General features: G+C 65.2%; 42 protein-coding genes and 13 pseudogenes (2 of these 55 only partly in view). 34 read left to right on the forward strand and 21 right to left on the reverse strand.

The annotated features are described in order from the left end of the window. Nucleotides 1-661 carry the 5' portion of a hypothetical protein gene (locus tag OG965_RS38440; protein WP_371656720.1) on the reverse strand. The gene continues 443 nt to the left of window position 1, outside the view, so the window shows 661 of its 1,104 coding nt (coding positions 1-661); it begins with the start codon at nucleotides 659-661; its stop codon lies off the left edge, out of view. A 687-nt stretch (nucleotides 662-1,348) separates the two neighbouring features. Here OG965_RS38440 and OG965_RS38445 point away from each other — a divergent pair. The 3 genes from OG965_RS38445 to OG965_RS38455 all read left to right on the forward strand — a co-directional run bounded on the left by OG965_RS38445 (nucleotide 1,349) and on the right by OG965_RS38455 (nucleotide 3,862). After that, nucleotides 1,349-2,539: a sensor histidine kinase gene (locus OG965_RS38445; RefSeq protein ID WP_371656721.1), complete on the forward strand. Its 1,191-nt coding sequence runs from the start codon at nucleotides 1,349-1,351 to the stop codon at nucleotides 2,537-2,539. Next, nucleotides 2,536-3,189, forward strand: a complete 654-nt coding sequence (locus tag OG965_RS38450) for a response regulator (protein ID WP_371656722.1) — start codon at nucleotides 2,536-2,538, stop codon at nucleotides 3,187-3,189. Before OG965_RS38445 ends, OG965_RS38450 begins: the two co-directional genes overlap by 4 nt. A 319-nt stretch (nucleotides 3,190-3,508) precedes the next feature. Then, entirely contained in the window at nucleotides 3,509-3,862 is a 354-nt protein-coding gene (locus OG965_RS38455; RefSeq protein ID WP_371656723.1) for a hypothetical protein, read from the forward strand. Between the two features lie 150 nt (nucleotides 3,863-4,012). Here OG965_RS38455 and OG965_RS38460 read toward each other — a convergent pair whose 3' ends face one another. Beyond that, on the reverse strand, nucleotides 4,013-4,762 hold the full coding sequence (locus OG965_RS38460; RefSeq protein WP_371656724.1) for a transposase family protein: 750 nt from the start codon (nucleotides 4,760-4,762) through the stop codon (nucleotides 4,013-4,015). A 201-nt stretch (nucleotides 4,763-4,963) separates the two neighbouring features. Between OG965_RS38460 and OG965_RS38465 the strand changes: the two genes are divergently transcribed. The 6 genes from OG965_RS38465 (at nucleotide 4,964) to OG965_RS38490 (ending at nucleotide 12,003) form a co-directional block, all read left to right on the forward strand. Continuing rightward, complete coding sequence (locus tag OG965_RS38465; RefSeq protein WP_371656725.1) at nucleotides 4,964-5,767, forward strand: transposase family protein; 804 nt, start codon at nucleotides 4,964-4,966, stop codon at nucleotides 5,765-5,767. A 372-nt stretch (nucleotides 5,768-6,139) separates the two neighbouring features. Continuing rightward, nucleotides 6,140-6,826 (forward strand): response regulator, encoded by a 687-nt coding sequence (locus OG965_RS38470; protein WP_371656726.1) that lies wholly within the window; start codon nucleotides 6,140-6,142, stop codon nucleotides 6,824-6,826. Nucleotides 6,827-7,116: 290 nt separating this feature from the next. Continuing rightward, nucleotides 7,117-7,782 (forward strand): RNA polymerase sigma factor, encoded by a 666-nt coding sequence (locus OG965_RS38475; protein WP_371656727.1) that lies wholly within the window; start codon nucleotides 7,117-7,119, stop codon nucleotides 7,780-7,782. 153 nt (nucleotides 7,783-7,935) lie between these two features. After that, nucleotides 7,936-8,925 carry an LLM class flavin-dependent oxidoreductase gene (locus tag OG965_RS38480; RefSeq protein ID WP_371656728.1) on the forward strand — a complete coding sequence of 330 codons (990 nt, stop codon included), beginning with the start codon at nucleotides 7,936-7,938 and terminating at the stop codon, nucleotides 8,923-8,925. A gap of 612 nt (nucleotides 8,926-9,537) precedes the next feature. Beyond that, nucleotides 9,538-10,584 (forward strand): hypothetical protein, encoded by a 1,047-nt coding sequence (locus OG965_RS38485; protein WP_371656729.1) that lies wholly within the window; start codon nucleotides 9,538-9,540, stop codon nucleotides 10,582-10,584. 1,185 nt (nucleotides 10,585-11,769) lie between these two features. After that, a complete protein-coding gene (locus OG965_RS38490; RefSeq protein ID WP_371656730.1) occupies nucleotides 11,770-12,003 on the forward strand; it encodes a chaplin in 234 nt (77 codons plus the stop codon). Between the two features lie 178 nt (nucleotides 12,004-12,181). Here OG965_RS38490 and OG965_RS38495 read toward each other — a convergent pair whose 3' ends face one another. The 4 genes from OG965_RS38495 to OG965_RS38510 form a co-directional block, all read right to left on the reverse strand. After that, nucleotides 12,182-12,988 carry a transposase family protein gene (locus tag OG965_RS38495; protein WP_371656731.1) on the reverse strand — a complete coding sequence of 269 codons (807 nt, stop codon included), beginning with the start codon at nucleotides 12,986-12,988 and terminating at the stop codon, nucleotides 12,182-12,184. A gap of 136 nt (nucleotides 12,989-13,124) precedes the next feature. Then, nucleotides 13,125-13,928, reverse strand: a complete 804-nt coding sequence (locus OG965_RS38500) for a transposase family protein (RefSeq protein WP_371656732.1) — start codon at nucleotides 13,926-13,928, stop codon at nucleotides 13,125-13,127. Nucleotides 13,929-15,285: 1,357 nt separating this feature from the next. Next, complete coding sequence (locus tag OG965_RS38505) at nucleotides 15,286-15,852, reverse strand: transposase (RefSeq protein ID WP_371656733.1); 567 nt, start codon at nucleotides 15,850-15,852, stop codon at nucleotides 15,286-15,288. A 26-nt stretch (nucleotides 15,853-15,878) separates the two neighbouring features. After that, on the reverse strand, nucleotides 15,879-16,055 hold the full coding sequence (locus OG965_RS38510) for a hypothetical protein (protein WP_371656734.1): 177 nt from the start codon (nucleotides 16,053-16,055) through the stop codon (nucleotides 15,879-15,881). An 82-nt stretch (nucleotides 16,056-16,137) separates the two neighbouring features. Here OG965_RS38510 and OG965_RS38515 point away from each other — a divergent pair. The 4 genes and pseudogenes from OG965_RS38515 to OG965_RS38530 all read left to right on the forward strand — a co-directional run. After that, a pseudogene (locus tag OG965_RS38515) lies at nucleotides 16,138-16,236 on the forward strand (IS5/IS1182 family transposase); the annotation flags it as partial. A gap of 1,115 nt (nucleotides 16,237-17,351) precedes the next feature. Further along, nucleotides 17,352-18,044, forward strand: coding sequence for an SPFH domain-containing protein (locus tag OG965_RS38520; protein ID WP_371657170.1), 693 nt, complete (start codon nucleotides 17,352-17,354; stop codon nucleotides 18,042-18,044). Between the two features lie 42 nt (nucleotides 18,045-18,086). After that, nucleotides 18,087-18,977 carry a C40 family peptidase gene (locus tag OG965_RS38525; protein ID WP_371656735.1) on the forward strand — a complete coding sequence of 297 codons (891 nt, stop codon included), beginning with the start codon at nucleotides 18,087-18,089 and terminating at the stop codon, nucleotides 18,975-18,977. 1,149 nt (nucleotides 18,978-20,126) lie between these two features. Beyond that, nucleotides 20,127-21,557 carry a condensation domain-containing protein gene (locus OG965_RS38530; RefSeq protein ID WP_371656736.1) on the forward strand — a complete coding sequence of 477 codons (1,431 nt, stop codon included), beginning with the start codon at nucleotides 20,127-20,129 and terminating at the stop codon, nucleotides 21,555-21,557. A 5-nt stretch (nucleotides 21,558-21,562) separates the two neighbouring features. Here OG965_RS38530 and OG965_RS38535 read toward each other — a convergent pair. Then, a protein-coding gene (locus tag OG965_RS38535) for an IS3 family transposase (RefSeq protein ID WP_371656737.1) occupies nucleotides 21,563-22,815 on the reverse strand; the annotation gives its coding sequence in 2 pieces (ribosomal slippage) (nucleotides 21,563-22,533 and nucleotides 22,533-22,815; 1,254 coding nt in all). A 90-nt stretch (nucleotides 22,816-22,905) separates the two neighbouring features. Further along, complete coding sequence (locus OG965_RS38540) at nucleotides 22,906-24,285, reverse strand: NF041680 family putative transposase (protein WP_371647800.1); 1,380 nt, start codon at nucleotides 24,283-24,285, stop codon at nucleotides 22,906-22,908. A gap of 158 nt (nucleotides 24,286-24,443) precedes the next feature. Here OG965_RS38540 and OG965_RS38545 point away from each other — a divergent pair. After that, a protein-coding gene (locus OG965_RS38545; RefSeq protein WP_371656738.1) for an IS5 family transposase occupies nucleotides 24,444-25,279 on the forward strand; the annotation gives its coding sequence in 2 pieces (ribosomal slippage) (nucleotides 24,444-24,813 and nucleotides 24,813-25,279; 837 coding nt in all). A 67-nt stretch (nucleotides 25,280-25,346) separates the two neighbouring features. On the opposite strand, the pseudogene OG965_RS38550 reads toward OG965_RS38545, so the two are convergent. The 4 genes and pseudogenes from OG965_RS38550 to OG965_RS38565 form a co-directional block, all read right to left on the reverse strand. Then, a pseudogene (locus tag OG965_RS38550) lies at nucleotides 25,347-25,613 on the reverse strand (transposase family protein); the annotation flags it as partial. Nucleotides 25,614-25,673: 60 nt separating this feature from the next. Further along, nucleotides 25,674-27,385: pseudogene (locus OG965_RS38555) on the reverse strand (ISAzo13 family transposase). Nucleotides 27,386-27,605: 220 nt separating this feature from the next. Next, nucleotides 27,606-28,790, reverse strand: coding sequence for an IS701 family transposase (locus OG965_RS38560; RefSeq protein ID WP_371657171.1), 1,185 nt, complete (start codon nucleotides 28,788-28,790; stop codon nucleotides 27,606-27,608). A gap of 65 nt (nucleotides 28,791-28,855) precedes the next feature. Further along, a protein-coding gene (locus OG965_RS38565) for an IS5 family transposase (RefSeq protein ID WP_371657172.1) occupies nucleotides 28,856-29,652 on the reverse strand; the annotation gives its coding sequence in 2 pieces (ribosomal slippage) (nucleotides 28,856-29,317 and nucleotides 29,320-29,652; 795 coding nt in all). Nucleotides 29,653-29,799: 147 nt separating this feature from the next. Here OG965_RS38565 and OG965_RS38570 point away from each other — a divergent pair. The 3 genes from OG965_RS38570 to OG965_RS38580 all read left to right on the forward strand — a co-directional run bounded on the left by OG965_RS38570 (nucleotide 29,800) and on the right by OG965_RS38580 (nucleotide 33,772). Continuing rightward, entirely contained in the window at nucleotides 29,800-29,907 is a 108-nt protein-coding gene (locus tag OG965_RS38570; RefSeq protein ID WP_371656739.1) for a transposase, read from the forward strand. Between the two features lie 1,712 nt (nucleotides 29,908-31,619). Further along, nucleotides 31,620-33,230 carry a phage/plasmid primase, P4 family gene (locus tag OG965_RS38575; protein ID WP_371656740.1) on the forward strand — a complete coding sequence of 537 codons (1,611 nt, stop codon included), beginning with the start codon at nucleotides 31,620-31,622 and terminating at the stop codon, nucleotides 33,228-33,230. Nucleotides 33,231-33,343: 113 nt separating this feature from the next. Next, nucleotides 33,344-33,772 (forward strand): DUF6009 family protein, encoded by a 429-nt coding sequence (locus OG965_RS38580; RefSeq protein ID WP_371656741.1) that lies wholly within the window; start codon nucleotides 33,344-33,346, stop codon nucleotides 33,770-33,772. Between the two features lie 11 nt (nucleotides 33,773-33,783). Here the strand turns inward: OG965_RS38580 and OG965_RS38585 are convergent, their stop codons facing one another. Further along, the gene (locus OG965_RS38585) at nucleotides 33,784-34,041 is read right to left on the reverse strand and encodes a hypothetical protein (protein WP_371657173.1); all 258 of its coding nucleotides are present in this window, start codon (nucleotides 34,039-34,041) and stop codon (nucleotides 33,784-33,786) included. Nucleotides 34,042-34,496: 455 nt separating this feature from the next. Here OG965_RS38585 and aroQ point away from each other — a divergent pair, with 455 nt between their 5' ends. Together aroQ and OG965_RS38595 are read left to right on the forward strand one after the other, a co-directional pair. Beyond that, nucleotides 34,497-35,078, forward strand: a complete 582-nt coding sequence (gene aroQ / locus OG965_RS38590) for a gamma subclass chorismate mutase AroQ (protein ID WP_371656742.1) — start codon at nucleotides 34,497-34,499, stop codon at nucleotides 35,076-35,078. 431 nt (nucleotides 35,079-35,509) lie between these two features. After that, nucleotides 35,510-36,207, forward strand: a pseudogene (locus tag OG965_RS38595) (IS6 family transposase). Between the two features lie 108 nt (nucleotides 36,208-36,315). Here OG965_RS38595 and OG965_RS38600 read toward each other — a convergent pair. Further along, nucleotides 36,316-36,570 (reverse strand): annotated as a pseudogene (locus OG965_RS38600) (helix-turn-helix domain-containing protein); the annotation flags it as partial. Between the two features lie 530 nt (nucleotides 36,571-37,100). Here OG965_RS38600 and OG965_RS38605 point away from each other — a divergent pair. The 6 genes and pseudogenes from OG965_RS38605 (at nucleotide 37,101) to OG965_RS38630 (ending at nucleotide 42,916) form a co-directional block, all read left to right on the forward strand. Continuing rightward, nucleotides 37,101-37,517 carry a GntR family transcriptional regulator gene (locus OG965_RS38605; RefSeq protein ID WP_371656743.1) on the forward strand — a complete coding sequence of 139 codons (417 nt, stop codon included), beginning with the start codon at nucleotides 37,101-37,103 and terminating at the stop codon, nucleotides 37,515-37,517. 769 nt (nucleotides 37,518-38,286) lie between these two features. Further along, nucleotides 38,287-39,096 carry a hypothetical protein gene (locus OG965_RS38610; RefSeq protein ID WP_371656744.1) on the forward strand — a complete coding sequence of 270 codons (810 nt, stop codon included), beginning with the start codon at nucleotides 38,287-38,289 and terminating at the stop codon, nucleotides 39,094-39,096. Between the two features lie 43 nt (nucleotides 39,097-39,139). Beyond that, complete coding sequence (locus tag OG965_RS38615; RefSeq protein WP_371656745.1) at nucleotides 39,140-39,391, forward strand: hypothetical protein; 252 nt, start codon at nucleotides 39,140-39,142, stop codon at nucleotides 39,389-39,391. Between the two features lie 778 nt (nucleotides 39,392-40,169). Then, nucleotides 40,170-41,373: pseudogene (locus tag OG965_RS38620) on the forward strand (IS30 family transposase). After that, nucleotides 41,357-41,686, forward strand: a complete 330-nt coding sequence (locus OG965_RS38625) for an integrase core domain-containing protein (protein WP_371656746.1) — start codon at nucleotides 41,357-41,359, stop codon at nucleotides 41,684-41,686. Before OG965_RS38620 ends, OG965_RS38625 begins: the two are co-directional and overlap by 17 nt. Nucleotides 41,687-41,875: 189 nt before the next feature. Further along, on the forward strand, nucleotides 41,876-42,916 hold the full coding sequence (locus OG965_RS38630; protein WP_371656747.1) for a hypothetical protein: 1,041 nt from the start codon (nucleotides 41,876-41,878) through the stop codon (nucleotides 42,914-42,916). Nucleotides 42,917-43,054: 138 nt separating this feature from the next. Here OG965_RS38630 and OG965_RS38635 read toward each other — a convergent pair whose 3' ends face one another. Further along, the gene (locus tag OG965_RS38635) at nucleotides 43,055-43,303 is read right to left on the reverse strand and encodes an SEC-C metal-binding domain-containing protein (protein WP_371656748.1); all 249 of its coding nucleotides are present in this window, start codon (nucleotides 43,301-43,303) and stop codon (nucleotides 43,055-43,057) included. Here OG965_RS38635 and OG965_RS38640 point away from each other — a divergent pair. Beyond that, nucleotides 43,253-43,387, forward strand: a complete 135-nt coding sequence (locus OG965_RS38640; RefSeq protein WP_371657195.1) for a hypothetical protein — start codon at nucleotides 43,253-43,255, stop codon at nucleotides 43,385-43,387. The genes OG965_RS38635 and OG965_RS38640 overlap by 51 nt on opposite strands. A gap of 17 nt (nucleotides 43,388-43,404) precedes the next feature. On the opposite strand, the pseudogene OG965_RS38645 reads toward OG965_RS38640, so the two are convergent. Continuing rightward, a pseudogene (locus OG965_RS38645) lies at nucleotides 43,405-43,533 on the reverse strand (transposase); the annotation flags it as partial. 72 nt (nucleotides 43,534-43,605) lie between these two features. Between OG965_RS38645 and OG965_RS38650 the strand changes: the two are divergent. After that, nucleotides 43,606-45,012: an NAD(P)/FAD-dependent oxidoreductase gene (locus OG965_RS38650; RefSeq protein ID WP_371656749.1), complete on the forward strand. Its 1,407-nt coding sequence runs from the start codon at nucleotides 43,606-43,608 to the stop codon at nucleotides 45,010-45,012. A gap of 48 nt (nucleotides 45,013-45,060) precedes the next feature. Here the strand turns inward: OG965_RS38650 and OG965_RS38655 are convergent. Then, a pseudogene (locus tag OG965_RS38655) lies at nucleotides 45,061-45,391 on the reverse strand (transposase); the annotation flags it as partial. A 531-nt stretch (nucleotides 45,392-45,922) separates the two neighbouring features. Between OG965_RS38655 and OG965_RS38660 the strand changes: the two are divergent. Further along, the gene (locus OG965_RS38660) at nucleotides 45,923-47,131 is read left to right on the forward strand and encodes a cytochrome P450 (RefSeq protein WP_371656750.1); all 1,209 of its coding nucleotides are present in this window, start codon (nucleotides 45,923-45,925) and stop codon (nucleotides 47,129-47,131) included. 329 nt (nucleotides 47,132-47,460) lie between these two features. On the opposite strand, the gene OG965_RS38665 is transcribed toward OG965_RS38660, so the two are convergent. After that, on the reverse strand, nucleotides 47,461-49,047 hold the full coding sequence (locus tag OG965_RS38665) for an IS1182 family transposase (RefSeq protein WP_371656751.1): 1,587 nt from the start codon (nucleotides 49,045-49,047) through the stop codon (nucleotides 47,461-47,463). 232 nt (nucleotides 49,048-49,279) lie between these two features. Further along, nucleotides 49,280-50,092: pseudogene (locus OG965_RS38670) on the reverse strand (IS701 family transposase); the annotation flags it as partial. A 66-nt stretch (nucleotides 50,093-50,158) separates the two neighbouring features. On the opposite strand from OG965_RS38670, the pseudogene OG965_RS38675 reads away from it, so the two are divergent. The 4 genes and pseudogenes from OG965_RS38675 to OG965_RS38690 all read left to right on the forward strand — a co-directional run. After that, nucleotides 50,159-50,551: pseudogene (locus OG965_RS38675) on the forward strand (ISAzo13 family transposase); the annotation flags it as partial. Between the two features lie 111 nt (nucleotides 50,552-50,662). Beyond that, a complete protein-coding gene (istA, locus tag OG965_RS38680) occupies nucleotides 50,663-52,081 on the forward strand; it encodes an IS21 family transposase (RefSeq protein WP_371656752.1) in 1,419 nt (472 codons plus the stop codon). Next, on the forward strand, nucleotides 52,078-52,848 hold the full coding sequence (istB, locus tag OG965_RS38685; RefSeq protein ID WP_371656753.1) for an IS21-like element helper ATPase IstB: 771 nt from the start codon (nucleotides 52,078-52,080) through the stop codon (nucleotides 52,846-52,848). The genes istA and istB overlap by 4 nt, the downstream gene beginning before the upstream one ends. Before the next feature lie 56 nt (nucleotides 52,849-52,904). Beyond that, nucleotides 52,905-54,333, forward strand: a pseudogene (locus tag OG965_RS38690) (ISAzo13 family transposase); the annotation flags it as partial. Here OG965_RS38690 and OG965_RS38695 read toward each other — a convergent pair. After that, nucleotides 54,216-54,590, reverse strand: a pseudogene (locus OG965_RS38695) (transposase); the annotation flags it as partial. The pseudogenes OG965_RS38690 and OG965_RS38695 sit on opposite strands and share 118 nt — an antisense overlap. 120 nt (nucleotides 54,591-54,710) lie before the next feature. Between OG965_RS38695 and OG965_RS38700 the strand changes: the two are divergent. Then, nucleotides 54,711-55,970, forward strand: coding sequence for a phenylacetate--CoA ligase family protein (locus OG965_RS38700; RefSeq protein WP_371656754.1), 1,260 nt, complete (start codon nucleotides 54,711-54,713; stop codon nucleotides 55,968-55,970). 35 nt (nucleotides 55,971-56,005) lie between these two features. On the opposite strand, the gene OG965_RS38705 is transcribed toward OG965_RS38700, so the two are convergent. Then, nucleotides 56,006-57,216, reverse strand: a protein-coding gene (locus tag OG965_RS38705) for an IS3 family transposase (RefSeq protein WP_371656755.1) whose coding sequence is annotated in 2 segments (ribosomal slippage) — nucleotides 56,006-56,916 and nucleotides 56,916-57,216 — 1,212 coding nt in all. Because the reading frame shifts where the segments join, the coding sequence is not laid out codon by codon here. A 75-nt stretch (nucleotides 57,217-57,291) separates the two neighbouring features. Here OG965_RS38705 and OG965_RS38710 point away from each other — a divergent pair. Further along, nucleotides 57,292-57,671, forward strand: a pseudogene (locus tag OG965_RS38710) (IS3 family transposase); its annotated part runs 570 nt beyond the window's last position; the annotation flags it as partial.

Below are 57,671 nucleotides of genomic sequence, written 5' to 3' on the forward strand. Positions count from 1 at the left end.
ACGTCAGACTCCGCTGGCGCCAGCCCGGGTTATTAATACGCTCGTTGTTGTTGGAGGTCGTAGCGCCCTTTCCGGTGTAGTACTGGATATAGTCCTCCTGCTTGAGGACCTTTCCCGAGTCAGCGACAGCAACCTCGCCACGCACGTGGGTCGGACGGCCGATGTCGTGGCCAGGCCAGGTGCTGTAGCCGCTAAGGAACGAGAAGTCGTACCACTTTCCCGGCTCTACCTTCACGTTCTGCTCGATGAATCCGAGGGTGGCATTGCCGTTGACGTCGATGAGGTTGGCGTCCTTCGGGACGCCTTTTCCTTCCGGGAAGTATGCGTCCTGGCCGTTGATGAGATCCACCGCGTCCTGGGCCTCCGCTGGGCGCTCGACGCCGCCCCCGCCCGTGAACTTGCCCCACTTCCAGGATTCCAGCCCCAGGAACTGGTCGCCGTTCCAGCGCCCCGCCGCCTTGATTCCGTGGTTTGCGGTGGACCAGTTCGCACCTTGGCGGAACTGGTAGTCGGTGAAGTCCCCGTTCTTTATCATGTTTTCTGGCGATGCCGGGGGCGTATCGGCCTTTGCTGTGGCGACGACGGTCCCGGACACCATCGCGGCAGCCACCATCACAGTGGCCGCCTGGTTTCGGAGACGTGGCGAAATCGCGTAGTTCATCTATGAAGTCCTCATTCGGATAGGTGACCGCGGCAACCCATACGTCGAGGCACACGCAGCAATCCGCAAACGGTCACACCCATTGCGATGTGATCTGGGTCACTGTCGTCAAGTGCATGTGAAAAACCGGCGCTGCAGTTAACAGGGATGTACTTTCCTAAAATGTACTTAACTTGAGCAAAGAGTATTGTGCCGGGGTCTTTAGTCCTGTTCCGCGTGGGCCGTTCGACCCTGTGCGGCCAATAGGTGGCGCATAATGCTGATTGGGCGCCGGCTGCACTGCGTGGACCGTCGATGCCTGGCGGCAGGGCTGTGGGCGCGATTCTTCGCCAAGGTGCCGTCCGCGTATCGACGGATCGAAGGTCCAGCCCCGCCTGGACGACTCGGAGTTGAGGCATGACCAGCAGAATCAAACCGATCACGCCGGAGAGATACCGGCTCTGACCCCCGACGAAAGTAGGGGGGTAGGTTACGCAGGAGTGTGTAAGCCTTACTGCTAGGCCGACGGCCGGGGAGCGCGTGCCGTTACCCCTTTCTCACCTACGTGCTCCGCACGAAGGTGAGAAAATCAGCCTGACGAGTGGATGGTCAGATGCGATGGCGCTGCAACCCTAGCCGCGTACTGGAATGAGGGTCGGGTACGGCCCGTGCGGCGGTACTGGAGACGCAACAAGGTAAGGATTGGTCATGCGCACCGGTGATACGTCTTGGCGTCCGACGCGGGTCGATATTGGCGTGAGTCTGGCGGCGGCTGTATACGAAGTGCGCGACCTGCTTCTGCGAGGCGCGCAGGACTGGACTTTTCCGTCGAATCCGTGGTTCAACTATGCGGTATGGCTCGCCATGAGCGTGCTTCTGCTGTTTCGTCGACGCTGGCCATTGCCTATCGCTGTCGTGGCGATTGCAGCTGATGTGGTGAGTTTCTACCCGGCTGCCGAGGCAGTCGCCCTGTACACCGTGGGTACGAAAATTCGGTCGTACCTGTGGCAAGTCGGAATTCTTGCTGCATGTGGGGCTGTCCACTTTTGGGTCTATATATCGGGCGACCACGGCCCTTCGATTCTGTCGCAATTGGCGGCGCATTTCTTTATTTTCACTGCGACTCCGCTACTGCTGGGGCTTTACGTGGCTACGCGCCAGCGCCTGCGTAAAAGTCTTGAAGAGCAAAGAAACTATATCAATCGAGAGCGCATCCTGATGGCCGAGAAGGTCCGAGCCGAGGAACGCCAGCGCATCACCCGGGAAATGCACGACGTGGTGGCACACCGAGTCAGCCATATAGTGATGCACGCTGGCGCGATCGAGGTGGCTGCGCTCCACAGCCGTAAGGAAGAACACGACAGGCAATGGATGGCACGGGAAGCAGCCCAAATTCGTGTGGCTGGCAGAGAGGCTTTGCGAGAGCTGCGCGAACTGCTGCTCGTCCTCAAACCTTCCGACGGCCAAGCTGCCCCTTTGGGCCCCCAACCCAACCTTAGTGATCTCCCTGCGCTCATCGAACGGTCCCGAGCGGTCGGTCTGCCCGTCGTGCTGGAGAACGGTGTGCATACCACCCTGACATCGTCAGCGCAGCACGGCCTCTACCGCATCGTGCAGGAGGCATTGACCAATGTACTCAAGCACGCACCCGGAGCAGCCACCCACATCCTCCTTGCCGAACACGGCGACACGCTGGAGCTGAGAGTGAGGAATGCGGCGGCACCGCCCACGACCGGCACCGCCTCCCTGCCGGGCTCCGGCAAGGGGCTGGCCGGGCTGCGTGAGCGCGTGTCCTTCCTCAACGGCACCCTGGAGGACGGGCCGTGCGCTGACGGTGGGTTCCAGGTGCGAGCTGTCATTCCCATTGCAGCGAACCGCCTCCTGAAGGGCACCACATGATTCGCGTCCTGCTCGCCGACGACGATGCCTTGGTTCGCCAAGCCTTGCACGCCATGCTCGAATCCCACGACGACCTGCACGTCGTCGGCGAGGCACGGGACGGTCAGGAGGCCATCACCATGGCCCGTCGCCTCCACCCGGACGTCGTGCTCATGGATATCCGCATGCCCCACCTCGACGGCCTGGCCGCCACCTGTGAGATCACGAAACACGCGGGCTGCCCCAGCGTGCTCATGCTCACCACGTTCGATGTCACCGAGTACATCGACCAGGCACTGACGAGTGGTGCCGACGGCTTCCTGCTCAAAGACGCCCCGCCCCTGGAAGTCGCCCAAGCCATCCGTGATGTCGCTCAGGGCAAGGCTGTCCTGTCGAACGACATCACCCTGCAGATCGTGCACCTCGTCCGGGATCGTAGCCGCGCCTTCCTGGGCATCGACCGCGACTTGCTCCCCTCACTCACCAACCGAGAACGCGACATCCTGCCTCTCATCGCACAGGGCAGATCCAACGCCGAGATCGGCCACAGACTCCACGTCAGCGAAGCCACTGTCAAAGCCCACGTCAGCCGGCTACTCATCAAACTGGACGTCGGAAACAGGGTCCAACTCGCGATCCTCGCCCACCGCGCCGGCCTGGCCGGCGAATAAGCCCTTGCGGGCATGAACTTGCAGGCAGGCGCGTGCGCGGATCACGAAGACCCCCGGAAGGTCGCCCCACCGGATTTGCCGCGTGTCCCACCGACAGAAACCGCTGCCGTGGCCAAGGCCCCGGCGTCCACCCTGGAGCTTCGGTGTGCCGCCAGTCTGCAACCGCCTGTCGGACGAAGTCGCCGACTTGCCGACCTGACCGTGGAAGGCAAGATCGCATACGGTACGCGCATCGACGACGCCCCCGTGGCGTACCTTGGCCGCCGGCACCTGCGCCGGACAGACTGTCCCCCCCGTATGGGCGCCATGCCAGACCAGCGTGGCCACCTGCTTCGCCGAGATGCTGGCTTCCTTCGGCCCCAAGGACGTCACGGTGACGGTCGGTTTCCTGCACCCCCAGCGTGAACACGCGAAAGTCCCCGCCCGAGTAGAAGCACTTACCCTCCGTGCCGGCTGTCTGTCGAGCGCCACCGGCTCCCTCTGCCTGCCGTCCTGTGCTCGCTGCCTTGGAAAGCGGTACACGGCATGCCTCGACGACCGCGAAGCAGGACTCGGGCGGCGCGAGAGCCCGATGGGCGCGCGTCCGTCACCAGGGCTGGGGCCCGGCCGCCGGCGCGTGATGCAGGCAGTGAAGATGCTGCGGTACCGCACCGATCTCAAGACGGCAGTGTGAGCAGCCTGACTGACCCCGCGCGACGGACATCTCGGCTGGGGACGGCGGCGCCCCTGGTGTCCACGGCGGATCTCCGCTTCTGGCCCCCGCGCCATGCGTGATCGACGACCGCCACCACTATGCCCGAGACGCCTGATGCACTGAGCTCTTTCAGCGGTGCCGCTCGAGTGTGAGGACGGCCTTGGCGATTGACGTCATTCGATTCGGGCTGCATCGGGACCTGCGGAAGATGCGCCAGGACTTGAGTCGGGCCACGCCTCGCTCGACCGGTGCCCTGGCCTGGGCGAGTGCGCGGTTGACGGTGAGCTGGGTCGGCGAGAGTTCGCCGTTCGGCGGGCGCCGGAGCGCCGTGGTCACCCAGGAACCACCGCCTGTGTAGGCGCGGTCGGCCAGGAGGGGAACGCCCTGGCGCTCGCAGATCCGGATGATCCGGTGGGTGCGGGCCGCGGTGAGGTCGTGAGCGCGGCCGGGCAGTGCCGGCGAGATCCACAGCAACTGTCCGGCCGGGGCGGTCACGACCTGCACGTTCACCCCGTGGCGGCGGTGTTTGTGGGAGTAGTCGGCCCGGCCGTCACCGACTCGGTCGCATTCGGCCAGGGTGCCGTCGACTAGAACGTGGCCGGGATCGGTTTCGCGCAGGACGCGCAGCAGTCCCGGTGTACGGTCGGCGAGAAGGCTGATCACCGCGGCGGTGTAGGCGTGGGCGGTGCCCACCGAGATGCCGAAACCGGCGGCGAGCTGGGCGAGGGTGTCGTGCCGGCGCAGGTACACCAGGCCGACGAGAGCGCGTTGGTGGGGCGGGAGTTTGCAGCGGCGGTCACCCTCGCGGGTGACGATGAGCATGGTGACCCACTCGACGAGTGCGTGAGGCAGGTCGAGTGCGGCAGGATAGGGAACCAACGAGGCTCCTGTGCCAGCGAGTTGAGACTTCGAACACCTCTCTCAACGGCACAGGAGCCTCGTGCGTTGCGGACCCCGTCACCCTCACCCGATCAGTGGCCACGCTGAAAACGCTACTGAACCTCTTTCATCCCTTCTCCGGAGGGTGAAGGTGCAGGTCAGCAGGGGTGCCTGTGACATGGCGAAGCCCCCGTCGTTGGTGTGGTGATTCCACTCATCACATCGACGCCGGGGGCTTCGTTGGTTCCGTATCCTGCCATGCTCGATGTGCCGCACGAGCTTGTTGAGCATGTTTCCTGGCTGCTGCATGCCCGCAGACTGGAGATCAACTCGCCCTGGCGCAGGCTCGGTTGCTTCAAGCAGGCTCTTCTTGCGCTGGCTCATCTACGGAAGAACGAGACGTTCGCCCAGCTCGGGGCAGGTTTCGGTGTGTCCGAAGCCACCGCATGGAGGTACGTCGACGAGACACTCGAGGTCCTGGCCGCCTGGGCACCGGGCCTGCGAGAAGCTCTCGTCGGCCTGGGTGACGGCGACTTCGTCATCGTTGACGGCACCCTGATACCCACTGACCGGATCAGGGCGGACGAGCCCTACTACTCGCAGAAGCACAAGAAGCACGGGATGAACGTGCAGGTCATTGCCCGTCCCGACGGGACACCCCTGTGGTTCTCGAGGGCTCTGCCCGGCCGGACCCACGACCTGACCGCGGCCCGTGCTCACGGAATCGTCCAGGCATGTCTGACCCGGCAGATCCTCATCCTCGCCGACCGGGCCTACCAAGGAGCCGGTGCCACCGTCCGTACTCCCTACTACCACCACCGCATCCAGCCGCCGCAATACCAGCGGTTCAACCGCGTACACGCCCGCCTCCGGGCTCCGGGCGAACGCGCCTTCGCCCGCCTCAAGTCCTGGCGCGTTCTTCGCCGGACCAGATGCTCCACCAACCGCGTTGGACGTATCATCGCGGCCGTTCACACCCTCCTCACCTGCAGCTATTCAGGATGAAAGAGGTTCACTGAGCCCGCTCCACTCCCGATCACCAAGACCTTCAAACGAGCCTCATGATGCGCTTACCTTCGGCGAGAAGCGGAACTCTATGCGCAGGGGCGCTGTAGCAGTCTCCACCGGCCCGGCCCATCCGGGAAACGACCAACCCGGAGACCCTCCCACCGGGCCGGACTGCCAATCTGACAGGGCCCCTCAATCCTACTTTCGCAGGGTTCAGGTACAGCCTTTCGGCTGGCTGGGGCTCTCGGCAGCTCCGGAAGAATGGCGTAGGTCGCCGGACGGGGCCCAAGGAGAGACGGATTGATTGTCGGGTTGGCAGCCTGCTGATCAGAAGTCCGTGTCTTCAGGCCGAACCTGCAGAGGACTCGAATGATCCGCATTCTGATCGCAGATGACGATGCCATGGTGCGCCATGCCATACGCACCATGCTTGAAGCTCACAGCGATCTTCATGTCGTGGGTGAGGCACGGGATGGGCGGGACGCGGTTGCTCTCGTCCCCAGACTTCACCCACATGTGGTGCTCATGGATATTCGGATGCCCCACCTCGACGGCTTGGCGGCAACACGAAGGATTACAGCCACCCCGGACGGCCCCCGCGTCGTCGTCCTCACTACGTTTGGAACTTCCGATTGTATTGATGAGGCGCTAAGGAGTGGCGCCGATGGTTTTCTTGTCAAGGACACCCCTCCGTTTGAGCTCGCCCAGTCCGTACGTGACGTAGCTGATGGTCTGGGGGTATTGTCCCCCCTTCTCTCGCACCAGGTTGTAGAGATATTCCGTCGAAACACGTCCGGTGTCGGCTGCATCGATCAGCGCCCGAGATCCGAGGATCTGGCCGATCTATCTGATCGCGAACGTGCCTTGCTGTCGTTGCTGGTCCAAGGGCAATCAAATAGGGAAATTGCCAGTTTACTCCACGTCAGCGAAGGAACGGTCAAATCGCATGTGACCAGGATGCTCAAGAGATTTGGGTTCGATAATCGAGTTCAGCTCGCCATTTTTGCGAGCGCTGCGGGATTTTCTGCCGGATGCGGTGCTGCTACTGGGCGCTAAGCGTGGTCTGAGATCAGGGAAATGCGGTGCGTGTTGCGATGCGAAGCTGGGGAGGCGGCAGCCCCAGGCCGGCGCACCACAAAGGCGAGTTTCATTACCGTTCGGCCCACAGGCTGGCGAAGTAGCATATATCGCCGACACCTGGTGCCAGGGCTGGGTGTAATTAGAGCAGTGCATTTTGATTCACTGGATTGGATATCCGCGCCATGTCAAGGTCTTCGGATGCGAAAGGCGCTCATGGCCTTTCTGGGGTTAGTGACAGGGAAATCCTGGATATGATTCGAGCTTCAATGGACGGTGACCTCTTCTCTGAGATTTTTCTCCGGTACCAAGGAGTGGCTCAGCGAATAGCTCGTCGGTGGGGGGCGAGTCAAGCTGATGCCGAAGATCTCTCGTCGGAAGCGTTCGCCCGAATTCTTTCTGCCCTCATTTCAGGTGCAGGGCCGAAGGATGAATTCGCGCCGTACCTGGCTCGAACCATTCGCAATCTCGCTACGGAAAATGCCCGGAAATCCCGTAGGTGGGTACCTACTGACTGCTTCGAAGGCCTGGTTAAACCTGATGACAGTGCCGAAGGGGTGGCGATACGGACAGCCGAATGGGAGATGCTCACCGCGTCGTTCAGGGAGCTGCCTGAGCGCTTTCGAATTATCCTGTGGCGTACGGCAGTATGTGGAGAATCTGCTTCAGAGGTTGCTCAAGAACTTGAGATCACTGCCTCCAATGTGAATACCCTGGCCCACCGGGCCCGCACACGGCTTCGTCGGAAATACATCGAGGCCCGTCTGCCTCCCTCGCAGAATCTTCCAGAAAAGTGCCGCGCGGTTCAACGCAAACTGGTCGTCCATATGGCCGAGAAAACCAGGAAGAGTGATATCTCCGCAACCGAAGAGCATGTGGGCATGTGCCGGAATTGCGGCGATATCGCGGAACGGTTTGATGCCTTCTACTACTGATACGCGCGGTGTGCAGTATTTCGAACTGGCCGTGGTGCTGCCGGGCGGCTCCGGCGACGGAACAATGAACGTTGGACGGGTGTGGAGGTGATGAGACCGTTGGACAGTGCACCACTTCCTTTTCTCACCACGACGACGACCGCGGAAGTACCCATGATCTACTCTCCCTCGCTTTCTCTTATATATCCTTTTATGGCGTATGATCTTGAGCATCTGGTGGCGTTCGGCCAAGTTGTCCGAGACCTTTCCCTTGATCGCCTGTACATGGGGCAGTCCATGCTGATTGACACCCAGCAAGCATTTGCCTATCTCGTCGGCCGAGGGATTGAGGTGCCTGTCGGGACGAGCGTCAACCTCACGGCGCTGCGTCACCCCCTGGACGCGGCCGTCCAGGCCCGTTCACTGGCTCTCCTCACGGGCACTGGCACTGTCGCAGGGTTCAGCACCGGTGACCCGCAGTTCGCCACGGCACTGCACGGAATACCCTACGAAAGCCCACGCAAGGCCGTCGCGCAGTATCTGACCCTTGTCCGCCGATTGCTGGACGGAGAACCCGTGGGGTTCCAGGGCCGGACTCTGCAACTGGAGGAGCCCCTGCTGCAGATACCCCACCCACCGGTGTCACTAGCAGCTGGCGTGCTACGGCCGCGGACGGCCTATACCGCGGGACAAGCTGCCGACGTGGCCATCACTCTCTTCACCCCGACGGATCACCTCAAGCAACACATCGTTCCCGCACTCGACCGTGGCGCTGCTACCCGTAACCGGGCGAGACCAGGGGTCACATGTATCGTGCCCTTTGCGCTGCGTACGCCGGGCAGGGATGCCAGGAAGCTGGCGTTCTCAGCGCTCGAAATTCACCTCGGCGGGGGCTACCACGCCGGCCTGTTGCGCTCGGCCGGGCTGAATGTGGACACCACCGATGCCTGGGCCGGGGCCGGCGTGTCGGTAGACGGAGGTGCATTCCTCTACGGCACACCGGACGACGTCGCTACGGAACTGGAACGCTACGGCGAGGCTGGCGCCACGGAGATCGTGCTGAGCTGTGCAGGAGTGCTGCTACACGAGGGCATTGAGGCGGCACTCTCCGATGTACGGGCGATCGTGGACCTGATGCGGTCCCGATCTGTCCAGGTTCGATGACTGGGCACCCCAGAGCAAATACTGACGGTCATTGAAGCCTGCCCAAATGAGCTCCCGCTCAGGTCGTGCACCTGCGGTCCGCCACCGCACCCTCGGAGTCCACTGACAGAAGGACGGCGAAGAGCCTCAAGAGCATTGTGAGTTGCCTGCGCTGGACCTCGGTTCATGGTCGGAATTCCGGTCGAGGGGAAGGCGGGCTTCGAGGTCTCGGAAATCTTGCAGCACTCGTGGCTCCGGCCGGCTTCTTGGATGAAGTCGTCACGCTGTCTCTTCAGAATCCATGCGAGAGTGGCGCGGGTCACTCGGCTCTTGGTGTGACATTCAGCAGAGAAGTGCGTGTACAGGAATGTGGTATACGGACTAGCCTGGAGCCGTTCGGAAAATGTTCAGACCTCTGACGGGGAATTTTGGTGACCAGTAAATCGGAGGCTCCATGGCTCTGGCCAGAAATTGTGTCACCAAGTCGGTGTGGCTGCCTGTCCGTGCCGTGTACCCGAACTGAACGGACTGCAAGATGAAGTAGAACTGCTTCGTGGTGGCCAATCTTCATCATGGTGCGGAACCGTCGATGTGCACGTTGGATCAGTTTTCCCAGAGGGAAGGAATGTAGATATGCTCATTTCACCTGTCGCCCGCCCGGCGTTGGCGCTGGCGGCTGCGGCCGTGCTTTCCAGTGCCACGGCCGCCCTGGCAGCGGACGATGTTCCGCCAGGGGAGAAGCAGAAGGCGGAAACGATTCAGTCGCGAGGTGAGGCGCCTTTCGACTCCATCGTAGGCGACCCTGCTGTCGCAACGGATGTCTTCATCTTCCGCGGCGATTCCTACTACAGGTACAACGGAACAAAGGATAGGATCACCGCGCTGCCGAAAAAGATATCCGCGGACTGGAAGGGTCTGAACGGCTCCAAATGCACCAGTCGGGTCGACGCGGTTGCCCGCGTGCCGAATATCGCAGGCGACTCGCGGAGCTCGGCCTACTTCTTCTGCGGAAATGAATACGTTCCGTATGATTTTGCGCTCGGTGCGGCCACTGGAAAAACTGGGAAGATCGCCGAGAAATGGCCGCAGTTCAAGGGGACTGACTTCGAGGGCGGTATCGATGCCGCTCTCGAGAAGGCGGACGGTCTCTACCTTTTCAAGGGTAAGAAGTACGCCACCATCCGTGCCAATGAGGGCGGTCTCGGGTCTCCCGAGTTCGGTGATCTGAGTGCATGGGCAGGGCTTGAGGCTCTCTGCCCGAAGGGGGTTGACGGGGCAGCGAAAGCATCCCTGCGAGACTATAATTATGGCAAGGATGATGTATGGCTTTTCTGTGGAGGTACATATGTACTCTATGACAGTAGCGGAAAGGGCAGCGTGAGGGTTTCCGGGAAAGTCGAAGAGGCGTGGATGGGGGTCTGGAATATGCAATTCTTCGATTCACGTAAAGGGAACCGTGTCCTCGGGCTGACGGAGAGGTTCCGGGAGCTTGAGAAGCGCTGGGTCCAGCTCACTCCTGAGCAGAAGGCTCACGTGAAGGAGTCCTTCGACGCGGCCAAGGTATCTGTTGACGCGGCTAACACGAAGAAGGATTCACCAGAAAATGACGCGCTCGAAGCCGCCGCTCTGAGTAATCTGATGGCCGCCTATGAGGAAATTGCTAAAGCTCTCATGTCTTGATCAAAGCCGATGGTAAGGATCTTGCGTTCATTGTCGCCAGCATAGTGGGGTCAGCCTGCAGTACTGTGTAATCGGTTAGATTCCCATTTTTCCTCTAGGCATCCTCCTGTTAACGGTCAGTTTGTGGAGAACCTGGCCGACTCCGGAAGGTCCCTGAGACCTGGTCATGCCGGGCTCCAGGCACGAAGGAGTCCAAGCCAGAGGACGGCCCCGGCCTCGCAGTGCCGCCACATCGGCCAACCGTTGTCCACCAACCCTCGCACCGCCATCGACTGGGGCTCTCATGCGCCGCCGCTGGCCTGACTTCATGGAGGTCTCGCTCTCAGTCGAACGGGGCAGCGTCCGCCTCGGGCTGCCCCAGGTCCTGGTCGCGTGGGTCACCATGCTCATCACTCGCGAGGGTGACCGCTGCTGCAGGCTCCCGCCGCGCCAGTCTGCCCAGGCCGGCCCGGTGCACCTTGCGCAGGCTCGAACCCTGCCCAGATCGCTGTCGGCTTGGGCATGCTGGCGGGTACCGCCCAGCCCTACTCCGCAGTGGTGGAGCAGCCTGCTCGCCGACCGCACACCCGGCCTTCTCAACGTGCCGTGGGAGACGGATCCCGACGACGTCCTGCTCGTGGCGCTCTGGCGGATTGCGACCGGCTTGGCGACAGCCAGGCCGACTACAAACCACAAACACCCTCGGTCCGGGGTGAACGTGTAGGTGGTGTCCGACCCGGGCGGTCGGCTGCTTGTGGGGCGCGCCCGCATTGCCCCGACGCGCACGCGACCGGAGAGCGGCCCGCACTCACCAGGTCATGCGGATCTGCGAGCGCCAGGGCGTCCCAGTGCTCGCCGACCGCGCCTCCATGGGAGCTGGCCAGTGGGTCACGACACCCCTCACGGGATGGCGGTGCGGTCTTGCTGCGTGTGCAGGCCGAGATGGTGTCACGCCGGTCGTAGCCTGGATGGCCGCCGACGCGTTTGCTCAACTTCTTGGCGACTCATCGGTCTCGAGGGACAGTCACGGACCCGGCGATACCGCGACGCCGATGCCGGCGGCGGAGTGTGCACAGTTGCCATGGAGCTCTGCCCCGGCGGGGGCCGCCGCCTCATCCACGTTCGGGTCAGTGAGAGGTCACGTGGGCGGTCACACTGAGGTATGAATGCGAACAAGTGCGACTTTCTAGCTGATGGGAGCCTTCCATGCGTGTACGCCTCATGGCCGCCGCTTGCCTTGCCGCCGCGACCGTCCTGACCACCGCAAGCACCGCCACCGCAGACGAAGAACCGCTAGGGACCGCAAGCGACGCTCCTAGCGTACTTTCGGGGTCAACGTCTGAAGAACCCGTGGACCTGGACCTCAACGTGTGCGGCAACTCCATCAACGTCATCGGCGTTCTCAACCCGGCGCTCGGAAACAAGTGCGAAGACGATTGATGATCACTGCTCAGTGCTGGCTGCGAGGCGGGTGAAGGGTCCTCCCCTCCAGGGTGCACCGTAGGCAGCCAACGCCTCCTGGCGCTGATGGACGACCTTGGCCGGGCGGCCGCTCTGGGCGACCGCGCGGCGATCACTGCATACGCCAGCCCTCGCTTCACTGAGGTTTTCTCAGGGATCACTGCCAGGCGTTGTTGAGGACGAGGGCGGCCTGGGTGACGGCGCCGATCCGGTTCGGGCTGAGGGTGACGTGCTGGAGTGTGCGCCAGCGCTGTTTGAGTACGGCCATGGCGCGCTCACCGGTGAAGCGCAGGCCGCGGAGGAGTTTGTTGTAGGTCTCGTTGCCGAGGCCGATGTCTCCGGGCAGGTCGGGGTGCTTGCGGAAGGGAACATGGATGCCGCCGCCCGCGCCGATGTATCCGATGTCGGCCAGTGTGGGCAGGCCGTCGCGGGCTGCCTGGTAGAGGTCGGGCAGCGCGTGGATGCGTGCCGCAGCCAGGTCATGGGTGCTGCCCGGCTCGACGTCGGAAACCCACAGAGGTGTGCCGTCGGGCGCGGCCAGGAACTGCACGTTGCCGGCGAAGCGCTTGATCCGGATTGCGTACCAGAGGTCGGTACCGCGTTCGGTTTCCCCGGCTACCCGGTCACACCGGATGAGGGTGCCGTCCAGGACTACGAACGGCAGGCCCTTGCGCCGGCCCTGTTCCAGGACCCCGGCGAGGCCGGGTGCTTCGGCCGCGAGGACATCGATGCCTTCATGAAGATACCGGTAACCGGTGGCCTGGGAGATTCCCGCGTCCCGGGCCAGGCAGTGGACACACCTGTGGTCACGAAACCACCGCAGCACGAGCACGGCTTGAAGGAACGAGCCCAGTGCCCGTGTTCCGCGACGGGTGCCGATCACACGCCGGTGTCCGGCGAGCAGACGGGCAAGGTACTCGACCACGGGACGCGGGACGTCGGGCATGGCACGATGAGAGACCACGTGAAGCCTCCTGGGACCGGCAGGAACTGTCGCAAGTCCCGTCCTACCAGGGGCTTCACGTGCTGTTCAGAGTCCACGCAGGCCAAACACCTCGACCACCGCACTCGCTTGCTGAGAAAACCTCAGTGAGCCTCTTTCATCCTGAATAGCTGCAGGTGAGGAGGGTGTGGACGGCGGCGACGATGCGTCCGATGCGGTTGGTGGAACATCTGGCCCGGCGGAGGATGCGCCAGGACTTCAGGCGGGCGAAGGCGCGTTCGCCCGGGGCGCGGAGTAGGGCATGTACGCGGTTGAACCGCTGGTAGGTCGGCGGCTGGATGCGGTGGTGCTTGTAGGGGGTGCGGACGGTTGAGCCGGCGCCTTGGTAGGCCCGGTCGGCCAGAATGAGGATCTGCCTGGTCAGGCAGGCCTGCAGGATTCCGTGAGCACGAGCTGCCGTCAGGTCGTGGGTCCGTCCGGGCAGCGTGCGGGAGAACCACAGCGGGGTGCCGTCGGGGCGGGCGATGACCTGGACGTTCATGCCGTGCTTCTTGTGCTTCATCGAGTAGTAGGGCTCGTCCGCCTTGATGCGGTCGGTGGGGATCAGGGTGCCGTCAACAATGACGAAGTCACCGTCACCCAAGCCCACGAGGGCTTCGCGGAGGCCGGGTGCCCAGGCGGCCAGGACCTCGAGGGTTTCGTCGACGTACCTCCATGCCGTGGCTTCGGACACACCGAAACCTGCCCCGAGCTGGGCGAACGTCTCGTTCTTCTGCAGATACGCGAGCGCGAGGAGGGCCTGCTTGAAACAACCCAGCCTGCGCCAGGGAGAGTTGATCTCCGATCTGCGGGCGTGCAGCAGCCACGAGACATGCTCGACGAGCTCGTGCGGGACGTCGAGCATGGCAGGATGCGGAACCAACGAAGCCTCCGTTGTCGGCGTGATGCGTGAGAACACCACACCAACGACGGAGGCTTCGCCATGTCACCACAAACCTCTGACCAGCACACTCACCCTTCAAGGGCCAGGATGAAAGAGGTTCACTCACGACCAGTTGCATCTCCACGATATGGAGCATTCCGTGGCCTGCCAAGGAGCCCGCGTGAAGGGAGAGGTAGTGAGGAAAGGGTCGAAATACGCGATTGCCTGCTGCGGGCGACCGAGGTGAAGCGCGGCGATTCCGGGGTAGCCAGTGGCCCGCGCTTGACAGGTGTTCCTGGTAGTGAACAGAGCTTGACATGCTGGCCGTTGGCGCCAGCGGCGAATGCCACACTGGCCTCTTCCAGGGACCAGGCACATGTGGCGCGGTGACCGGTGAGGGCGCGGGGACCGGCCCGCCAGAGGCTGCAATGGGACCTCAATGTGGTGGCTGGGGTGCTGGAGTACCAACACGGCCGCGTCGATGAAGTAGGGCATGACCTCCGGCTTTCAGCCAGGGAGGTGAGGGTGTGCCATACCCGCCAGGTAGGCAGTCGAGGCCCGTGGGGTTGCTCCCAACCCAAGCTGCTCGCGCGGTAATGAGGTCATCATGTTGGGCGCTGGCAGTCTCCCCGAAGCTGACGCCGAGCTCGCCGCGGAGACTCACGACCCGAGGCGCGAACATGAGCGGTGGTACGTTCACCTCAGCGCCATAACTCGCCCTAGGCAGAAACGTCGTGAGCAGGGACGGATCACTGGGGCGGCGGGGTAGAGGACAGCCAGCTCGCCGTCCGCGTCATGCTCCCTAGCCCTCTACCCAGGCCCCAGTCCACTCCAGGTGTTCGCGACGGGGCGATGGGTCTGCCAGACACGCGCCCGTGGGGACGTGCCGCTGCCTCCCGTCTGTCACTGCGCAGTCGGGGCATGGACGAAGGAGCTGATCAGGGCGAATTGGATGCGACACTAAGTGAGGGTTTGACCGGGGGGATCGAGGCTTGCGAAGGCCATGTAGACGCACTCGGTCGCTGCCTGCTCGTTCGGGAACGCCCCTGAGAGCGGACGGCCATGTGGATCCGTGACTTCACCGACTCGATGGCGTTCATGGTGCATCAACCTGTTATTCGGGTGTCGAGTTGAAGAAGGAGCACGTACTCGGCTCGGGCGTTCCCCCCCCACAACCTCACGATCGCCGGATGCTTCTTGCCCCAGGTGTTGCAGACTCCAGAGACCGCCCCTTCGGGGCATCATGGGGTGGCACGGTGTAGACGCGCTTGAGCGCCCTCGAGATCTTGGCCCAGTCCTGCGGGTCGCATGACGGAACGATGTCCGCATCAGGTGGGGTACCACGTTGGGGTCATGGCCTGGGGCCATACCGACCCGATCGCGTCCGAAAGGCCCTTCAGGGCATCGCAAAGGAGGATGCGGACATTGTCAACGCCCCCGTTCTTGACCTCGATGGGGACCTGGGGCAGTGCTTGGTGCCCGCATCGCCGTTGCCGGCCCACAGCCCGAGCATGGTGCGGGTGCCGTCGGCCGTGACCGCCAACAGGACGTGGATTGGCCAATCCGTCGGACTTGCCCACTCCTCAGCTTCGCATGCACACAGTCGATGAACATGATGGCGAGGACCGGAGGGAGCGGGCTCTGCTACTCGTTCATGCCGTCGATCACCCTCACCGGTGACCGTGGAGATGGTCGTCTCGGAGACCTCGGTGCCGCAGACCTCCCGCAGGTGGGCGGAGGTCTCCCCGTGAGTGAGACCGTGGGCGCACAGCAACAGCCCCCTCTCGTCCGCAGCGGTCAGACGGCGCCGCCGCTCTCTGGCGACCTGCGGTTCGCAGCTGCCCTCACCTTGCCGAGGCACGTCGAGTACAACCGGCCCGAGCTCGGGCACCACGGTCTGCGAGCGGGTCTTGTTGTGGGCGTTGCTGCCGGCGGTCGCACGGGCCCTTCTCATCGCGGACATGGTCGGTGATCTCGCCTTCGAGGGACTCAATAATTCTGTGCGTCAGTTGCTGCCCCCACCCGCCCTGCCCGGCCAGTTTCGATCCCGTCGGCCTTCGCCTGGTCCACGAGCCAGCCGATCAACTGATCGTCCAGCGCACCAGCCTCCAACCCAGCGGATTGCACGGCCCCGACGGCCTCAGCCGAGACGATCACGTCTGTCATCAGCTGCTACTACCTGTTCGAAGGTCAACCATGAACGGGACGAGCCCGCACCTCGCTGTGGCGGCATGGCCGCAGCCACACCATCCCCGAGCGGGCTGACCAGCTCCACAACCGGCTCCGACGCGGCCGCCACGGCGGGCGGTCACTGGCCTTCGGCAGCCGGCTCGACAAGCGGCGCAACTGCCCGCCTCAGTCGGCCGCGATGTCGATAACATCCATGGGCCAGAGCGGGGTAGAACCCATGGCCGCAGCGGTGTTCGCCCGCCATCGACAGCTCGGCCACCGACTTGACCCGGGCCGGCCCGGCACAGAACCGCATTCGCCCAGCTTGAACGATACGTCCGAACGTGCGGTCAGACAGGGGTAGAACTCGTCCCGGAAACACGACAGTTCCACCCGAGCCTCTCGCCGGGCACCGATATGCAGCAGACTCACTCTCGCCGCCTGGTAGCCCCTACTGGTGACCGTCCCTGTCCTGACGGTCTGGCCGCCGCTGTGGGGCAGCCTCCCGGGACATCGGTGAGGTGGTGTGGCAATAGGCCCCGGGCCCCGCCGTTTTATCCCCGTTGTCGTGGTGACTGTCGCACTGGCTGTGCGGTCGCGCCGGTGTACAAGTCCGGAGCGCCACCGCCTGAGCTGGGGCCGCCGGTTCCCCGGACGAAACGCTCGGTCGCGGCCCAGGCTCTGGGGCAGAGCAATTCACCGGGCGACCCCCACGTATCGACAGCCATTAGCCGCACCAGCACCAAAGGTCTTGCGCTGACAGTACTTTAGTCAATAGACGTCCCCGTTCGAGGTGCGAGAGAATCGAATCCGCGCAATTTGCACTGACGTGACGTCAGGAAGATGCTGCGGACGACGTGTTGGACGCCATCGGCTTCCGGAGCCCGGGATATCCGTGCCTCATGGGCAGGGGAATAGAGAGACAAATAATATCCGATGAAGCCGCAGAAGAATGTGCCCGCCCGCCCCATCATCGGCCGCTCACTGCACGATCGGCCGGCTCTGGAAGCGTCACACCCCGTCCCTGCCGTGCCCGGGAGCACAGCGATCAGAGCTGTGCCGCGCCTGTTGGACCAGGCCGTGGCGGAACACAGCGGCCGCGCCACCGCAGCAGCATGGGGCGCGTGTGCCGGTGCGGTTGCCGTCGCGGGCATAGGGTGGCTGATGTGGCTCAGCGGACACGTGCCCTCCGACTTCGCCCGTGCTCTGGGGCTTCCCCAGCGATCTCACGTTGACGACATGACGGGGTATTGGGTCTCGATGGTCGCGTGCGCACTGTTCGGCCTCTACGGTATGGCAGGCCTGCAACGGGGCCGGACAGGACATGCCTTGGTCCTGAGCAGGCTCGGACGCTACCGGGGAACCGTGCGCAGAAGCGGGTTGCTGTGGATCAGCCCGCTGCTGAGGCGCCGCGCTGTGGATGTGCGGCTGCGGCATTGGCGCAGCGAGCCGCTCGCGGTGGCGGACGTGGAAGGATCGCTGCTGCGTGTGGTCGTGATAGTGGTGTGGCGGGTCAAGGACACCGCCCGGGCCGTCTTCGCCGTGGACGACCATGGGACCTATCTGCGTGAGCAGATCGAGGCGGTGACCGCGCGAGTCGTCTCCCGTTTCCCCGCCGACTCCTTCCACGAGACGGGTCGGGGAACGGCGAGCCTTCGCCAGGCCGACGCCGTCGGCGACATGCTCAGCCAACTACTGGCCAAGGAATGCAGGGCGATCGGCCTTGAGGTCTTCTCGGTCCAACCCATACGGATCGAGTACGCGCCCGACGTCGCCGAGGCGATGAGGCGCAGGCAGATCGCGGCCATCGACGCACGGCACCGCGACACGGTGCTCGCCTCCGTTCTGGACGCGGTCGACGAGACCGTCACCCGGCTGACGGAACGCGGCCTGGTGGGGCTGGACGACTACGAACGAAAAGCTCTCGTCAAGGACCTGACCGTGGCCTTCTATACAGGGCACAGCGGCCCGACACCGGGCACATAGAAGACCTTCACGATGACCGTCTCACAACAGGGAGCAACTCTTATGAAGAGCGCTGGTTTCCAGAGCCCGGGGTTCGCTGAAGTGGTTCCGGACGACTGCGGATGCGCCGAGTGCACGAGCACCCCCGTCCATCCTGGCGCGGCTCGTTCCGGGCTGAGCGTGCGGGGGGCTCTGGCAGCAGCGGTGGGGGCGGCGGTGTTGGTGGGCGTGGGCTCGGGTGCCGCGTCCGCGGAGCCAATACCCAAGCACGCGGGCTGGGACGGCTCCAAGTACTGGTACCAGGACGCGACCGGTTGGTGGCGCTGGACCTCCCACTACGACAAATACCGTGCTCACACGGGCCAGAGCCCCGACGCGCGCGCGGCAACCCCGTCGCCGCCGGCCGCGCGCCCCGGCAGTGAGCCTGTCTTCCGTGGTAAGCGAGGCTGGGATGCCATCGACGGCGTCTACTGGTATCAGCGCGACGGCCAGTGGTGGTGGACCAGTCACAAGGACAAGTACGAGCGTCAAACGCGGGGGACCGACTCGAGAGGGGCCGGTGCTTCACGCGCTGCCGGAACCCCGCTGCGCTACGGCACCGAGGCTGCCATCTCTTTTGCCATGTCCCAGCTTGGCGACCCGTACGTCTGGGGTGGCAACGGGCCGGACGGCTGGGACTGCTCAGGCCTGGTCCAGGCCGCATACCGGCGTGCCGGCGTCTCCTTGCCCAGGGTCGCGAACGACCAGTACCGGGCCACCACCTCGATCTCCCGCGGCGAGTTGCGCCGAGGCGACCTGGTGTTCTGGTCCAGCGACGGTTCAGCCCAGAGCATCCATCACGTCGCCATCTACCTCGGCAACGATCAGTACCTGGAAGCCCCCCGACCCGGCAAGAAGGTCCGGGTCTCCTCCTTCAGCTCGTACAACCCCAACCTGTACGGCCGTGTCCGCTGACTGATGGAGAGCGATTGGAGGAGATGCTGACCTATGTCTGCCGGTTGCGGATTTCAAAGGGTGGGATGTGGCGCTCACCATCAGCGCCGTGCTCTTCTGGTGCGGCTTGCCGCTTGCTGCTCGCCGTGGTGATTTCCTGCGTCGCTGCGGGTCTTGTGAGTTGCTTCCCCGCCGTGCCGGAACTGTGGATCGCCCGGCCTCCTCTTGTGTGGGTTGCCCCCCATGGGTTCGGCCTGTACGCCGCTCAGTGTCAGGTTTGATCGCGAGTACGTGCGAGCGAGGAGCTCTCCGGGAGTGCGACGAGAGGAAGTACCTCGATGAGGATGCTCGCTGGGAGGAAAGGCTCGCATCGCGTGAGTGATGCACGATGGCGTGGCTCACGGTGTGAGCCACGCCATGCTGTGGGCCGGCGCTCGTGCACTGATTGATGAGCGTCGGCATGCCGAGTGGGGCCGCCGCTGAAGTGATCACCATTCAGAAACCGGGCAGCGAGTTTATGGGTGAATTCGGTTGGGTGCGGATCCAGGATCCGCACCCACTCGGTACGACGGGCCGGACTCCTCACAACGGACAGCGTGCGGCAACCTCAGGACACCCTCAGCCCACCTGAGAGGACGTGCCCGCGCTCATGGGGCGTCCCGGTAACACTGAAAGTGACAGGTGATCCCACTGCTCTCGGCACGGCCTATAGGGGCGGTTCACCGCCTGGCACAAGAAGCACTGATCAACGTTGCCAAACATGCACCCGGGGCGGCGATGCGCATCCCGCCAGCGACGGACAGTCGGTGAACCTGCAGATCACCAACACGGCGCCGATACTACCGAGCGGGAGGCCCATGGGGCGAAGTGGCCAGGATTTGATCAGCAGGCGGGAGCGGACGGAGGTCCTCGTGGGGGTGTTCTTGCCGGGCTTCTGGTGAGCGCGGAGCTCCAGATAACGGCGGTCCTCCCGCTTGCCGCGACACCCGGCCTCGGGGTGGCGTGCTCCCGGCTTGGCCGAGCGCACGGCATCAACTCGAGGCCGCACCCCAAGGAGATGGGGTGTCCTGCCGTGAGTCGCAGCCCCTGGGCGAACTCCAGCGTCTCTTTCGGAGCAATCCTTCGTTTGCTGGTGTGGGCATCGAGCGATGCCGTGAAGGGAGAGCCGCCTTGCGAATCACCGACCTCCAGCGTTGCGAGATCAGGCCCGGACGCCTCGTGGAATGGACACTGCACCCGACAACCGTTGAGGCAGCATTGGCTTCACCGGACGACTCTCGCCCACCCTCGTACCTTCAGGAGTCCCACGTTCGAACGACGCGATCGGTACGCCAGGAGGGCTTGTTCGTACCGACCTGGCTCGGCACAGTGTTCGACATCCCAGGGCGGATCGATCTCGACGTCCTTCAAGACGTATTGCGGGCCTGGGCGCTTCGGCACGAGACGCTGCGTAGCGGCTTCCGGTGGATTGGCGAGGAAATGCGGCGCTTCACGCTGGACGCCGACGCCGTAGTGCTGCACCGCGAGGCCATCGGCGACTTCTGCGACACCGGGACGCTGAGCCGGTACCTACAGGACCGTTTCGATGTTGCGGCGGATGCGCTGACCTGGCCGAACTTTATCTTCACAGCGGTCGTCAGAGGAGACAGCACAAGCGTCTGCATGGCGTTCGACCACAGCAACGTCGACTCATACTCGATCCAGCACATCCCCGGCGAGATCCACGATCTCTACGCGGCCGGACTGGAAGGCCGCGCTGTGGAAGCGCCCCCGGCCGCCAGCTACGTGGACTTCTGTGCGACCGAGCGCACGGACGCAGACCAGATCGACGACACTCACGCGATCGTCGCTCGCTGGCGGGAGTTCATCGCCCAGTGCGACGGGAAGCTGCCGAGCTTCCCCATCGACCTCGGCCTTGCCCCCGACGGACCGATGCCCACCCAGAGACTCATGTCCGAGATGCTCGTGGACGACACGGACGCAGCAGCCTTCGAGGCACACTGTCGCCCTTTCGGGGGGAGTCTGATCGGTGTCCTCGCCGCCACCGGCATCATTGCCCACGAGATCGGTGGGCAGCAGGTGTTCCGCACCGTCGTGCCGTTGCACACCAGGGTGAAGTCCCAGTGGTCGGACTCGGTGGGCTGGTACGTCGGTGGCGCGCCGATCGAGATTCCCGTGGCGCAGGCCCCTGATTTCGACAGTGCACTCACGATGGTCCGCGCCGCACTGCGGGAGAACCGGCCACTGTCCCGGATGCCCATCGCCCGCGTGCTCGGGCTGCTGGGCTCCGACTTTCGTCCCACGTCTCCGGACCTGTACTCGATCGTGTCGCTCGTCGACACGCGTGGCATTCCGGGGTCGGAGCGGTGGCAGGGCATGAGGGCGCGCGGGCTGTTGCGGGTTTCGTATGGCGACCAGGTGTGCGTGTGGATGAACAGGCTCCACGAAGGCTTGCACCTCGCGAGCCGCTATCCGGACACCGACATCGCGTACAGCAACATGCGGTGGTACATCGAGCGGCTTCGGGAATTCATCGTTTCGGTGGCGCAAGGCACGGCCGTGATCGCTAAAAGTCGCTATGAACCGTTCCGGGTTTGGTAGAGATCTCAGATGTTGACTGTGACCTGGGGTTTCGTGGTTGCTCGGTAGTAGTTGGCTTCGTATTCGACGGGCGGTATGTGCCCTATCTCACCGTGGAGTCGACGGTGGTTGTACCAGTCGACCCACTCGGCGGTGGCGAGCTCGACATGCGAGAGCGTCTTCCATGGCCGCTGCGGTTTGATGACTTCGGTCTTGAACAGGCCGATCGTCGACTCCATGAGCGCGTTGTCATAGGCGTCGCCGACCGAGCCGATCGAGGCCGCGATTCGGGCCGCGTCCAGGTGTTCGGCAAGGCGAAATGACGTGTATTGGGACCCGGCATCGGAGTGATGCACCAACTCACCTGGAATGGGCGGGTATCCGTCCCGGTCACGCTGCCACAGCCCCATGTCCAGAGCGTCCAGGACGAGTTGGGTCTGTTTCGACAGCGACGCGGACCAGCCGACGATGCGGCGCGAGAAGGTGTCCACGACGAACGCGACGTAGACGATGCCCGCCCAGGCAGCTATATGTGTGAAGTCGGCGACCCAGGTGCGGTTCGGCGCGGGAGCGACGAACTCGCGGTCCAGGCGGTCCGGGGCCCTCGCGGCGGCCGGGTCGGGCATCGTGGTGATCACTTTCTTGCCGCGGACAGCGCCGGCGATGCCGATCTCACGCATCAGGCGCTCGACGGTGCAGCGGGCCACTTGCCGGCCCTGGCGGTTGAGCTGTCTCCAGACCTTCCTCGTGCCATAGACGCGGTAGTTGGCCTCGTAGACTTCCTTGATCTGTTTCTTGAGTTCCTCGTCCCGCACGGACTGCGGCGAGGGCGCCAACCGGCGTTTCCTGGCTGCGTAGTAGGTGGCAGGGGCGATCTTGCAGCCGTGCTGGGTGAGCACGCGGCAGATCGGCTCGACACCGCCGAAGCGGTCCCGGTACTCGTCGATGAACGCTACGAGCGTGTCAGTGGCCGGTCGAGCTCGGCCGCGAAGAAACTCGCCGCGGCCTTCAAGATCTCGTTCGCCCGCTTCAGCTCGGCAATCTCCTTCTTCATCGCCTTGACCTGCGCGGACTCCTCCGTCGTCGTCCCCGGTCGGGCACCGTTGTCGATCTGGTCCTGGCGGACCCATTTGCGCAGCGTCTCGGTTGTCCCGATCCCCAGCTTGGCGGCGACCGCCTTCATCGCGGACCACTCGGTGTCGTACTCAGGCCGTACTTCGGCGACCATGCGGACCGCTCGTTTGCGCAGTTCAAGGGGGTAAGGGGAAGGGCGTGCCATGACTCGATCCTCTCAAATGATCGAGTCCCTACCGAACCCGGAACGGTTCACTAAGCTTCGCTTTTATCCCTGAGAGTGGTGGATCGTAGGTCATGCGGTTGTTTTGACTGCTGGATGGCGGGGTGCGGGGCCTCGTCGGCTGCCTGGTGGTCGGCCGGTGGAACGTCCGCAGGGTTGTGGTGGGTTGGTCAGTGTTCCCACTGCTGCCTGAACATGACGAAATCGTCGACGGACCCGGCCAGGTGTGAGCCGATTTGATGGCAGTGGTTTCTCCCAGGGCAGGCGGTGGTCGGTGACCAGGGGGCGGGCGAGGCGGAGTTGGGTGTAGGCGACGAGCACGATCCAGGTCCATCGGTCGGCCTGTTCCGGGGTGCGCGGGCGGGGCAGGGTCCAGTTCAGTGTCTGGCGGGCGAAGCGGAAGGTGTGCTCGATGTCGAAGCGGCGGGTATAGGCCCGCCAGAGCAAATCCGGATCGGGAACCTGGCCGGAGGGTCCCGCCCACCACAGCCACAACGTCTTCGGTGCCCTGGCCCGGCCGGGCAGCCGGTCGACGCTGAGGCGGACCACGGTGCCCGGGACGACAGGGCGAGGGCCACGGCTGCCATGCCCGTCATGCTGCTGGGTCTTGGCGTGCAGGCGGTGCCAGAGCTGCACGGTGACCACGCCGTACTGCTCGTCCGCACATGAGTGGACGGAGTCCGGGGTCGGCCAGGTGGCGGGATCGGCACAGGTGAACTTCGCGCCGTGGCGCCGCGGCCGCCCCGCGACCGTCGTCCTGCGGGGTGGCGGGTCGGCGTAGAAGCACCGGTCGGAGCGGACCCGGACCAGGATCTGAGCCGGACTGCCGGTGAGGTCGAGCGCGAGGCGGACGGAGTCGTACCCGCCATCGAAGACGAACAGCGGGCTCCGAGCGCCCAGTTCGGGACGCCGTTGCAGCAGGCCGCGGATCTGGCGGGCGGCGATGGTGCTGGGGTTCTCGCCCGGGAGCAGGCGCCGGGCATCGACCGGAGCGCTCCACGAGTTCGTGCTCAGCTCCAGGCCGGCCAGCCAGGAATAGGCCCAGCCTGCCACGATCGGCTGGCCCGCCGAGTGCCTGGAGGGGTGGTAGTAGTAACCGCGGCCGGGCGAGCACTCGGCATCACTGCGGACCCACACACTCACATCCACCGCGAACACCGGACACGACACACCAGGCAGCGAGTCGGCCAGCAACTCACGTGCCGCTTCGGGATCCACTCGGCCCTGGGCCAAGGCGGCGTAGGTGCTGCCGTGACCACGTCGGTGCAGCCCGTCCAGCGACAGATACGGCAGCGAGACGACCGGCCCGGCCGCCAGTAGAGCGTCCGTCAGCTCAAACAACGCATCCGCGCGCCGGACCAGACAGGCATACCAACTCCTACGAAAGCGCATCAGGTTGGCTTGCCCCTGGCGGGACATCCCGGGCCCGAGCACACTGACAGCGACGGCCATCGCGTCCTCCCCTGGTCTTCACCTACCTGGAGAGTCCCGCGATGGCCGTTCCATGTCCCACACATCACCCAACCAACCATGCAGGCCCACGGCGCAGGGATAAAAGCGAAGCTAAGAGGCCCTAACAGAAGTTGTTGATCATGTGACTTTTGGTTCGGATGGTCGTTGGTCTGGCCGTGGGGAAACGTCAGTCGCGGCCATGGATCGTGTCGGATGAACTATGGTCGCTCATCGAGCCGTTGCTTCCGGATCCGGCGCCGAAACAGGTGGAGGGACGCCCCCGGGTACCGGACCGGCAGGCACTCTGCGGGATCCTGTTCGTGCTGCATACCGGGATCCAGTGGGAATACCTGCCGCAGGAGCTGGGGTTCGGATCCGGTATGACCTGCTGGCGGCGCCTGGCAGCGTGGAACGATGCCGGCGTCTGGGACCAACTGCACTTGGTGCTGCTGAAGAAGCTGCGGGTCGCGAAGAAGCTGGACTGGTCGAGGGCGGTGATCGACTCCTCCCACATCAGGGCAGCTCGACGGGGCCCAAAAGCGGTCCCAGCCCGGTCGACCGAGCACGTCCGGGCAGCAAACACCACCTCATCGTCGACGGCCAGGGCATCCCACTTGCCGTCTCGCTGACCGGCGGCAACCGCAACGACATCACCCAGCTGATACCCCTGCTGAAGAAGATCCCGTCTGTTGCCGGCCTCGTCGGACGGCCACGCAACCGCCCCGACAGCCTGCTCGGCGACCGCGGCTACGACCACGACAAATACCGCCGTCTCGTCTGGGCAATGGGGGTCAAACCGGTGATCGCCCGCCGCGGCGTCCCGCACGGATCCGGCCTCGGAGTCCACCGGTGGGTTGTGGAACGGACCATCGCCTGGCTCCACGGCTTCCGCCGACTACGCATCCGCTGGGAACGACGCGACGACATCCACGAAGCCTTCCTCGGACTCGCCACCTGCCTCATCACCCACCGCCACGTCCAACGCCTTTGTTAGGACCTCTAACAGGAGTCGTGGATGGTGTGACGGTGCGCTTGTCGGCTCGTTGTTTCGTGCGTGGGTAAGGGCTGTGGTGGTCGATGATGCGGTCCGCCGCGGACTTCGAGTCTCCGAAGAGCGGTGCGAGCTGGCGCATCGTCAAGTTTGTGCGCCAGTACGTCGCGACCAGCAATGCCCGGTCCTCCAGCGGAGGGCTCCAGGGCTGACCCTTGCGAACCGCGTCCGCACCCTCGCGCCGCAGCACGGTCACCAGCTTCCCGAAGCAGCGCGGGCTCAGCCCGGTGAACGGGGCCATCCAGGACGGCTCCGACGCCGTGATCACACCAGACACCACAAGATCATCTCACTCGTGACCAGCAGTAACGGGACAAGTCTTAGGGCTCGCAGAGAATCAACATGCGGGTTTAATCTTCTTCGGCGGGTGGCTGCTGTATCTGTCGAGGTGGGCGGCCACGTCTGTCGGGGTGCGGAACCTGACGGTTGAGGACGGGATCGGGTGATCGTGCTCGGCCAGGAGCGGTCGTACTTCTTGGACGGCCCGTGTGAGCGTGCTTCCGGTGACGCCGAAGAGCTGGGCGAGCAGGTCATGGGTTCCGATCTTGCGCAGGCAGAGCACGGTGGCCAGGATCCGGTCTTCGTCGGAGAGCTTGTCCTTGGCGCCCGCGCCGCGGAGTCGCCTGCGCTCGCCGCCCCGGCGCTCGTGGCGAGTTCGTTCGCGTTCTTGCGCCAGCCCCGGGGTCAACGTGGTGATCAGAGCGTTCAGTTGGGGAACGGCCATGCCGGTCAGTTCCGGGTCGCGCAGGAAGAGGGCGTCCATGCGGTGCAACGGCTCGGTCGGCTGTGGGGTCGTCGCGGTGCTGCTGTCGGTTTCCGTCCCATGGCCTTCCCGGTGCCCGGCGGGGCGGAGCGTGTAGTTCCAGTCGCCGTGGAAGCGGTGCCGGGCCATGGCCAAGCCGTCGATCTCTGCGTCGGTGACCTTCACACCGGTGTCGTAGGGGCGGGTGTCGAGTTCGGCTTCGACTGTCAGCCCGGTGCGGGTGGTGGTCGCCACGATGCTGTTGACGATGACTTCGTGGCTGGTCAGGGGCCTGCCACGCCAGTTCATGGAGATGTGGGAGAACAGCCGGTGCTCGATCCGGTTCCACTTCGATGTGCCCGGAGGTAGGTGACACACCGTGATGTCCATACCGGTCTCGGTGGCCAGGGCGGCGAGTTCGCTCTTCCAGGCGCGGGTGCGATAGCCGTTGGAGCCGCCCGCGTCCGCAGTGATCATCAGCCGTGCGGCGTGTGGGTAGTCATGCCGGCCGCGGGCCTGCCACCAGCGGCGGATGGACTCCACTGCGAACGCGGCAGTGTCGTGGTCGGTGCCGATGTTGACCCAGCCGGTGTTCGCCGCAATGTCGTAGATCCCGTACGGGATCGCCTTGCCGAGCCCCTCTCGGTCGAGGAAGTCATGCGTCTTGACGGTGACCGGCTCGCCCACCGGTTGCCACTGGCGCCCGGCGTTCTTGTACTGGCCGACCAGCTCCTTCTTCTTGCTGTCCACGCTAATCACCGGATCTCCGGCGCTGATGTGCTCCTTGGCCTGGTCGTTGATGTACCGGAACTGGGCATCCCGGTCCGGGTGCTGTTTGCCCTCGATGGTCTTGGCGTTGGCTTGCAGACTGAAGCCCGCCTCCCGCAGCAGGTCACCAACCGTGTCGGCGCTGACCTTGTGCCCCTGACGCGTCAGCTCGCTGGCCAGGTTCCGAGTCGACTTGGTCGTCCACCGCAACGGCGACATCGGATCCCCGCGCATGTCCGGCTCGACCAGGGCCAGCAGCGCGGGCCGCAGTCCCACATCAGGTCGGCGGCCTTCTTCCGTCCGCCGCCTGGCCGACGGACTCGCCCCAGAGGCTCTTCTCCCGCCTCCAACTCGTCCGCACCCTTGCGAACTGTTGCCTCGCTGACCCCGGCTGCCCGAGCGACGGCCCGGATCCCGCCATGCCCCAGCACCCGGGCCTCGGCTCCCATCAGCAGACGCTGCTGCCGCTCGTCCAGGTGCGGGAACAACACCTCGAACTTCGCGGCCAGTTGATCTCGAATCTCCTGCGATATGCCCATATCACGTCAACGAGCCGCATCACCGGAAGCAACACGTTGATTCTCTGCGAGCCCTTAGTACTGCAACGGTGCTTGCCGTGACTGGTGGGCAGATGTCATGGGCTGTGTCCGCGTCGTTTGTAGTGACTGGTGCGGGCCTGATGCTGGCGTCGGCGTCGCCAGGTCGACCAGTGCAGAACGTGGTCGAGAGGCGGTGGCTGGCGGTGGTTGAGGCGGGTGATCAGGCGTCTGATCTCGGGAAGGCTGAGGTGGATGAGCTGGGAGGATCCGTTTCTGCTTTGTCCGTGTCGAGTTCGCGGGCCCGCAGGACGGTGAGGCAGGCGTGGGCGGCCATGGCCAGGGTCATGTGGCGGTGCCAGCCGTCGTAACGTCGGACCTGGTAGTCGTCCAGGCCGCACTCCTGCTTCGCGCTCTGGAAGCATTCCTCAACCGCCCACCGGCTGCCCGCGACACGGATCAGTTCGTCCAAAGTGGTGTCGGCAGGGCAGTAGGCGATGTAGTAGGAGATCTCCTCGGGCCTGCGGACGCTGCGGCGGGCGATGACCCAGTGCCGGCGGTCTTCGCGATGCCAAGGCCGAACCTCGACGCGGGCCCAGTCATAAACCCTCTGTCCGTGGGCGCCCTGGCCGCACGAGCGGCGTTTCCATTTCTGCCGTGGCAGGCCCGGGAACAGGTCGTGGACGGGATGGTCGATGGACCAGCGGGTGACGACGGTGTCGTGGCGGGTGGTGGCCATGACATGGAAGACATCGGCCTGTTCCAGCTCGAAGCGCCAGCCCTTGCTGTAGCCGTAGGCGGCATCCGCCGTCACCCACCCGAACGGGATCCTGTCGGTGACCGCCCGGCGGACCATTGCCCGGGCCATGGCCACCTTCGTCTCGAAGGCAACGCTGTCGTCGATGCCGGCCTGCCGGCACCTTTCCCGGTCGTCGGTCCATGACGCGGGCAGATACAAGCGGCGGTCGATCAGGGTGCGTCCGCGGCTGGTGGCGTAGGCGAGGAACACACCGATCTGGCTGTTCTCCGTGCGTCCGGCGGTGCCGGAGTACTGGCGTTGGACACCGGCCGAGCGGACGCCCTTCTTGAGGAAACCTGTGTCGTCGATGATCAGGACGGCATCCTGGTCTCCGAGGCGTTCCACGACGTAGCCGCGCACGTCGTCCAGGACCTCGTCGGCGTTCCATTCGATCCGGTTCAGCAGCCGGTGGATACGGTCAGGGCCCGTGTGTCCGGCTTCTTCCGCGAGCGTCCAGCCGTTCTTCCGCTCCAGCGGAGCAATCAGTCCCCGCATGTAGGCCAGCGCCGACTGCCGCGGCTCCTCCCGGCTGAACCGGTGCACGAACCGCTCGTGCACCGTGCTCAGTTCCCCGGCCCACAACCTGACATCACCAAGGTCCCCACCCATAACCAGACCAACGACAAACCTGCCCACCAGTCACGGCAAGCACCGTTGCAGTATTAGAGATCATCTCATTTGGTGAGTCTGCGGTAGCAGATGAGGGTGCTGGCGATGCTGGCGAAGGCGAGGAAGTGGATGGCTTTGCGTTCGTAGCGGCGGTGGAGGCGACGGCAGCCGGCAAGCCAGGCCATGGTGCGTTCAATGGTCCAGCGGTGGCGTCCAAGCCGCTCGGAGGACTCAATGTCCTGGCGGGCGATGCGGGGTGTGATGTGCCGGGATCGGAGCCATTGCCTCAGGTGGCGGTTGTCGTGGGCCTTGTCAGCATGGAGCTTGGCAGGCCGTCGGCGGCGGGGGCCGCGGCGTGAGCGGATGGGCGGTATGCCCCGCACCATCGGCTCGAGTGCCTGGCTGTCGTGCAGGTTCGCGCCTGAGATACCGACGGAAATCGGTAACCCGGTCCGCTCGGTGATCAAGTGGATCTTCGACCCGGACTTGCCCCGATCCACAGGATTCGGACCTGTCAGGTCCCCTTTTCCAGCGCCCGCATGTTCACCGAGTCGATCGCACAGCGCGACCAGTCCAGCTCGCCCCGGGACCCGAGCTCGTCCAGCACCAGGCGGTGCAGCTTCGCCCACACCCGCAGCCGGCTCCACTCCATGAAACGGCGATGCGCCGTCGCCCCGGAAGGCCCGAACACCGGCGGGACCTGCGACCACGTGCAGCCCGTCGTCGCCACGAAGACGATCGCCGCCAGCACCTCGCGATCGCCATACCGACGCCGCCCGCCACCTTGCGGACGCGTCGGCGCCTCCGGAACCACCCGCTGGAACAACTCCCACAACCCGTCCGGCACCAGACGCTCCACCATCAGCACACCGACAGACTACCCAATCCGCCAATTGAGATGATCTCTTAGACGGGAGCCGCGGCCGTGGGTCGTGTCGGATGAACTGTGGTCGCTGGTAGGGCTGTTGGTGCCGGAATCGGGGCCGAAGGTGGAGGCGGGCACCCACGGGTGCCGGACCGGCAGGCGTTGTGCGGGATCTTGTTCGTCCTGCATACCGGTATCCAGTGGGAGTACCTGCCGCAGGAGTTGGGCCTCGGGTCGGGCACGACGTGCTGACGGCGGCTGGCCTGGTGAAATGAGGCCGGGGTGTGGGACCGGCTGCATGGGCTGCTGCTGACGCCGTTGCGGGCTGCCAGCAAGCTGGACTGAACGCGGCCGGTGATCGACTCCAGCCATGTGCTGGCGGCTCGGCGAGGCTCACGCACCCGGCCAGGCAGCCAGCGTCATGTCCTGACCGACGGCATCGAACGTGGACGGCGTGTCAGCCCTCACAGCGGCCGGGCTCGATGCCAGCGCGCGCACCCGTCGGCCGGCATCAGCGCCGGGGTATCGCCAAGGGCCTGCGCGTCCATGATGCCGATGTGCCCCCGGGAAGTTCACCACGCCAGTCGGCGGCCAACCGGGCAACGACCCGGGTGGCACTGCCTCGACCTGCGCATACCCCCAGATCGAACGGCTATCCCGTACGGTAACCCACGGGTCCTCCACAGCCCCACACGCAACCGGCACCCCCACAGACCGCGTACGACCCACCATTCGCCGGGCGGGCCAGCCAGGCCTGAAAGGGAGACCAATGAGGGCCAGTACTTCCTGTACGTCTGAGACCAGTAACCTCGATCGTCGGATTGGTCATCCATTTCGTTTCCATGGCCAGGCTGCGTTCCCTTGCAATGCTCACGCCTGTACTTGGCTTGGGCCTAAGTCCATCGTCTATATCCCGCATCAACGAAAAGGCGGAGCCGGGCCAGGGTGCACAGATCTTTCGCCGTGCGGTCCGGTAGGGGAAAGCATGACGTGCTGATCCACTCATCAGATGGCATCTTCCGTCGGGCAGCGTGCCTACTTAAGTCTGGGATCGGTGAGCGCTAAAGGTCAGGGAGAGGGGGGCTGGAGCCATCCAGAGCCATCCGGTGGCGCAAGGAAGAGTGCCGGGCGCGGTGACGGGTGCGCGTGGGAGGGAGATACGTTGTGTGAGTGGAGAGGGTCAGGGCCCTGTTCGGTCCCTCTCGCCGGAAGGCCATGAATGCGCAGTTCAGAGCTTCGCTGAGATGCGTGGCGGTGACTGAGGGGACCGGATTTTCCTGTCCTGTGCCGCCGCAGGTGTGTGCGTATGGGCGCGTGCGATACTGAGGATTCCCCTGATTAAGGTATAAGTGGGAAGTTGAGTCTCTCCAGTCCCTGTACTGAGCCGCATGCTCCTGCGGCCTGTGTATTCACGAGGGACTGGGCATCGGAGGTCAAGCCCAGGAGCGTTCGACTCCGACCGTGCTTCCGTTTTCGCTTACGGTCTGGTTAGGCTCGGGAAAATCATTAGGAAGAGCCAGTCCCTTACGTCCCTCCGGGGGAGGAGAGTCGCGCTGTGAACAGCGTTTCCCCGGGCGTGCCAGCAAACCGCCCAACCCTTCCAGCGAGGACTGTTGTGTGCTGCACAGGGATGAGAACTCCGTGTTCCCGCTGCGGCCCACCGCACCAGGAGGAAGGATCGTTGGGACAGCCAGCTAGATGTCACTCGATGCCCGCTTCCTCCGTGCCCAGGTCGACCTCGTGCACCAACCGGCGACACAGCGCACCGTGCGGAAGGAGTGCCATCTCTGCGGACTCCTGCCCAACGTGCCTGGCGCCAGCACGCCCTCGCGCGGTTCTGGGGTGAGTGCAGGAGCCGCCTGGTCATCGAGGCCACAGCCCGCTTAACGGTCCCGCCGCAGGATGGCTCGTAGTGCGCTCCGTCCGCCAGGACCGGCCAACCGTTCCATCTGATAAGGACACGCATGAGCAGCGCCGACGGCTTTCGTTTCGACGCAAGTGCCGCCGCCCAGCAGATCCTCGACCTCCAGGGCTCACGCCTGCACCGCCAGCCGGCGCAGCATGGCGCAGCGCAGCAGGGCATGGACCCGCGCCCGTCCGTGAATAGAGCCCCGGAGACGGGGCTGCTTCCGGCCCTGCTCACCGACCGGGGTAACGCGAAGCTCTTCGCGTTGCTGTACGCGGACTGCTTTCGGCATGTCGAGGGACTGGGCTGGTACCAGTGGGACGAGTACCACTGGCGCCGTTCCGGTGGAGAGAAGGCCGCGATCTGGGCAGCCGGGGACATGGCCGAGCAGATGCCCACCTCCGACGCTCATGGTCGCTTCAATGACCGTGACTTGGCTGCGCATCGCAAGCGGAGCATGTCCACACCGGGCATCAACGCCATGCTTGCCCAGGCCAAGGCATCCCCGGAACTCGCCCTGGAGACCGACGTCCTGGACGGCGAACCGTACGAACTGTGCACGCCGGCTGGAGTGGTCGACCTGTGTACCGGGGAGATGCGCAAGCCTGATCCGGCGAGCGACATGCACTCACGGGCCACTAGCGTCGCGCCCGAGATGATGCCGACGCCGCGCTGGCACCGCTTCCTGGCCGACACCTTTGGTGATTCCCCTCAGGGCCAGGAGACCGTCCACTTCCTTCACTTGCTGCTCGGCTACTCCATCACCGGGGACGTCGGAGCTCAGGTCCTTCCGTTCCTCTACGGCACGGGTGCCAATGGAAAATCCGTTCTGCTGGATGTCATGACGCAGATCCTCGGCGACTATGCGCAGGCTGCTCCACCAGGGTTTCTCATGGAGAAGGGGAAGTTCGCCGAGCACTCCACGGAGCTGACAGAGCTGCACGGCAGACGCATGGTGGTCTGCAGCGAGCTGAAACCCAATGACAAGTTCAATGAGGCTCGTGTCAAGCTCCTGACCGGCGGGGACCGCATCATGGCCCGCCGCATGCGGCAGAACTTCTTCAGCTTCGCCCCCACGCACAAACTGTGGCTCCTGGGCAACCACCGCCCCGAGGTCGGCACCGGAGGTCATGCCTTCTGGCGCCGGATCAGGCTCATCCCCTTCGAACGGGTAGTGCCGTCTGAACGAAAAATAGACAACCTGGCAAAGGAACTGGTCACCAGCGAAGGCCCTGGGATCCTGCACTGGCTCATCGACGGCGCGAGGCGCTACCTCACCACGCGCGACCCGCTCACCGGACCCACCTCCGTCAGGCTTGCCACCGAGGCCTACGCCACCACCGAAGACCACATCGGCCGCTTCCTCGCCGAACGCTGCACCCGGGACACGAGAAACAGCGAGAGGGGAGACCTGCGTGTCGAACAGGGGCTGCTCTACGGCGCCTACAGCGCCTGGTGCAGCGCGAGCGAGGGCATCCGACCCGCTACCGCCCGAGCCTTCGCCACGCGTGTACGGACCGAACTCGGTCTGGCGTCTCCGGCCGACATGATGAAGTCCAGCGGCAGGAAGTACTACCCGGGCCTCGGGCTACTGGCGGACAATCGCGGATATCAGGACTCTTCCGCCGGCATCTCGCCGTCTGATGACCGTCACAATCCCGGGCCGTAGGGTCAGGGCGTCAGTGCCCGACACCCGTAGTATGAAGGTGCCGTGCCGTGAGGCCCTGGCCTGTGGAGCCTGCCTGTTACCGACCGTGAAACGACTAGAGGAGGGGCCGCACCATGAGCTCGCTACTGAACGAGAGCGAACTCGTCCACGAAGACGCCGTGGTGTGGCTGGAAGATCCGGAAAACCTCGACTACGTGCGGCAGGCTCTCGACAAGACACCGCGCCGCCGTGGAAGACCCCGCTACGCCCGAGACGGCCGCATGGTCGGCTATAGCGAGCTCAGCCAGCATGCCGAATCCGACCCCGACAGTGGCCTCCAACTCCGGCGTGTCTTCTTTCTGCTCCCGCACGACCGCGATACTCAACCCGAGGGTCTCTACCGTGAAGGTGCCCCCGGCGAGGCAGTCGACCCCCGCACGGTGGGGCCCAAGCGCGTAGGGCAGAAAACACTCCGATCCCAACGAGGCCCTGCGGGCAAGGCGCCCGCGTGGGCCAACGCGCGTTCGCAGCGAGAGGTGCACCATCACGAGCTTGCTGAGTGACCCGCGATTCGCTATAGGAGTATCAAGCGGCCAGTGTGGGGCGGTATGGGGTTGTAGCGTCGTCCGTCCCGCAGGAGTGCCCACAGAGCGTTGACCCGGCGCCGGGGGAGCGCCATGACTCCCTGGCTATGGCGTTTGTCTTCGGCTCGCTTGCGGTCGTAGAAGCGGCGGGGCTTGTCGCAGCTGCGGATGCTGATCAACGCGGAGGTGTTGAAGAGGCGTTGGAGACGTCGGCTGTAGCGCGCGGGGCGGTGCAGGTTGCCGCTGATCTTCCCGGAGCCTCGTGGAGTGGGGGAGACGCCGACGAAGCGGCCAGCCGGTCCGCGCGCTGGCGAAGGCGTTCATGCCACCGCCTGTGGCAGCCAGGAACTCGGCACCCAGCAGGGCACGACGCCGCGCATGCACCCGACTACCTTGACGTTGCGGTGTCGGTGAAGCTGGTCCGTGATGAGTTTGTCGCTCTCGGCGGATCTTCTCGTTGAGAGCTGTCACCTCCCTCGCCAGGGAGCGCACCACGTGAGCGGTCATGTGCTCGTCGAGGATGCTGATGAGCTGGCCTTCGGCCGCCTGGCCGGTCCTGGCGGCGAGTTCCTCGGCGCTACGGACCGCGCGCCGTGACGGCCAGACCCAGAGCCTCTGGGCCCTGCGATCTTACGAATGACCAGAGCAACCACTCTTGAGAGGTAGGACACGCCCTGTGCGAATCCGACGTACGCGGTCCGTGTTGGTCGCCGTTTCCGCCGCGCTGCTGCTCTGCGGTGCCGCTGCCATGCCCGCCGTCGCCCAGCCGCAGCCCCCGGCGGCCACGCCTTCCGCCGTTTATGGACTCACCCCGCTGACCGGCCTGTTCGCCGAGCGACTGCTAATCGCCGACAAGGTGGCCGCCGCCAAGTACGGCAACGACCGGCCGATCGACGCCCCCGCGCGAGAGCGGAAGATCCTTGGTGACGTCGCCGCTCGCGCCGTCGGGCTCGGGCTGGATCCTGACACGGTGGTCGCCATTTTCCGGGACCAGATCGAGGCGAACAAGCTGGTGCAGCGTGGGCTGTACACGCGCTGGGACGCGCATCCTGAGGAACGGCCCACCCAGCGGCCGGACCTCGACAAGGAAGTCCGACCGGCACTCGACCTCATCACCACACAGTTGCTCAGCACGCTGGTGGCGACGGAGGGCGTGCGCACCTCGCCGTCGTGCGAGCCGCGGCTATACGGCGCGGCCGCTTGGTCGGCGTACGGCCATGAGCTGGACATCCTGCATCTGAAGGGGCTGGAGCGGGCGTTGCCCTCGGCGTGCGCATGGTCATAATTCCGTCCTGGCCGCTCGTGTGGTTCGACTGACGGATAGCCTTGGCGAGTTGGCGTACCGACTTGCCCTCGGTGTCGGACGAGTCGGCGTCCAGGGTCACGTGGTGGCCCTCACCACCCTGCCGGGCCCAGCTCGTCCGGGAGCCCACAACTCGCTTACCGTCTCCCATCGCAAGCCTCCGGGCGGCAAGATCCGCACCAAGGCGATGATCCGGGAGGGCCTCATCATGTTGCTCGTGTGGCCGGTGAGGTGGGGCCGGAGGTCAGCATTACGCGCCGCGGGCGGAGCAGTTACTAGCAGCGGACGGCATCGGGCCGTTGCGCCCGGGTGCCGCGATCCTCCAGGGGCGGAAGCCCCTGTGGGCTCGGTTAGGTCGAGCGGTGGGACGTGAGGTGATCTTCTTGGGGAGGGTCTGCTCGTGGAGACCGCCGCTGCGCCGTCGTGCAAGGGGTAGGGGGTTCCCGGCGGAGAGCGTCGGCCGCGCTGTGCGGCTCTATCACCGGTTTCCCCTGTTCTCCCATGAGGTCGAGGAGCTCCTCTTCGAGCGCGGCATCACCGTCTCCTACGAGAGCGCCCGGGCCTGGTGCGCGAGGTTCGGTCCCGCTTACGCCACGGATCTGCGCTGCCGGCAGCCCCGTCCCGGGGACAAGCGGCACACAGACGAGGTGTTCATCAAAGTCAAAGGGAGGATGCGGTACCTGTGGCGGGTGGTGGTCCAAGACGGCACTGTTCTGGACATCCTGGTGCAGGACCGGCGCGATGCTGCTGTGGCGAAGCAGTTCTTGCGCAGGCTCCTCAAGGACTGTGAGTACGCGCCCCGTGTTGTCGCCACAGACAGGCTCCGCTCCTGCGGGGCCGCCCACCGCGCGGTGATGCCCTCGGTCGAGCACCGCACCGCAGGGTACCTCAACAATCGCGCAGAGAGTAGCCACCAGCCCGCTAGGCAGCGCGAACGGGCCCATGGAGTCCTTCCGCCTCGCATGGCAAGGCCCAGAGATTCCTCGCCGCGTATCCGAGGAATTCCTCCCACTTCCGGCCTCGCCGTTTCACAGTCCGTGACTGCCGGACCGAGATGACCCGACGATTCCGCGTCTGGAAGACCGTCATGGGCGTGGCCGCACACGCCTGACGCAGCGGCTCGGCACGACACCCGAGCGCCATCAACATGCCCCAACTCATCCGCCACACCAGCACCGTGACAAGGCCCTTCCCCGCAGTGTTCCTGCTCCCTGATCCGTCGATTGCGGTCTTGCCCGCCCAGAGCCTCCAGCCCAGCCAGTCCGCACCGGCTGAAGCGGTGCAACCATCGTCGCACCGTCTTCTGGCCGCACCCGAGCTCCGCCGCGATCGTCGGTACCCGCAACCCGGTCCATCTCAACTGGACTGTACGAGCCCGCACGGTCAGATCACGTGGCACCTTGCGGGCCCGCACCAACCGACCCACGACTCTGCGCTCTTCCTCATCGCGGCTGGGCCGCGCCCACAACACCATCGCCAAACACCCACCCCGAGCATCCGGACCCACTTCACTACCAGCACATTTACCCCCTCAACATGAATGTAGCAGTAGACGAAAGACCGCCTGGAAATAGCCGAAAGGGATGAGGTGGCGCGCCACATACGAGGGCAAGATGGAGAGGTGTCCTAAGGGGCAGGCGCCTGGATCTCCGGCATGGCCGTACAAGAGGTGCGGATCTATGGACCCCCGCTGTGCAGCAGTATTCCTCGCCGGGCACCCGTAAGAGCTGCACCGGAGTATGCGTGTCTATGGTTCCGGTGAATGTGCCTTTTCATTCTCGGTACTGCAAGGAGTCGGAAGTGTCCGGTAGGAGTTCGGGAGATACCTGGGATGCTGATCGGGGCGGGCGCGAAGCCGTGGTAAGTAGGTACAGGAACGTACGACCGCACTTCGGGCCCATGCCCGGCAGCTTTTGGAGCGCCGTGGGGCCTCCTGGCTTTCATCGAGGCAAGGCTGCGCGGTCAGGGACCCTTGAATCCGAACCGCGGCCGCACTATCAGGAGGTGGCCGACGACCTCTACTACCGCCTCACCAGGAAACGCCTGTACGGGCGGCTTCCCACTACAGGGGATATCGCCCGCGCTTACCGCATCCCGGTGTTCACCGCACAGTTCGTTCTTCGGGCAGTGAGGACGCGCCTGCGGGCGCCAGGGCGCCTGGCGACGGCCGGTACGTTGGCGTTGTCAGGAACTGCTTGGCAGCGAATGGCCGATGATCTGAGAACCCGCATCCGGTGCGGTCACATGACGGGCCGCTTGCCTGCACGTGCGGAACTGGCAGCCGAATACGGCGTGAGCATCGACACAGCCAGCAAGGCCACCCGGCACCTGGCCGAAGAAGGCCTGCTACGGGTGCTCGGCAGACAGGGCACCCATGTCTGCTCCCCGCTTGCCGGCCCGAAGGGGGGTTCTCACGGCTGATGCCGGCCCGCAGAAGTGTATTCGGACGACCGGACGTGCCCGTACCGCCTTGGCCGAGAGGTTCAAGACCGTATATGGGAACGGTACTTCGGTCCCGCAGTCGTCCACCAGGTCGGCTGTTTCTCTGGATTCGCCTACGGCGCGCGTTTCGAAGCGGGTGCCTTTGGAGCCTGCGGCTGACAGGGGGTTTGCCGCACGCGATGGAAACAGGCCGCCCCTCTCTGGTAGGGAAGGAAAGGGTGGCGGAAGGGGATGCGGTGACCACGCGCAGCTGACCGGGATGGCGCGGTGGTGCTGAAGGACCAGGGAGAGCTGAACGCCCGCCCATTGGAGGATACCGGCGCGACGCGGCCCGCCGTCAGGCAACGGCACGCGCGCGGGGAGATCCCGCACGTTGGTATCGGCGACGGTGCGTCCTGGTGCATCACAACGAGGTGATCGGCTACAGCCTCCTTCTAGCCCATCAAATTGCTTCACTGCAGCATCGTGAGCCGTTCGGCCGCCGGATCGCGCAGACAAGGTTGTCGTCCCCGTTCCGATCGAGACGAGCAGATGGGACTTGCCTGTGCCGGAATTACTTAGAGGGAATAACTGGCTTCTGAGTTCTTCAGGTCAGGACTAAAGTCCTGTTTCTAGCATAGGGTCCATAAGCCTCTTCCAGGCGACTTGCTGCATATGCCAGGGTCTTCCGCAAGGCTGCCCCTGCACAGGTGCTCTCCCTGTCGCCGGTGCCGGGGCGGCTTCTGGACTCACATCATGGGAGGGCCTTGTGAACCACCGTCAGTGCATAGCCAGCTCCGTTGCCACCGCTGTCATAGCGGGCGCGCTCGCGCTCGGTATATCCCCAGCCGCCTTCGCCAGCGACACACCGTCCCGGGCCGACCGCACCGCGACCGTGGTGGAGAAGGCCACCGGCACCGCCGACGTGGCCGTCACCCCGATGCCCGGCATCGTGGTTCCCCAGCATTCTGCCGGGAACGCGAAGGTCACCACCACGACGGGTAGTTCGGTGTTCATCGGGCTGCCCGACACCCGGAACGTGGCCGGGACAGCGGTGGGCCAGGGCACCACCGTCTACCCGGACGCCGCCCCCGCCACCGATCTTGCCGTCCAGCTCACCAAGGGCGGCGGAGTACGTGCCCTGACCGTGCTGAAGAGCGTGGACGCCCCGCGCGAACAGCGTTACGACATCGGCCTGCCCGAAGGCGCACGCCTCGTCAAGTTCGACAGTGAGGCAGTCGCCGCCATCGCCGAGGACGGCTCCGTCCTGGGTGGATTCGACGTGCCCTGGGCCAAGGATGCCAGCGGTGCCTCCGTCCCCACCAGCTACCGCGTCGAAGGCAGCACCCTTATCCAGACCATCCGCACCGCGCCCGACACCACGTTCCCTGTTACCGCAGATCCTTGGTGGAACCCCACCAGCTGGAGTTCCTGGGGAAAGACCAAGTGCATTGCTAAGACCAGCCAGGGCGGCGCGGTGATGGGTGGCATCAGCGGCGCGTTCACCGGGCCTGGAGCGGCAGCCGGTGCCGGTATCGGAGCAGTCGCCGGAGCTGCCGGCGGCATCTGGTCCTGCTGAATCCCACACACACATGGAGCAGTTAGCAATCCCAGGAGGACCGATGAACGACGCTCATCCGCCAGAGGCCGGCGAACTGTGGTGGCTCTTTCCCACCGGCCTCGCTGCGTGCTCAGGGCTGTTCGCGAAGCTGGCGACAGTCGACACGTGGGTCACGATCGTCGTCGCTGCCAGCATGGGCCTCGTCATCGTGGTCGTTCAGCGCATCGTGCTCGACTGGCGGCGTACTCGGTGGTACCTGAGTCACCCAGAAGCCGGGCACCAGCCCAACGAGCCTCAACCTCCCCCGACGTAGACCTCGTTCCGTATCGATGACCTTGTAACAGCACCACTGAGCCTCTTTCATCTTGAATAGCTGCAGGTGAGGAGGGTGCGGACGGAGGCGACGATCCGTCCGATGCCGGTCGACAGCCCGAGCGCGGCGCACAGGTGGTGCGCCCGCATCGGGTGTGCACCGAGTCCGTGAGGACCTCCACGATGTCCCGGTACGAGGACGGCAACACCTCCGCGTCCAACTCCGCCGACCAGGCCGACACCAGCCGCACCCCCACCGGCGACCCCGCCTCGGCCACCGGCTCCACCGCACCGCCCTCACCGATTTTGGGACCGGTCACCGGCTCATCAAACTGGTCAGCAATATCACGTATATCCATAGCTGGGCCGGATTCCTCTACCTCGCGACAGCCATCGACTGCCATGCCAAGGCCGTGATCAGCTGGGTGGTGGCCGAACACATGAAGGCCTCACTCATCTCGGATGCGCTCGACATAGCAGCACGGAACGCCAACCTGGCCCACGGTGCATATTCCACTCGGATCGCGGCATCCAGGGCGGATTCAACTGGTCGTCACAACACTTCGATCACTGAGGTGTTGATGGGCAGGCCAGCGGGCTGGATGAAGGAGCTGACCGGCAGGTCACCGATGAAGTCGCTGGGCAAGCCGTCGCTGCGACGCGACGTGGAGCGGTTGTTCTGGCGTGAGATCGACAAAGGGCTCACCAGTGAGGAGGCCGCGATCGCGGTCGGAGCGTCGCAGGCGGCCGGCAGTCGTTGGTTCCGGGAGCGTGGCGGCATGCCGACGTTCCTGCGTGTCCCGGTCACGGGCCGATACTTGTGGTTGAAGAGCGGGAAGAGATCGCCCTGCTGAAGGCTCAGGGTGCTGGGGTGAGAGAGATCGCCCGCCGGCTCGGCCGCCATCCCTCGACTATCTCCCGGGAGCTGCGCAGCAACGCGGTCACCCGCGGAGGCAAGCTCGACTATCGAGCGTCAGTCGCGCAGTGGAAGGCTGAGCTGATGGCGCGACACCCCAAGCCGGCCAAGCTCGTCGAGAACGACCGGCTGCGCGACTAGGTGCAGGGTCGGCTGGCCGGAGAGGTCCGGGCCCCGGACGGAACGACGGTGACGGGGCCGCAGGCACGGGCATGGAAGGGGCGGAACAAGCCGCGACGCCAGGACTGCCGGTGGGCGACATCCTGGAGCCCGGAGCAGATCACCCACCGGCTCAAGTTCGACTTCCCCGAGGATGAGTCGATGCGGATCTCGCACGAGGCGATCTACCAGGCTCTCTATGTCCAGGGCCGCGGCGCGCTCAAACGCGAGTTGGTCGCCTGTCTGCGCACCGGGCGGGCGTTGCGGGTCCCACGCGCACGTTCCCGGCGACGGCCTGGCGCGCACGTCACCCCGGACGTCGTGATCAGCGAACGCCCCCCGGCGGAGGACCGTGCGGTGCCCGGCCGCTGGGAGGGCGACCTCATCATCGGCACCGACCGGTCCGCGACCGGCACGCTCTGGAGCGCACGACCAGGTTCACGATGCTGCTGCACTTGGCTGCACCTGCCCCGGTTGAAGGGCCACGGGATCGAACCGCGGACGAAGAACGGGCCGGCGCTGGGCGGATACGGCGCCGAGGCGATGAAAGACGGACTCGCGGCCAGGATCACCACCCTGCCCGAGCAACTGCGCCGTTCACTCACCTGAGATCGGGGCAAAGAGCTGGCTCAGCACGCCCAGTTGACGATCGCACCGGGCTGCCGGTCTACGTCGCCGACCCGCGCAGCCCGTGGCAGCGCGGCACCAACGAGAACACCAATGGTCTGCTGCGACAGTACTTCCCGAAGGGCACCGACCTGTCCCGCCGGGACGTAATCGCGATCGATGCCGTTGCCGCCGCCCTGGACTCCAGGCCCCGAAAGACACTCGGGTGGAAGACACCCGCCGAGGCCCTCAACGAGCAGCTACGGCTGATCCAACAAGCTGGTGTTGCGACGACCGGTTGAACCTCGGCAGTGCACATCGTTCGCGCTGGCCGAGCACCTGGGCAGGGCAGGGATCGTGGCATCGATCGGCCCGGTCGGCTACGCCTACGACAACGCGCTGATGGAGTCCACGATCGGCCTGTTCAAAACCGAGCTGATCAAACCCGGCCCGTCCTGGCAGACGCTCTCGCAGGTCGAGCTCGCTACCGCCGAGTGGATCGACTGGTACTGCCACCGCCGACTCCACGGTGGAATAGGGCACATCCCACCCTTCGAATACGAAGCCCACTACTACCGAGCAACCACGAAACCCCAGGTCACAGTCACAACCTAGAGTCTCGACCGGACCCGGAACGGTTCACTTAGACGAAGCCCTGGACGCGGGGCGAGGCCCCGCACTGAGTGTGCTCCGCACCAACGGACACGACGCAATTCCCAGGCCGATAGATTCGTGTTGTCAAATAGATTGTGGTTCCATGAGGAAGGCCCCGCTCGCCACCGACTTACGAGGAAAGGAATTCATATGACTATCGATTCGGAGGGTGCTGTCGTGTCCGGCATGGGACGGAGGGCGTTCACGAAGGCACTGAGCCTTGGCGTGATGACGTCCAGTGTGGGGCTTGCAACTGCGACAGATGGCGAGGCGGTTACGGCTCCGGCCGGGCGGACAGCTTCAAGAAGGGCTCAGCGGAACGTCAACCTCTTCTGCAGGGTGGCTTCTTCCGCGACTACCGACGAGAGCGGAAACTGCACGGCTGTCATTACCTGTGGAAACTTCGGTCCTGACGATGCTGTGGGGCCCGTATCGCTGAAATTCATCACCCCGTTCTTCTTGAACGTCAGTCAATTGCCGGAGGGGGCAACGTGGCTGTATCAGAACGAAGACCCGGCCATCCCTTCAATCATTCAAGTGAAATTCTCCGGAATTCAGTCTGGGGTCGCTAATGCCAAGACGGTCAGTGTGCCGATGAAGCTTGCCCCAGGTGCGCCAAACAGACTCGGAGTCGGCCGGGTAATCTTCACCACGGATGCCACTAACACCACCGACACAGACACTGATCTGACGCGCAACGCTAGAACCGTCCCGGTTATTCGGTCCGTTCTCGCCCCAGCACCGCCAATTGGCACCGCCAACCTGTACTTCACTATCAACCAGCGCGCACTCATTGCTGGCGGTAACGCTGAGAAAATGCCGTTCAGTTTCTACAACGGAGCCGGTAAACTGCTGCAGGGAACAAAGGACCCGGCCCTATTCACCTTCTACACCCCGTTCCACGCGTCCGTGCCCGCGCAAGGCCGCCCGGCCGGGTTGACCGAGTTGTACCGCAACGACGATCCAGCCATCCCCTCCGTCTACCAACTCCGCATCCCAGCTGGCCTAGGCGTCGGCGGTGCGGCTGTCCCCAAGACTGTTGGCGTCCCTTTCGCCGCCGATGCCGACGCCCCTTTGGGTCCCCTCTATTCGAGCGGAATCGTCCTGCCTACCGGACGGGACACTCAAGGTGACCAGAGTACGACTTTCCGTCAGTTCGAGCTCTTTTCTGTACGCCCCGGAGCCGTGTAGTAGACCTGAGGTGACTCCCGGCGTGACTCTGCTGGCCTATTCACGGTGGCTCTGGAGTGATCGTTGTCCCGGTGTGTCAACGGCCTTTTGATCGTGGCTCTGTCGCGAGTTCGGTGATAGACCTGGCATGGATCTTGGTCAGGTGAGGGCGGGATTGCCGCAGCATTTCTTGTACGTGCGCCTGGAGCCGCACCAGCAGGGGTTGTTGCGGGGCGGGGGCCACGGGGTGGTCTGGCCCCGGGCTACGAGGTCGGCGGCGTAGTGGGCTCGGGTATCCCCGTCTTGCGGGGATAGGTTCTCCTCGCGAGTGAAGGGCTCGAGGTCGCTCATGGTGCCGTGCGCGATGCCGAGGTGGGGCTCGCCCTCGTTGGACAGGCGTTGCAGCATCCGCTCGACGTGGTGGATGTGTTCACGATGCTCGGTGCCGTAGTGGTCGGCCAGCTACTGGCCACGTGGCCAGTAGCTGGCTGAACTCGTCGAGGCTCCCAAAGAGTACGCTGCTTGTGCCTCTTCACCCAGCCGCGAAGGGTTTCCGTGGTGATCCCGAGTTCCCGGGCTGTATCCGAGATGGTCTTACTGGACCGGAGCGTGATATAGACGGCTTCCTCACAGAACTCCGGGTGTACTCGCTGGGTGGCGTCACTTGCTGTTTCCTCATTTCCTTAACACGACGCGAAGGGGGAGCTTTAGTGGCGCGGGTTGTAGTAGTCGGTGGGGGTATTAGCGGTCTGGGGACGGCGCTCATGCTTGGCCGACGGGGCCACACAGTCACGTTGTTCGAGCAGAACGCGCGGCAGGCCGGAGATGACCTGAACCGGGACTTCTTCCACTGGGACAGGCCCCGAATCCCGCAGGCCGTCCAGCCCCACTTGCTCCTCGCGCCCGTGCGCACCGTGTTGCGCACCGAGACCCCGGATGTCTATGCGGATCTGCTGGCACGCGGGGTCCGGGAGTACCACGAGTTCGACTGGTTCGGTGAGCATCCGCCGTATCGCGTCGGCGATGAGGACTTGGTGACTTTGCGTACCCGCCGCATCGTGCTGGAGGCCGCCTTGACCGCGGCCGTGCGGCGGGAACGCACCGTTGATGTGCGGCAAGGCTGCCGGGTGCGCGCTCTCATCATCGGGGACGGCCGCCCTGCCCGGGTCACCGGAGTGCGGGTGGGCTCGGAAATGCATCAGGCGGACCTCGTGGTCGATGCGTCTGGTCGTCGCTCGCCGGTTCCCGCTTGGCTGATCGCGGCTGGCTGCCGCCCGCCTGTGGTCGACAGCCACCGCACCGGGATCGCTTATCTGTGCCGCTGGTACCGCCTGCGTGCCGACGGCCCGCGTGACCCCGGACGGGTGAAGACCCGCTCGGCAGCACCGTTCGCGCTCGCCAGCGTCTTCCCTTCCGACAACGACAACTTCGCGGTGAGTCTGGTGCTATCCACGGGTGAACCGACCCGCGGCGCGCTCACCGATCCTGCCGTGTTCGAGACCGCCGCCCGCTGCTTCCCCGCCACCGCCGCTTGGCTCGACCTGGCCCCCGAACCACAGTCAGCCGTCCTGGCGATGGCAGGCCTGGACAACTGCTGGACCGCCCTCGCCGACGATGGCGGACCTATCGTCACCGGCCTGGTCAACGTCGGGGACAGTCTCATCCATACCAACCCCACCTTGAGCCATGGCGCGGCCCTCGGCCTGCGCGCTGCCCAGCGCCTTGCCACCCATGTCGACCACATCGCCGCGGACCCGATCGGCTACCACACCTGGACAGCACAGACCCTCCGCCCGTGGTTCGACGCGCAGGTCACGGCGGATCGCGCCAACGAGCAACGCCTCGCCGAGAACTCACCACTCTCGGATCGGCGTGCTGCTGCCCTGGCTGCCTGCGCCTTTGACGATCCCGTCGTCATGAGAGCCCGAGCCCAGGTACGCCATCTCCTGCGACCAGCCCATGACGCCTACGGCACCGACGAAGTGGACCGACACGTCACTGCCTGGCTGGCTGCCCACCCAGACTTCTCGCCAAAGCACGATGGCCCGACCCGAGATCAGTGGGATGCACTCATCCCAGGCTGTGAGGCAGGGCTTCGTGGATCTATCACGAATTAGGGTCTTCAAAGATTTCCGTAGCCGGTGATCGCCGGGCTCGCTGGAGTGTCAGCGGAGCAAGATGCGGTGGCGGAGGAGGGGGTAGCCGACGCGGCCGTAGGTCTGCCGTTTGAGGAGTTTGATCTTGTTGTTGACGCTCGGTGCGTCCGTTGTGGTGAGGCAGGGTCAGTGCCGCGTCGACGGCGGCCCGGCCGCGTTCGAGGCCGGTGGCGAAAAAGTGCAGGAAGGGCAGGTCGGCGTCCCGGACCCGGGCAATCCAGCCGGTCAGAGCCTTGGCGTTGCCCGGCGAAGGGGACAGCAGGCAGGCGAACTCACTCACTAGGGCGGAAAGGGAGGTCATCTGTGGGCAGGCCGCGGTGAGTTGGTCACATAGGACGCGTTGCTCGTCGACGATTGCCACGTGCACGGTCGCCAGCGCTGATGCGACCATCACACAGCCCGTGGACCCCGGGTTGGAAATGGAGCCCCAGGCAATCGCTGACCAAGGGGCGGCGGTAGTGAGGGGCGTGGATGTCGGCGGTGCACCGCCGATCACGGGGACGTCCTTCTTCGCCGAGGAGTTCCCTTCCGCCCAGTGCAGCGGCAGCGAGGTGAACGGCAGAGATGTAATGGCTGCGACTGGCACGGTTACGCCTGACAGCACCAAGTTCGCCAACGACCGGGTAGCAGTTACCCGTTCAGTTTCGGGTAGCGGGTATGGAACAGTGAGCGGTGAGAGCAGCCTTCAGGAACTGTGACGATCATATTCGAAGCACTCTGACGTGGAGAGCTATGCGTCCCGTGAGAGTTCGTAACGAGATCATGGATGGTTTTTTGAGGCGTCGCGCCACTTTTCGGCTTCGATCCGGGCATCACCCAGGAGATGGCACTGAGCCGCTGGCACCGTGTAGCAGAAAGGCACGCAATGACAATGAGCGACGAGGAGACGACCGTGCCGCCGGTACGCGACTGGCCCGCCCTGGACCTGACCGGGGTCGACTTCGACCCCGTCCTGTCCGCGTTGATGCGCGAGGGGCCGGTCACCCGTATCAAGCTTCCCAACGGCGAGGGCTGGGCCTGGCTGGTGACGCGATATCACGACGTACGGCTGGTGACTAACGATGCCAGGTTCAGCCGCGCGGCAGTGGTCGGCCGTCAAGTAACCCGCTTGGCACCGCATTTCATCCCGGCACCGGGCGCAATCAGCTTCGTCGACAGGCCCGACTACGCGCGGCTGCGCAGGGCGGTCAACGCAGCACTGACGCCACAGGGAGTCGAGCGAATGCGTACAAGCGCTCAAAACAAGCTCGACGAGCTGGTCGACAAGATGCTGCGCATTGGGCCCCCTGCCGACCTCATCGAACAGGTCCTGATCCCGTTCCCGACCAACGTGATCTGCGAGGTCATGGGCGTACCGACCGCCGACCAGGCCACCTTGCATGCCTGGACACAGTTGATTCTCTCTTCCACGCACGGACACAAGGCCAGCGAACAGGCCAAACGTGACATGGAGACGTACTTCACCCAGCTGATCTCCGAGCGCCGCGGGTCCACGGACCAAGACATCACCTCGCTGCTCGGCGCGGCAGTGAGCCGAGGCGAGATCACCGAGGAAGAAGCGGTAGCACTCGCGGGGCCCATCCAGATCGGCGGCGAGGCCGTCACCAACAACACCGGGCAGATGCTCTATATCCTGCTCACCCGACCTGAACTGCTCGACCGGCTGCACGCTCAGCCAGAACTGCGTCCGAAGGCTCTTGACGAGCTGCTGCGCTTCATCCCACATCGCAATGCCGTCGGTCTTTCCCGAATCGCACTGGAAGACGTCGTCATCGGCGGTGTACGGATCCAGGCGGGCGACCCAATCTACGTTTCTTATCTGGCCGCCAATCGTGACCCTGACATCTTTGTGGACCCTGACCGGATCGACGTCGAGCGTGACCCCAACCCGCACCTGTCATTTGGGCACGGACCGCACCGCTGCCTGGGCAGTGCACTGGCGCGAATGGAGTCGGAGCTACTTGTAGACACCCTCCTTGACCAGGTGCCAGGACTTCGGCTGACGGTTCCAGCCGATGACGTGCCCTGGCGGCGCGGCGCGCTGATCCGAGGCCCCGAAGCTTTGCCCGTCACCTGGTGACCGGGCCCATTCGGCCCGAAGGACTGGTAGTGAGCGACCCTGTCGGGGATCTTGAGATACCCGGGCGCGGACCGCATGATGCGTCGGCTTGGTCAAGGCCGTTGACCTGCCAGGAGCTGACGGTGTTGTTCGGGATGGATGTGGTGCCGTCGAAGATGGAGGCGCTGTGGTCGAAAGCGAAGCGCCTGGTCGCCGGGGGCTGGCTCGCCGAGCGGCAGCCGGGCTGGTTCACGCTGGTGGACGCGTCGCGTCGCCGTCAGAAGGCTGCTAGAAGTTTGCTGAAGATGTTGCCTGGTCAGCGGGTGTTTTCGGGGCGGCGGCCCCTGCCGCTAGGGGGTGGCAGGGGCGATGGTCCAGGTGGTTTCGGTGTGGGTGAGTCCGAGGTTGATCAGTCGGCGGAGGTTGAGGGCAGCGGCCCGGGTGTGGAGCCAGGTGTCGTTCTTGAGGGTGCCGTAGTAGCGCAGTCTCCGGTTGCCGTGGGCGACGAGCCAGGCGACGCCACGTTCGACGGGTGGCCTCCAACGCCGGTAGGCAGCCTGCCAGTCGGGGTCGGTGGCGGCCTGGCGACGGGCGGCGGCCTGCTGGTCGTGGTGCAGGCGGATGGTCAGGATCCGGCCCAGCTTGTTCCTCGTGCACCGGTCTCGCAGCGGGCAGTGGGTGCACAACTCTCCGAAGAAGGCTTTGCGCTGGAGATACTGTCCGCTCTGGTCGCCGAGCGGGACGGTGTGGCCGACCGGGCATGTCACCGTTGCGGCAGCGGTGTCGATGTGGAAGTCGTCCAGGGTGAAACCGCCGGGGACGGCGGGCTTGAGCGGGGCGGGTTTGCAGAAGATCTGGTGTCCGGCTGTGGTCAGGGCGGCCCGGTGGTGGTGGCCGGAGTAGGCGGTGTCCCCGAAGACATCAAGCGGCCCGGTCTCATCGGCCAGCAGGTCCAGCGCGACAGTTCCCTCGGCGTGGTCGGTGCCGCTGCCCGGACGTAAGGCGACCGCAGTGAACAGCCCGGTTTCCGGCTCGAAGGCGAGATGGCCTTTGAAGCCGTCGGTCCGCTGGTGGGTGGTCTTGTGGATGTGCCTCGCCTCAGGGTCAACGGTGGAGATGACGCGGCCGGGGGCGGTGCGCCGGGCAATGCGCCAGCGGCCGTCGCTGCCGTCGGAATCCTCAGGGGGCTCGACGTCCTGGCCAGCGACCAGGGCCAGGATGCCGACCGCGTTCGCGGCTTTCTCGCCCAGGTTCTGTTCGGGCAGGTGGGCCAGGACCTGGAGGGCGTCGGTGACCAGGGCGTCGGCGAGTTCGGCCCGCGCCTTCTCGTCGTCCCAGGCGATCTTCGGTTTGCCGGGCCCGGCGAGGTAGTCGTGCCCGGTGCACCGGTCCTTCACGGTCTCGGTGCCGCCGGGGACCTCGCGGGCGACCCGGCGGATGGCGGAGATGAGCTGGGTGACGGTGTCCTGGGTGGCCACCGCGTCCTGGAAGACGGTGGAATCCAGGGCCCGCCGGTGGCGTCCGCGCAGGATTCCGGTGGCCTCGATGACCTGACAGACTGCGGTGAACACGCGGTGCGGGTCGCGTGAGTGCTGCAGCCGGCGCCGGAAGTAGGTCAGCAGCGAGGAGTCGAAGCCGCCGTCCAGCAGGCCGAGTCCGCACGCGGCCTTCCACCGCAGGTCGCAGCGTAGTTCCTGGACGGCCTCCGCGTCCGACAGGCCGTTCAGGACCTGCAGCACCACCACGGTGGACAGCACCTGCGGCGGATAGCTCGGGCGCCCGTTGGGCGAGGGGTACATGTCCGCGAACATCCCCGCCGGGAACAACACCTCCCGGTGCTCGGCCAGGAACGCGAACACACTCCGCTCGGGGATCAACTCCCGGCAGGTTTCCCACACATCAGGCCCGACCGGCACCCCGGCCCACTCACCCTGCATAACTACCAGACTGGCCCCGGACCGCATGATCCAGGACCAGAACAGCCGAACATTTTCAGTGATCTTCTAGTACTGCAACGGTGCTTGCCGTGACTGGTGGGCAGGTGTCATGGGCTGTGTCCGCGTCGTTTGTAGTGACTGGTGCGGGCCTGGTGTTGGCGCCGGCGTCGCCAGGTCGACCAGTGCAGGACGTGGTCGAGAGGCGGTGGCTGGCGGTGGTTGAGGCGGGTGATCAGGCGTCTGATCTCGGGAAGGCTGAGATGGATGTGCTGGGAGGATCCGTTTCTGCTTTGTCCGTGTCGAGTTCGCGGGCCCGCAGGGCGGTGAGGCAGGCGTGGGCGGCCATGGCCAGGGTCATGTGGCGGTGCCAGCCGTCGTAACGTCGGACCTGGTAGTCGTCCAGACCGCACTCCTGCTTCGCGCTCTGGAAGCATTCCTCAACCGCCCACCGGCTGCCCGCGACACGGATCAGTTCGTCCAAAGTGGTGTCGGCAGGGCAGTAGGCGATGCAGTAGGAGATCTCCTCGGGCCTGCGGACGCTGCGGCGGGCGATGACCCAGTGTCGGCGGTCTTCGCGATGCCAGGGCCGGACCTCGACGCGGGCCCAGTCATAGATCCTCTGTCCGTGGGCGCCCTGGCCGCACGAGCGGCGTTTCCATTTCTGCGGTGGCAGGCCCGGGAACAGGTCGTGGACGGGATGGTCGATGGACCAGCGGGTGACGACGGTGTCGTGGCGGGTGGTGGCCATGACATGGAAGACGTCGGCCTGATCCAGCTCGAAGCGCCAGCCCTTGCTGTAGCCGTAGGCGGCGTCCGCCGTCACCCACCCGAACGGGATCCTGTCGGTGACCGCCCGGCGGGCCATGGCCCGGGCCATGGCCACCTTCGTCTCGAAGGCAACGCTGTCGTTGATGCCGGCCTGCCGGCACCTTTCCCGGTCGTCGGTCCATGACGCGGGCAGATACAAGCGGCGGTCGATCAGGGTGCGTCCGCGGCTGGTGGCGTAGGCGAGGAACACACCGATCTGGCTGTTCTCGGTGCGTCCGGGGGCTTGTACGTGAATAACTGTCAGAGTTGACCTGTCGGACGAGCTGTGGTGGGAGGCTGGAGCATGGCTCTGCCTTCGCAACATCGCATCTCCGCCGCTCCGTTGAAGGCTAAGTTTGATCGGATCCTGCCTCACCTCGACGAGCGGCGCCGACGGCTTTACCTGGCCAGTGAGGCTGCTGCGCTCGGCCACGGTGGAATCACCGCGGTGGCTGCCATCTCCGGCGTCAGCACCGCCACCATCGTGCGTGGCATCGCTGAGTTGGAAGCGCATACGGCGCCGATGTGCCGCAACCGGGCTCCAGGGGCCGGACGCAAGCCGTTGACGACGACGGATACCGGACTGCGGCCGGCGCTGGAAGCTCTGATCGAGCCGCGTACCCGTGGCGACCCGGTCTCCCCGCTGCGCTGGACGACGCTGTCGCTGCGCACGCTCGCCTCGTGTCGGCGTACACGTGATCGTGCTCAGTCTCGTACGCGTGAAAGTGCTCGCTTCCTGATGCGTTGGAGGCTGTAGCCCGCCAGTCTGCTGATTGTTCTGTTCGGGGTGGCGGAGGGGCGGTAGACGGTGGTCTTGGACCCGCAACGCTGGCTGGAGTTGAGGCGGTTCCGCGGTCTGCACGAGTCCGGGGCGATGAGCTTGTCGGAGATCGCGAAGGAGTTGGGGATCAACCGCCGGACGGCCCGGAAGTATCTGTCCGCTCAGGCCCCGATCGCGCCGCCCCGCCGCACGTCGAACGGCCGGCCCCGCAAGCGGGTGGTGGACGAGGTCGCGCCGCTGATCGACGCGATGCTAAGGGCCGAGATCCTGATCAAGGGGGCGGTGATCCATGAACGTCTGGGCCAGGAGTACGGATTCACTGGCAACTACCAGCGTGTGAAGCTCTATCTGCAGGAAGCCCGGCCCCGGATCGCGGAAGAGTTGGGAATCAGCCCAGGCGAACTGGCCGGGCTGCACCGCCGGTTCGAGGTGGTCCCGGGGGCCCAGGCCCAGGTCGACTGGGGTGACGAGGGGAAGATCCTCGCTCACATGGGCGTCCCGAAGGTCTACTCCTTCCACATGACCCTGTCCTACTCGCGTGATCCGTTCTGCTGCTTCACCACCAGTCAGGACCTGGAAACGTTCTTCGACTGCCACCGCCGCGCGTTCGCGCACTTCGGTGGGGTGCCGATGACGATCGTCTATGACCGCACCAAGACCGTCGTCCGCCGGCACGTTGCCCCCGGCGAAGCGGTCCCGCTGCATCCCGAGGCCGTCGCCTTCGCCGGGCACTATGACTTCGATGTCGATGTGCTGGCCGCCTATCGGCCCACCGGCAAGGGCCGGGTCGAGCGGCAGGTTCTGATCGTCCGCGACCACGTCCTGGCCGGGCGAGCGTTCTCCTCCGTCGAGGAGATGGACGCTGCCTTCGCCGCCTGGGTGCCGCTGCGGCGGGCGAAGGTGCACCACACCCACGGCGAGGTCATCGGCCATCGTGCTGCCCGTGACCACATGGCCCTGCGGCCACTGCCTCAGACACCGTATGTGGTCACTCAGCGATACCTTCGGCACGTCGGCAAGGACTGCCTGGGCGCCTTCGACGCGAACCTCTACTCAGTGCCGGCCCGCAAGGTCCGCCCCCGCCAACTGGTCGAGATCCGGGCCACGAAGTCCCAGGTCACGCTCCACTCCACAGACCCCGACACCGCAGGGCAAACGCTGCTGGCCACCCACTCCCGAGCGGTCGGCCGCGGCGCCCGCATCGTGGATGAGAAGCACTGGGAGGGACTGCCCAGAGGCGACAACCGGCGCGTCACCACAGGCGATGTCCCGACACGGCCTCGCCATCAGGACACCTTGAGTGCCGAGTCCGGGCCGCTGATGGCCCTGCTGACCCGGGCCGCAGCCACCAGCATCAAGGTGGGCCGCCGGCCCTTGTCGGTCTATGACGAGCTGACCGGCACCCGCCCCTTCACCACCAAGTCGACCCCGGAGGACCCCCGTTGAGCGAGCTGGTCAGCACCCGCATCCGCACCACGGCCGCCAAGCTCGGCCTGCCCCACCTGGCCGAAGCCCTCAACGAGTACGCCCAGCGGGCAGACGAAGGCAAGATGGGCTACCTCGACTTCATCGACCTGGTCCTGGCCGAAGAACTCGCCGTCCGCGACGACCGCCGCTTCCGCCAGGGTCTGCGGACCTCGAAATTGCCACACCACAAGACACTGGACGACTACGACTTCTCCTTCCAGCCCGAACTCGACCCGCGCAAGGTCAAGGACCTGGCCACGCTGTCCTTCGTCGAGGCCAAGGCCAACGCCGCTCTGCTGGGACCACCCGGAGTCGGCAAGACCCACATCGCCGTCGGGCTCGCGGTCGCCGCCTGCCGGGCCGGCTACTCGATCTACTTCACCAGCCTCGACGACATGGTCCGCAACCTCAAGGCTGCCGAGGCTGTCGGGCGTCTGACCAGCAAACTCCGCACCTACCTGCGACCAGGCGTCCTCGTGGTCGATGAGGTGGGCTACGAGCCCCTGGAACGAGCCGAGGCCAACCTGGTCTTCCAGGTGATCTCGAAACGATACGAGAAGGGGTCCATCATCCTGACCTCGAACAAAACCTTCAGCGAGTGGGGTCAGGTCTTCGGCGACGAAGTCCTCGCCACCGCAATCCTCGACCGCCTCCTGCACCACTGCGACGTGATCGCGATCAACGGCCCCAGCTACCGACTCAAGAACCGACTCCAAGCCATCGAGCGCGACACCGACGCAGCCTGACTACTGGGCACTTTCAAACGTACACAGCTGAGCAGTTCGGAGAGAACGCGGACACCTCGGCCCTGACCGCACAGGGCCACCCCGTCAGCGCCACGACCGTCGGGCACCTGCTGCACGCCATGGGCTACAGCCTGCAGGGCACCGCCAAGACCACGGAGGGCGCCCGTCACCCGGACCGCGACGCACAGTTCACCCGTATCAACGACACTGCTGCTGCCTTCCTCGACAGTCACCAGCCGGTGATCAGCATCGACACCAAGGCCAAGGAGTGGCTCGGTAACCGCGACCGGCCCGGACACACCTGGCGCCCCGGCAAGAACCCGATCAAGGTGGACTGCCACACCTTCGTCACCGATGGGATGCCAGTCGTCATCCCCTACGGAATCTACGACCTGGCCACCAACACCGGCTGGGTCAACGTCGGCACCGACCACGACACCGCCGAGTTCGCGGTGGAGTCCATCCGCCGCTGGTGGCGGCACCGCGGACGAGCCGACCACCCCGATGCCACGCGGCTGCTGATCACCGCTGATTCCGGCGGCTCCAACGACCCTCGTCGCTGGACGTGGAAGAAGCACCTGCACGCCTTCGCACGCGAGAGCGGGCTGGAGATCACGGTCAGCCACCTACCACCTGGCACATCAAAGTGGAACAAAATAGAACACCGGATGTTCTGCCATATCACCGCGAACTGGCGAGGACGGCCGCTGACCAGCTACGAGGTCGTCCTGGAGACCATCTCCACAACAACCACCACGACCGGGCTCTCGATCGGCGCGGGACTCGACACCGGCAGCTATCCACTTGGCGTGACCATCCCGCCCGCAGAGTTCCGCGCCCTGCCAATCACACCGAGCACGTTCCACGGCGACTGGAACTACACGCTCGCACCCGCCCCACCCATGCCTCCCGAGGCACCACGAAGTCGTCTCCGGATCGAACCCGCTCTCACCGAACTGCTCACCGACCCAGCCCTGACGGGCATGGACCGCTCCGACTTCGACCACCTCGTGGCGGTCTCGGAACCGTACTGGGACGCCCTGGCCGAGGCTGCCTTCCAACGACGCTTTGCTTTCACCGTCCGCGCGGCTATCTCCACCCGCAGATCAGCAGCGTCGACCACCTCCACCGGCTCCTGGCAGCCATCTTGCGCCGCCGAAGGGCCGTAACCATTACGTTCCTGGCCCAGTTGCTGGGAGTCAATCGCACCAACCTGTCCATCCAGTACCAGGACGCAAAGCGGCTCCTGGACCTGCACCGGGTCCTCATCACACCTATACCCGGATCGGCCGCCCGCACATGGGAACAGCTACACGCCCGAGCGGCTCCCACCCAAACCCGTCGCTGACAGTTATTCACGTACAAGCCCCGGCGGTGCCGGAGTACTGCCGCTGCACACCGGCCGAGCGGATGCCCTTCTTGAGGAAACCGGTGTCATCGACGATTAGGACGGCATCCCGGTCTCCGAGGTGTTCAACGACGTAGTCGCGCACATCGTCCAGGACCTCGTCGGCATCCCACTCGATCCGGTTCAGCAACCGGTGGATACGGTCAGGGCCCGTGTGTCCGGCCTCTTCCGCGAGCGTCCAGCCGTTCTTCCGCTCCGGCGGAGCAATCAGCCCCCGCATATAGGCAAGCGCCGACTGTCGCGGCTCCTCCCGGCTGAACCGGTGCACGAACCGCCCATGCACCGCGCCCAGTTCCCCGGCCCACAATATGACATCAGCGAGGTCCCCACCCATAACCAAACCAACGACAAAACTGGCCACCAGTCACGGCAAGCACCGTTGCAGTACTATAGCTTCCGGGCGTACCCTGACGGCTCAGGATTCGTTAACCCACGTATGACATGTGCGCAGCCGATGACCGAGTGGGCAGAGGCGGTATCTCTCGCTCGCAGGCAATCGCCGTTCTACCATCGCCTCTATCAGCAGGTTCCCGACCGGCCCAGGTATCTGCACGAGCTGCCTGTGATCGACCAAGGGGACTTCTGGACGGCCTGCCTGCGTAACGGCAACGAGGTTCTGACCGGTCCGTTCCACGAGGGCATCGCGGTGAGTTCGGGCGGCACCTCCGGCAAGCCCAAGACCAGTCTGTACTCCGCCGGCGAGCATCGCGCGGTCGTCGCCGCGATCGCCGCCGGTATGACCAGCGCGGGACTGCGGCCAGGTGACCGGGTGGCGAACCTCCTGACTGTCGGGGCACTCTCCCTCAGCTTCGTGCACATCACACACGCGATCCACGACGGCAGTGTGCCTGTGGTGGAGTTGCCCATCGCCAGCCACGCCGACTGTGAGCGCGTCGTCGAAATCCTAGCGGCCCATTCCGCCACCGTGCTGGTCGCCACCCCGAGCACTCTGATGCATGTCGCCACTCACCTGCGCCAGCACGGGCACGCGCTGAACTCCCCGCGCCTTGCGCTCTACGCGGGCGAGCCCCTCTACCGCGATCAGCGATCCCTGTTCGGCGAGGCGTTCCCGCAGGCACAGCCGTACCCGTTCAGCTATGTCAGCTCCGACATCGGCGTCGTTGCGATGCCCGTGATGAGCCAGGACGACCAGCGGCTGTACCGGGCCCACACCGCTCAGGTGATCGTGGAGATCATCGACTCCGATACCGGAGAGCCAGTCACCCGACCGGGCCGTCCCGGCAGGGTTGTGGTCACCAGCTTGCTGCGGCGCCTTATGCCCGTTATCCGCTACCCGGTCGGCGATATGGCGGAGTGGAGCGACACGGGCCCAGGCCACCTGCGGCTGCTCGGCCGCAGCAGCGGACACGCCCGCATCGGAACCGCCAGGCTTGACCTGGATGTCTTGCTCAGCCACATCTACGACATCATCGAGGAGCCGGAACCGCCTTCGGTGCAGATCGTCTTTCGCCACCACCAGGGAAAGGACCAGCTTGTCGCTCGCATCGCCGCCAACGTCCCCGATCCCGAACGGTCCTCCCGCCTTCTCCAGGACCGCTTCCGCTCCACCCAGCCCGAGTACCGCTACCCATTGGAAAGAGGAGGCGTCCACCCACTCGCTGTGGAATGGGTCTCCGTCGGCCAGTTGGCGGTCAACCCCAGGACCGGCAGAATCCTCCCCACCGTCGACGAACGTGACCCCACCCATTCCTGAAAGCTGGGCCTTGACCCCGGAGTTTGGACTCGGGCTTATGCGGCTTGGGGAAGTGTAGTTGACGGTTCGTTGAAGAGGTTTTCGTAGGCGAGTGGGGAGCGTTGTCCGAGGCGGGAGTGACGGCGGATGGTGTTGTAGCGGCTCGCCCAGCGGAAGGCCGCGAGTCTCGCGTGGCGGGCAGTCGGCCATGCCTTCGCGCCCTGGAGGGTTTCCCGCTTCATGGCCGCGTTCCAGCTCTCCGCGGCGGCGTTGTCCGTGCTGCTGCCCACCCCACTCATGCTCTGGGTCACACCCGCCTTCGCGCAGGAATCGGCGAACGCGGTACTCGTATATTGGGATCCGTGATCGCTATGAAAAATGGTGTCGTTGAGGCTGCCACGGGTCCGCTCGGCCGCCGCCAGGGCGTCGACGACGAGTTCGGCCCGCATGTGATCAGCGATCGCCCAGCCCGCCAGGCGGCGTGAGCACAGGTCGATGACCGTCGCCAGATACAGCGGCTTCGCGCCGGCCACGGGCAAGTACGTGATGTCGCCGACGTACTTCGTGTTCGGCACCTGCGCGGTGAAGTCACGGCCGATGAGGCCGGCGGCCTTCACGGCGGCCTGATCCGGGATGGTGGTGCGGTGTTTCCTGCGCAGGCGCAGGCCGGCGAGCCCGATGCCACGCATGATCCGGGCGATCTTCTTGTGGTTCACGTGCTCGCCCCGGTCACGGAGCTCGGCGGTGATGCGCGGGACGCCGTAGGTGCCGTCCGAGGCAGCGTGGACGGTGCGTATCCGGGCCGCGAGCTGGGCGTCGGCGGCCTGGCGGGCGGCCCGCGCGGGCGCGGTCCTGCGCCAGTAGTAGAAGCTGGACCGGGCGATGCCGAGGATGGTGCACAGCCGCTTGATGCCGTAGCGGCGCTGGTGGTCGGCAACGAACTGGCAGCGGTTCACCAGCGCGTCTCCCCGGCGAAATACCGGGCGGCCTTGCGCAGGATGTCGCGTTCCTCCTCCAGCTCGCGGATCCTCTTGCGCGCGGCGGCGAGTTCGGCCTCCACCGGGTTTTGGGGCTCGGCCGCCGCGGCGGCCCGTGTCGGCGAGTGGGCGCCGGGGCGCCGGCCGTCCGCCGCACGGATCCAGTTGCGCAGCGTCTCCGTGTTGACTCCGAGGTCCTCGGCGACCGACTTGATCGTCGCCCCCGGCCTCGATCGGTACAGCGCGACCGCGTCCGCCTTGAACTCGGCGGGGTAGTGCTCCATTGCCATCTGTACGGGACTCCTGACCACCCAGACCGTCAAGATCCAAGTGTCTCTGGTGTCCAAACTCCGGGGTCAGGGCCCCGGGACATCCTGCGCAAGGCGGCCCGGTATTTCGCGACGGAGACGCGCTGGTGAACCGCTTCCAGTTCGTTGAAGATCACCAGCGCCGCCACGGCGTGAAGCGGTTGTGCCAGGTGCTGGGCATCGCCCGCTCGAGCTTCTACTACTGGCGCAAGACCGCCGTCGACCGTGCCGCCCGTCAGGCGGCCGACGCGAAGCTCGCCGCGAAGATACGCGCCGTTCACCGGGAGTCGGACGGCACCTACGGCGTCCCGAAGGTCACCGCCGAACTCCGTGAGGACGGCGAGCATGTCAACCACAAGCGCATCGCGCGCGTCATGCGCACGATCGGCCTGGCCGGCGTCCGTCTGCGCCGCTGGCCCCGCACCACCGTCCCGGAC

The organism is Streptomyces sp. NBC_00224, from assembly GCF_041435195.1.
GTDB lineage: Bacteria > Actinomycetota > Actinomycetes > Streptomycetales > Streptomycetaceae > Streptomyces.

Coding starts and splice junctions, on each gene's coding strand:
- OG965_RS38615 (WP_371656745.1), top strand. CDS start 39,140: ATGAACGACGCTCATCCGCCAGAGGCCGGCGAACTGTGGTGGCTCTTT.
- OG965_RS38575 (WP_371656740.1), top strand. CDS start 31,620: ATGAGCAGCGCCGACGGCTTTCGTTTCGACGCAAGTGCCGCCGCCCAG.
- OG965_RS38445 (WP_371656721.1), top strand. CDS start 1,349: ATGCGCACCGGTGATACGTCTTGGCGTCCGACGCGGGTCGATATTGGC.
- OG965_RS38485 (WP_371656729.1), top strand. CDS start 9,538: ATGCTCATTTCACCTGTCGCCCGCCCGGCGTTGGCGCTGGCGGCTGCG.
- OG965_RS38520 (WP_371657170.1), top strand. CDS start 17,352: ATGGCAGGCCTGCAACGGGGCCGGACAGGACATGCCTTGGTCCTGAGC.
- OG965_RS38490 (WP_371656730.1), top strand. CDS start 11,770: ATGCGTGTACGCCTCATGGCCGCCGCTTGCCTTGCCGCCGCGACCGTC.
- OG965_RS38635 (WP_371656748.1), bottom strand. CDS start 43,303: ATGCTGCAACGCCTGTCCAACGAGGGCGAGCCCCACCTCGGCATCGCG.
- OG965_RS38630 (WP_371656747.1), top strand. CDS start 41,876: ATGACTATCGATTCGGAGGGTGCTGTCGTGTCCGGCATGGGACGGAGG.
- OG965_RS38450 (WP_371656722.1), top strand. CDS start 2,536: ATGATTCGCGTCCTGCTCGCCGACGACGATGCCTTGGTTCGCCAAGCC.
- OG965_RS38665 (WP_371656751.1), bottom strand. CDS start 49,047: ATGCAGGGTGAGTGGGCCGGGGTGCCGGTCGGGCCTGATGTGTGGGAA.
- OG965_RS38700 (WP_371656754.1), top strand. CDS start 54,711: ATGACCGAGTGGGCAGAGGCGGTATCTCTCGCTCGCAGGCAATCGCCG.
- OG965_RS38660 (WP_371656750.1), top strand. CDS start 45,923: ATGAGCGACGAGGAGACGACCGTGCCGCCGGTACGCGACTGGCCCGCC.
- OG965_RS38480 (WP_371656728.1), top strand. CDS start 7,936: ATGATCTACTCTCCCTCGCTTTCTCTTATATATCCTTTTATGGCGTAT.
- OG965_RS38475 (WP_371656727.1), top strand. CDS start 7,117: ATGGACGGTGACCTCTTCTCTGAGATTTTTCTCCGGTACCAAGGAGTG.
- OG965_RS38540 (WP_371647800.1), bottom strand. CDS start 24,285: ATGGCCGTCGCTGTCAGTGTGCTCGGGCCCGGGATGTCCCGCCAGGGG.
- OG965_RS38470 (WP_371656726.1), top strand. CDS start 6,140: ATGATCCGCATTCTGATCGCAGATGACGATGCCATGGTGCGCCATGCC.
- OG965_RS38505 (WP_371656733.1), bottom strand. CDS start 15,852: ATGTCCGCGATGAGAAGGGCCCGTGCGACCGCCGGCAGCAACGCCCAC.
- OG965_RS38580 (WP_371656741.1), top strand. CDS start 33,344: ATGAGCTCGCTACTGAACGAGAGCGAACTCGTCCACGAAGACGCCGTG.
- OG965_RS38560 (WP_371657171.1), bottom strand. CDS start 28,790: ATGGGTGGGGACCTTGGTGATGTCAGGTTGTGGGCCGGGGAACTGAGC.
- OG965_RS38525 (WP_371656735.1), top strand. CDS start 18,087: ATGAAGAGCGCTGGTTTCCAGAGCCCGGGGTTCGCTGAAGTGGTTCCG.
- OG965_RS38510 (WP_371656734.1), bottom strand. CDS start 16,055: ATGACAGACGTGATCGTCTCGGCTGAGGCCGTCGGGGCCGTGCAATCC.